50 protein-coding genes (2 of these 50 running past the window's edge) are annotated in these 57,671 nt (G+C 44.5%); 14 read left to right on the forward strand and 36 right to left on the reverse strand.

All coding sequences use genetic code 11. The annotated features are described in order from the left end of the window. The 6 genes from OH458_RS13730 to potA form a co-directional block, all read right to left on the reverse strand. Positions 1–605 carry the 5' portion of a GGDEF domain-containing protein gene (locus OH458_RS13730; protein ID WP_039627979.1) on the reverse strand. Its footprint begins 172 nt before the window's first position, so 605 of the gene's 777 nt are visible here — the first part of the coding sequence; the start codon lies at positions 603–605; the stop codon falls past the left edge of the window. Positions 606–663: 58 nt separating this feature from the next. Further along, positions 664–1,701 carry an extracellular solute-binding protein gene (locus tag OH458_RS13735; protein ID WP_038134640.1) on the reverse strand — a complete coding sequence of 346 codons (1,038 nt, stop codon included), beginning with the start codon at positions 1,699–1,701 and terminating at the stop codon, positions 664–666. Positions 1,702–1,874: 173 nt separating this feature from the next. Then, on the reverse strand, positions 1,875–2,909 hold the full coding sequence (locus OH458_RS13740) for an extracellular solute-binding protein (RefSeq protein WP_269978740.1): 1,035 nt from the start codon (positions 2,907–2,909) through the stop codon (positions 1,875–1,877). A gap of 99 nt (positions 2,910–3,008) precedes the next feature. Beyond that, positions 3,009–3,779: a spermidine/putrescine ABC transporter permease PotC gene (gene potC, locus OH458_RS13745; protein WP_038134645.1), complete on the reverse strand. Its 771-nt coding sequence runs from the start codon at positions 3,777–3,779 to the stop codon at positions 3,009–3,011. Continuing rightward, positions 3,779–4,639, reverse strand: a complete 861-nt coding sequence (gene potB, locus OH458_RS13750) for a spermidine/putrescine ABC transporter permease PotB (protein ID WP_038134647.1) — start codon at positions 4,637–4,639, stop codon at positions 3,779–3,781. Before potB ends, potC begins: the two co-directional genes overlap by 1 nt. Then, positions 4,620–5,753, reverse strand: coding sequence for a spermidine/putrescine ABC transporter ATP-binding protein PotA (gene potA / locus OH458_RS13755; RefSeq protein ID WP_269978773.1), 1,134 nt, complete (start codon positions 5,751–5,753; stop codon positions 4,620–4,622). The genes potB and potA overlap by 20 nt, the downstream gene beginning before the upstream one ends. Before the next feature lie 384 nt (positions 5,754–6,137). Here potA and OH458_RS13760 point away from each other — a divergent pair, with 384 nt between their 5' ends. From OH458_RS13760 to ttcA, 4 genes are all read left to right on the forward strand, one after another. Beyond that, positions 6,138–6,941, forward strand: coding sequence for a hypothetical protein (locus OH458_RS13760; RefSeq protein WP_269978741.1), 804 nt, complete (start codon positions 6,138–6,140; stop codon positions 6,939–6,941). Beyond that, a complete protein-coding gene (locus OH458_RS13765) occupies positions 6,934–7,773 on the forward strand; it encodes a glucosaminidase domain-containing protein (RefSeq protein ID WP_269978742.1) in 840 nt (279 codons plus the stop codon). The genes OH458_RS13760 and OH458_RS13765 overlap by 8 nt, the downstream gene beginning before the upstream one ends. Before the next feature lie 52 nt (positions 7,774–7,825). Beyond that, positions 7,826–8,485 carry a DUF2987 domain-containing protein gene (locus OH458_RS13770; protein ID WP_039479397.1) on the forward strand — a complete coding sequence of 220 codons (660 nt, stop codon included), beginning with the start codon at positions 7,826–7,828 and terminating at the stop codon, positions 8,483–8,485. 209 nt (positions 8,486–8,694) lie between these two features. Beyond that, positions 8,695–9,588: a tRNA 2-thiocytidine(32) synthetase TtcA gene (gene ttcA / locus OH458_RS13775; RefSeq protein ID WP_269978743.1), complete on the forward strand. Its 894-nt coding sequence runs from the start codon at positions 8,695–8,697 to the stop codon at positions 9,586–9,588. Positions 9,589–9,646: 58 nt separating this feature from the next. Here the strand turns inward: ttcA and uspE are convergent, their stop codons facing one another. From uspE to ccoN, 10 genes are all read right to left on the reverse strand, one after another. Beyond that, positions 9,647–10,594: a universal stress protein UspE gene (gene uspE, locus OH458_RS13780; protein ID WP_038134656.1), complete on the reverse strand. Its 948-nt coding sequence runs from the start codon at positions 10,592–10,594 to the stop codon at positions 9,647–9,649. A 140-nt stretch (positions 10,595–10,734) separates the two neighbouring features. Beyond that, entirely contained in the window at positions 10,735–11,484 is a 750-nt protein-coding gene (locus tag OH458_RS13785) for an FNR family transcription factor (RefSeq protein WP_005476583.1), read from the reverse strand. 88 nt (positions 11,485–11,572) lie between these two features. Beyond that, a complete protein-coding gene (locus OH458_RS13790) occupies positions 11,573–12,247 on the reverse strand; it encodes a sulfite exporter TauE/SafE family protein (protein ID WP_269978744.1) in 675 nt (224 codons plus the stop codon). After that, positions 12,244–12,414, reverse strand: a complete 171-nt coding sequence (gene ccoS, locus OH458_RS13795) for a cbb3-type cytochrome oxidase assembly protein CcoS (protein ID WP_038134660.1) — start codon at positions 12,412–12,414, stop codon at positions 12,244–12,246. The genes OH458_RS13790 and ccoS overlap by 4 nt, the downstream gene beginning before the upstream one ends. Further along, a complete protein-coding gene (locus OH458_RS13800) occupies positions 12,415–14,787 on the reverse strand; it encodes a heavy metal translocating P-type ATPase (RefSeq protein ID WP_269978745.1) in 2,373 nt (790 codons plus the stop codon). It lies immediately after the preceding gene. A gap of 9 nt (positions 14,788–14,796) precedes the next feature. Further along, complete coding sequence (locus tag OH458_RS13805) at positions 14,797–15,276, reverse strand: FixH family protein (RefSeq protein WP_269978746.1); 480 nt, start codon at positions 15,274–15,276, stop codon at positions 14,797–14,799. A 104-nt stretch (positions 15,277–15,380) separates the two neighbouring features. Beyond that, complete coding sequence (gene ccoP, locus OH458_RS13810; protein ID WP_038134664.1) at positions 15,381–16,358, reverse strand: cytochrome-c oxidase, cbb3-type subunit III; 978 nt, start codon at positions 16,356–16,358, stop codon at positions 15,381–15,383. Continuing rightward, entirely contained in the window at positions 16,355–16,531 is a 177-nt protein-coding gene (locus OH458_RS13815; RefSeq protein ID WP_005476581.1) for a CcoQ/FixQ family Cbb3-type cytochrome c oxidase assembly chaperone, read from the reverse strand. The genes ccoP and OH458_RS13815 overlap by 4 nt, the downstream gene beginning before the upstream one ends. Before the next feature lie 14 nt (positions 16,532–16,545). Continuing rightward, the gene (gene ccoO / locus OH458_RS13820) at positions 16,546–17,166 is read right to left on the reverse strand and encodes a cytochrome-c oxidase, cbb3-type subunit II (RefSeq protein ID WP_005476573.1); all 621 of its coding nucleotides are present in this window, start codon (positions 17,164–17,166) and stop codon (positions 16,546–16,548) included. 12 nt (positions 17,167–17,178) lie between these two features. Then, on the reverse strand, positions 17,179–18,606 hold the full coding sequence (gene ccoN / locus OH458_RS13825) for a cytochrome-c oxidase, cbb3-type subunit I (RefSeq protein WP_038134667.1): 1,428 nt from the start codon (positions 18,604–18,606) through the stop codon (positions 17,179–17,181). Positions 18,607–18,864: 258 nt separating this feature from the next. On the opposite strand from ccoN, the gene OH458_RS13830 reads away from it, so the two are divergent. From OH458_RS13830 to OH458_RS13840, 3 genes are read left to right on the forward strand one after another with little or no spacing between them, the layout of a single operon-like run. Continuing rightward, complete coding sequence (locus OH458_RS13830) at positions 18,865–19,233, forward strand: hypothetical protein (RefSeq protein WP_038134670.1); 369 nt, start codon at positions 18,865–18,867, stop codon at positions 19,231–19,233. Continuing rightward, positions 19,234–20,418: an FIST signal transduction protein gene (locus OH458_RS13835; protein WP_269978747.1), complete on the forward strand. Its 1,185-nt coding sequence runs from the start codon at positions 19,234–19,236 to the stop codon at positions 20,416–20,418. A 9-nt stretch (positions 20,419–20,427) separates the two neighbouring features. After that, entirely contained in the window at positions 20,428–22,164 is a 1,737-nt protein-coding gene (locus tag OH458_RS13840) for an ATP-binding protein (protein ID WP_269978748.1), read from the forward strand. 119 nt (positions 22,165–22,283) lie between these two features. Here OH458_RS13840 and OH458_RS13845 read toward each other — a convergent pair whose 3' ends face one another. The 5 genes from OH458_RS13845 to matP all read right to left on the reverse strand — a co-directional run bounded on the left by OH458_RS13845 (position 22,284) and on the right by matP (position 25,706). Beyond that, positions 22,284–22,652 (reverse strand): DUF3693 domain-containing protein, encoded by a 369-nt coding sequence (locus OH458_RS13845; protein WP_269978749.1) that lies wholly within the window; start codon positions 22,650–22,652, stop codon positions 22,284–22,286. Between the two features lie 581 nt (positions 22,653–23,233). Further along, complete coding sequence (locus OH458_RS13850; protein ID WP_269978750.1) at positions 23,234–24,460, reverse strand: HDOD domain-containing protein; 1,227 nt, start codon at positions 24,458–24,460, stop codon at positions 23,234–23,236. 58 nt (positions 24,461–24,518) lie between these two features. Beyond that, positions 24,519–24,833, reverse strand: coding sequence for a hypothetical protein (locus OH458_RS13855; protein WP_269978751.1), 315 nt, complete (start codon positions 24,831–24,833; stop codon positions 24,519–24,521). A gap of 102 nt (positions 24,834–24,935) precedes the next feature. Further along, positions 24,936–25,247 (reverse strand): DUF3634 family protein, encoded by a 312-nt coding sequence (locus tag OH458_RS13860; protein WP_269978752.1) that lies wholly within the window; start codon positions 25,245–25,247, stop codon positions 24,936–24,938. A gap of 12 nt (positions 25,248–25,259) precedes the next feature. Next, a complete protein-coding gene (matP, locus tag OH458_RS13865) occupies positions 25,260–25,706 on the reverse strand; it encodes a macrodomain Ter protein MatP (RefSeq protein WP_038141497.1) in 447 nt (148 codons plus the stop codon). Between the two features lie 171 nt (positions 25,707–25,877). Between matP and OH458_RS13870 the strand changes: the two genes are divergently transcribed. Both OH458_RS13870 and fabA read left to right on the forward strand, forming a co-directional pair. After that, positions 25,878–27,524, forward strand: coding sequence for a Lon protease family protein (locus tag OH458_RS13870; protein ID WP_269978753.1), 1,647 nt, complete (start codon positions 25,878–25,880; stop codon positions 27,522–27,524). Positions 27,525–27,615: 91 nt separating this feature from the next. Further along, a complete protein-coding gene (fabA, locus tag OH458_RS13875) occupies positions 27,616–28,134 on the forward strand; it encodes a bifunctional 3-hydroxydecanoyl-ACP dehydratase/trans-2-decenoyl-ACP isomerase (protein ID WP_038141483.1) in 519 nt (172 codons plus the stop codon). A 148-nt stretch (positions 28,135–28,282) separates the two neighbouring features. Here fabA and rmf read toward each other — a convergent pair whose 3' ends face one another. The 14 genes from rmf to OH458_RS13945 form a co-directional block, all read right to left on the reverse strand. Beyond that, on the reverse strand, positions 28,283–28,456 hold the full coding sequence (gene rmf / locus OH458_RS13880; protein ID WP_008078149.1) for a ribosome modulation factor: 174 nt from the start codon (positions 28,454–28,456) through the stop codon (positions 28,283–28,285). 166 nt (positions 28,457–28,622) lie between these two features. Continuing rightward, positions 28,623–30,209 (reverse strand): DUF3466 family protein, encoded by a 1,587-nt coding sequence (locus tag OH458_RS13885; protein WP_269978754.1) that lies wholly within the window; start codon positions 30,207–30,209, stop codon positions 28,623–28,625. 6 nt (positions 30,210–30,215) lie between these two features. Continuing rightward, complete coding sequence (locus tag OH458_RS13890; RefSeq protein WP_269978755.1) at positions 30,216–32,132, reverse strand: ABC transporter ATP-binding protein; 1,917 nt, start codon at positions 32,130–32,132, stop codon at positions 30,216–30,218. Continuing rightward, positions 32,110–32,352 carry a glutaredoxin family protein gene (locus OH458_RS13895; RefSeq protein WP_072016616.1) on the reverse strand — a complete coding sequence of 81 codons (243 nt, stop codon included), beginning with the start codon at positions 32,350–32,352 and terminating at the stop codon, positions 32,110–32,112. Before OH458_RS13895 ends, OH458_RS13890 begins: the two co-directional genes overlap by 23 nt. Before the next feature lie 9 nt (positions 32,353–32,361). Then, positions 32,362–34,485, reverse strand: coding sequence for a bifunctional 23S rRNA (guanine(2069)-N(7))-methyltransferase RlmK/23S rRNA (guanine(2445)-N(2))-methyltransferase RlmL (gene rlmKL / locus OH458_RS13900; protein ID WP_269978756.1), 2,124 nt, complete (start codon positions 34,483–34,485; stop codon positions 32,362–32,364). A 480-nt stretch (positions 34,486–34,965) separates the two neighbouring features. Next, on the reverse strand, positions 34,966–35,511 hold the full coding sequence (locus tag OH458_RS13905) for a cell division protein ZapC (protein ID WP_038141494.1): 546 nt from the start codon (positions 35,509–35,511) through the stop codon (positions 34,966–34,968). A 191-nt stretch (positions 35,512–35,702) separates the two neighbouring features. Continuing rightward, on the reverse strand, positions 35,703–36,713 hold the full coding sequence (gene pyrD, locus OH458_RS13910) for a quinone-dependent dihydroorotate dehydrogenase (RefSeq protein WP_038186851.1): 1,011 nt from the start codon (positions 36,711–36,713) through the stop codon (positions 35,703–35,705). 87 nt (positions 36,714–36,800) lie between these two features. Further along, on the reverse strand, positions 36,801–41,642 hold the full coding sequence (locus OH458_RS13915; RefSeq protein ID WP_269978757.1) for an NAD-glutamate dehydrogenase: 4,842 nt from the start codon (positions 41,640–41,642) through the stop codon (positions 36,801–36,803). Between the two features lie 189 nt (positions 41,643–41,831). Then, positions 41,832–42,050: a DUF2835 domain-containing protein gene (locus OH458_RS13920; RefSeq protein WP_269978758.1), complete on the reverse strand. Its 219-nt coding sequence runs from the start codon at positions 42,048–42,050 to the stop codon at positions 41,832–41,834. Positions 42,051–42,140: 90 nt separating this feature from the next. Continuing rightward, entirely contained in the window at positions 42,141–44,747 is a 2,607-nt protein-coding gene (gene pepN / locus OH458_RS13925) for an aminopeptidase N (protein WP_269978759.1), read from the reverse strand. Positions 44,748–44,977: 230 nt separating this feature from the next. After that, on the reverse strand, positions 44,978–45,640 hold the full coding sequence (locus OH458_RS13930; protein WP_038141466.1) for a hypothetical protein: 663 nt from the start codon (positions 45,638–45,640) through the stop codon (positions 44,978–44,980). Positions 45,641–45,772: 132 nt separating this feature from the next. Continuing rightward, complete coding sequence (gene prc, locus OH458_RS13935) at positions 45,773–47,770, reverse strand: carboxy terminal-processing peptidase (RefSeq protein ID WP_269978760.1); 1,998 nt, start codon at positions 47,768–47,770, stop codon at positions 45,773–45,775. 17 nt (positions 47,771–47,787) lie between these two features. Next, the gene (proQ, locus tag OH458_RS13940) at positions 47,788–48,417 is read right to left on the reverse strand and encodes an RNA chaperone ProQ (protein WP_038141462.1); all 630 of its coding nucleotides are present in this window, start codon (positions 48,415–48,417) and stop codon (positions 47,788–47,790) included. A gap of 98 nt (positions 48,418–48,515) precedes the next feature. Next, positions 48,516–48,989: a GAF domain-containing protein gene (locus OH458_RS13945; RefSeq protein ID WP_038141458.1), complete on the reverse strand. Its 474-nt coding sequence runs from the start codon at positions 48,987–48,989 to the stop codon at positions 48,516–48,518. A 91-nt stretch (positions 48,990–49,080) separates the two neighbouring features. On the opposite strand from OH458_RS13945, the gene OH458_RS13950 reads away from it, so the two are divergent. The 4 genes from OH458_RS13950 (at position 49,081) to rsmF (ending at position 56,314) form a co-directional block, all read left to right on the forward strand. Then, the gene (locus OH458_RS13950) at positions 49,081–50,877 is read left to right on the forward strand and encodes an ABC transporter ATP-binding protein (protein ID WP_269978761.1); all 1,797 of its coding nucleotides are present in this window, start codon (positions 49,081–49,083) and stop codon (positions 50,875–50,877) included. A gap of 33 nt (positions 50,878–50,910) precedes the next feature. Then, entirely contained in the window at positions 50,911–52,176 is a 1,266-nt protein-coding gene (locus tag OH458_RS13955; RefSeq protein ID WP_043887336.1) for a paraquat-inducible protein A, read from the forward strand. Next, entirely contained in the window at positions 52,169–54,802 is a 2,634-nt protein-coding gene (locus OH458_RS13960; protein WP_269978762.1) for a PqiB family protein, read from the forward strand. Before OH458_RS13955 ends, OH458_RS13960 begins: the two co-directional genes overlap by 8 nt. Positions 54,803–54,889: 87 nt before the next feature. Then, positions 54,890–56,314 (forward strand): 16S rRNA (cytosine(1407)-C(5))-methyltransferase RsmF, encoded by a 1,425-nt coding sequence (gene rsmF, locus OH458_RS13965; RefSeq protein WP_269978763.1) that lies wholly within the window; start codon positions 54,890–54,892, stop codon positions 56,312–56,314. 191 nt (positions 56,315–56,505) lie between these two features. Here rsmF and OH458_RS13970 read toward each other — a convergent pair whose 3' ends face one another. Further along, positions 56,506–57,339 (reverse strand): CvfB family protein, encoded by an 834-nt coding sequence (locus OH458_RS13970; protein WP_005475575.1) that lies wholly within the window; start codon positions 57,337–57,339, stop codon positions 56,506–56,508. 89 nt (positions 57,340–57,428) lie between these two features. Between OH458_RS13970 and OH458_RS13975 the strand changes: the two genes are divergently transcribed. Then, positions 57,429–57,671, forward strand: partial view of a hypothetical protein gene (locus tag OH458_RS13975; protein ID WP_038141444.1) — the 5' portion only. It continues 1,143 nt past the right edge of the window; 243 of the gene's 1,386 nt are visible here — the first part of the coding sequence; the start codon lies at positions 57,429–57,431; its stop codon lies off the right edge, out of view.

Raw genomic sequence — 57,671 nt, forward strand, 5'->3', positions numbered from 1 at the left:
GACGCCACAACAGCGAATTCATCGCCACCCAGCCTAAACGCTTGCTCCGCCTCAGAAGTCGATTCTCGTAACGCCTGTGCAAAGCGAACCAACATAATATCGCCTTGCGCATGACCTTGTGTATCGTTGACTAGCTTTAAGCCATCCAAATCAAAGTAGATTAAGTCAAATTTTTCCAGAGTGATGTTGTTGAGCTTTTTTCGGTTGTATAGCCCAGTTAACTCATCAATAGTGGCGTTCTCTTTCGCTTTATTGACCATACGAGTAATGCCAAAGGCCAACAACAAGAACGAAAGTTGTAACAAGCCGTCTTCTAGAAACGAGTCAACTAACGGATGTTGCGCTGCGATGTCGTTGAAGTAAGTGATTTCCGTGACGACTTCATAAAAACTGTTTGTTATCAGTAAGCCAACTCCGTAATTAACTAATGAGTTGGAACGCACCGTTCGTAGAGAGATGTAAGCTAAATAGATCACCAGAAAGAGGGTGTTTGTCTCGAAAAGCAGATCGTAGCGTGAATCAACAGCGAAGAAATGGCTCATCACCAATAGTAATAATTGGACGATGATCAGCAATGAAAGAAAGAAAAGGGTGACTCTGTACATAGTCCTCTCAAACTAATAAAGCGGCAGATGCCGCTTTATTAAGTGTAAGATAAATCGCTTAATTATCTACTTTAAGTTTCTGGAAGTATTCGTCGTAAAGCACGCTTGCTTCACCCACTTCGTCTTGCCACGTACCACTTTCCATCACTTCTTGTGGTGGGAAAATGCTTGGATCGTTCGCAAACTCTTTAGGCAGTAGATCGTGCGCTGTAGCCACTGGCGTAGGGTAGCCAATCTCAAGAGCGATTTTCGCTGCATTCTCTGGGCGAAGTAGGAAGTCGATCATTTTGTGTGCCGCTTCGATATTCTTCGCGCCTGCTGGAATAGCTAGGCTGTCCATCCAGAAAATAGCGCCTTTTTCAGGCCAGATGATGTTGATAGATGCGCCTTCTTGACGCGCCATGTATGCCGAACCATTCCAAAGCATGCCAAGAGAAACTTCGCCTGCTAAGTATGGGTTTGCTGGGAAATCAGAGTTAAAAACTAATACGTTTGGCATTAGCTTTTTCAGCTCTTCATATGCTGCTTTGATTTCATCTGGATCCGTGGTGTTTGGAGAGTAACCAAGCTTAGTTAGGGCGATATGGAAGACTTCGCGCGAATCATCCATCAGCATAAGTTGGCCTTCCCACTTGCTATCCCAGAAGTCATCCCACTTCGTTACTGAAGAGCTGTCTAGCATGTCTGAGTTAATGCCAATACCTGTCGCGCCCCAGATGTAAGGGATAGAGTAACTGTTGTTTGGGTCGAACGGTTTGTTTAGGAAGTTTGTATCAAGATCGGCAAAGTGAGAAAGCTTCTCTTTGTCAATTTTTTGTAGCATGCCTTCTTTGCGCATCTTAGAGACAAAGTAAGTAGACGGTACTACTAGATCGTAACCAGAACCTTGAGTCTTTAACTTAGCGTACATGCTTTCGTTAGACTCGTAAGTTGAGTAAATCACCTTAATTCCGGTTTCTTTTGTAAAGTCTTCAAGAACTTCGTTTGGAATGTATTCAGACCAGTTGTAGAAGTAGAGTTCTTGATCAGCAGCCATTGCAGGGGAAGCGATCAGAGTCGCCGCGCACAGTGCGCTTGCATAGAATTTACTTTTCATTATTTTTCCGTTTTTCCTGTGCTTAGACAGCATAAGCATTTCCAAGCTTATGTACGCTGGGTAAGCAGTGAGTTAAGTCGCTTGTTAGAACAACAAACCATGCAAACAGAAATTATATCAGCCAATGACGAAAATAGGCAGCGAATGCTGCCTATTTTCCTGTTTAGTTTGGGTTATTGACCCGCTTTAAGCTTTAGGAAGTATTCTTCATACTTCACGGTTAAATCGCCTACCGAATCTTGCCACTCCACACGGTCCAGATCTTCTTGAGAAGGGAATAGGGGAGCCACGTCTTTAAACTTGGCATTAGACTCAGCCACCGCTGTTAAATAACCGGTATCGCGCGAGATTTGCTCGGCAATTTCTGGGCGAAGCAGGAAATCGATCATCTTATGAGCCGCATCTACATTCTTCGCACCCGAAGAGATGGCAAAGTTGTCAACCCAACCGATACCGCCTTCTTTAGGGAAGACAAGTTTTAGGTTCATACCTTCGTTTTGAGCCGCAGCCGCACTACCGTTCCAAAGCATGCCTACGCCAACTTCACCAGACATATATGGAGCGCCTGGGTTGTCAGAGTTAAATACCAGTACGTTTGGCATTAATTTTTGTAGTTCAGCGTACGCTTCGTCGATCTGTTTCGGATCGGTTGAGTTACCAGAGTAACCCAGTTTACGCAAAGCGATGTGGAACACTTCACGGGTGTCATCCATTAACATTAGCTGACCTTCAAGTTCTGGGTTCCATAGGTCAGCCCAGCTCGTGAAGTCATTCGGATCGTACATGTCGGCGTTAACGGCAAGGCCAGTAATCGCAACTACATGAGGAATTGAATAGTCGTTGTTTGGATCGTAAGGTTTGTCCAAGTAGTTCTTATCTAGGTTAGAGAAGTTACTCAGTTTCGACTTATCGATTTTTTGCAGCATTCCTTCATCGCGCATTTTAGCGACGAAGTAAGTTGACGGTACGACAAGATCATAACCTTGGTTATGTGTTTTTAGCTTTGCATAAAGTGTTTCATTCGACTCGTAAGTCGAGTAAATCACCTTAATGCCAGTTTCTTTTGTAAATTGCTCTAGGATATTACTGTTGATGTAAGGACCCCAGTTCATAAATACAAGTTCTTTGTTTTCGTCCGCTGCAACTGCTCCTGAGAACAGAGAAAGCGCACATGCACTACCAGCTAATAAAGTAGCCCATTTTTTCATTGACGTTAGCTCCAAACCAAACGTATCTCCACAATGGAGATTGGATAGAAAAACAGAATGGCGACATGCCATTCTGTTTCGTGTTTTTCGATGCGGGTTCTACTTCACTTTTTCTCTGGCTAGCAACTGAGATGTTACAACCAAAATTAGTGAGACAATCAGCATCACGGTTGCGAGGGCATTTACTTCAGGTGAAATGCCGACTTTCACCATTGAATAGATCTTCAACGGTAAGATTTCATATGTTGGACCTGTCACGAACGAGCTGATAATCACGTCGTCTAGTGATAGGGTGAAACTCAACAGCCAGCCAGCCGCAACTGCTGGTTTAGCAAGAGGCAAAATAATTTGCTTCAAGATAACCCATTCGCTTGCGCCCAAATCTTTGGCCGCTTCAAGCATTTTGACGTCAAAGCCATTTAAGCGGCTGTATACGCTCACGACCACAAACGGCAGACAGAATGTAATGTGAGCAACCAACAAGGTGAAGAATCCTAGTTGTGCTCCCATCACCAAAAACAGCGCTAGCAGCGAAATCGCCATAACGATGTCTGGAGACATCATCACGACAAATAGCATTCCGTTTACCACGCCCTTACCCTTAAAGGTATAACGAAATAGGGCAACAGCCGTTAAGCTACCAATGATGGTTGCTGCTGTTGCTGAAAAAATCGCAACATTTAACGAGTGCCACGCGGCTTGCATCAGGCTGTCGTTGTTGATCAAGGTTTCGTACCACTTTGTGGTAAAACCGCCCCATTTCATGCCAAATTTGTTGGCGTTAAACGAGTTAACAATCAAGACAATAATTGGTAAATACAAAAACGCATACACCAATGTCATAAAGCTAAATCTAACTGTACGGCCCATCAGTCTAGCTCCACTTTCTTATTCAATAATTTGCCCGCTCTGTAGTAGGCGTAAAGCATGATTGCCATCGCAATAGTTAGGGCGATACTGGTCGCGGCACCAAATGGCCAATCACGTGCGTTCAATACTTGGCTCTTAATGACGTTACCAATCAATAAGTTTTTCGCTCCGCCGAGTAGGTCAGAGATGTAGAACATACCTAATGCAGGCAGTAGCACCAATAAACAGCCTCCAATAATGCCAGGCATGGTCAGAGGGAGCGTTACTTTGGTAAATATCTGGAACTTATTTGCCCCTAAGTCTTGCGCCGCTTCCGTGTAGGTATGGTCTAACTTCTCAATCGCTGAGTAGAGCGGAAGTATCATAAACGGCAGCAGAATATAGACCAGACCAATCATTACCGCAGTTTCGGTGTACATCAATCGAATCGGTTTATCGATGATCTCCATTGCCATCAGCGATTTGTTCAAGATGCCCTGAGTACCCAATACGATTTTAAGGCCGTACGTACGAATCAGCGAGTTAGTCCAAAACGGAACAATCACCAGAAACAACATGATTGGTCGCCATTTCTCAGGCATTTTTGCCACGATGTAGGCAAATGGATAACCAATGACCAAACAGATCAGCGTCGCGACAATCGCCATGTAGAATGAGTGCCACAGTACCTTGGCGTACAGTGGGTCCATCAAGCGCACATAGTTGTCTAAAGTGAACGTCATTTCGATTAGATTAGCTTCATCACGTGTGAGGAAACTGGTACCAATAATCATGACGTTAGGGATCAGCACAAACAGTGTTAACCAACCAACAATTAGGGCAATGATGGCGTTTTGTAGATTAAGCTTCTTGCTTATCATTGAGTACCACCTCCCAGCTCTCAACCCAAGTGATTGCGACTTTTTGTCCAAGAGAGTGGTCCACATCGGGATCGTCTTCATTGAAGAATTCGCTAACCATCACACGCATACCTGATTCGAGCTCGATGACCGAGTCTAAGGTCATACCTTTGTAGGTTCGCTCAGTAACGTGACCAACAATGCCTTTTTGCTCAGACTCTTTGATCTCTTCGATACGTAAGTCTTCAGGGCGAAGAAGCACTTGTAGTTTGTCACCCGATTGCGCGTCTTGATCGTAGTAAACCACAGATTCAACACCTTCGATGTCTGCACGAATGCGCTTGTCATCTAAACGCTCGAGCATGGTCGCATTGAACACATTGATTTCGCCGATAAAGCGAGCGACGAACAAGTTCTTCGGTTCTTCATAGATCTCACGTGGAGAACCATCTTGCTCGATCACACCGTCACGCATAACGATAATGCGGTCAGACATAGAGAGTGCTTCTTCCTGATCATGTGTTACGAAGATGAAGGTAATGCCTAACTGGCGCTGAAGCTGCTTTAACTCAATTTGCATTTGTTTACGCAGTTTGTAATCGAGCGCAGAGAGAGATTCATCCAACAACAGGACTTTAGGTTTGTTCACAACTGCGCGCGCGATAGCGATACGTTGTTGCTGGCCACCTGATAGCTGATGGGGTTTACGCTGCGCCATTTTCTCTAGGCGAACCATGCGTAATGCTTCCATGACGCGAGGTTCGATATCCGCAGCCGGTTTTTTTTGCATACGCAGCCCAAATGCTACGTTCTCAAACACGGTCATATGTGGGAAGAGTGCGTAACTTTGGAATACAGTGTTGACATGCCTTTGTTCTGCAGGGACTGAGGTTACATTCTGATTATCAAGAATAATGTCACCTTGGTCAGCGGTTTCGAAACCAGCAATCATTCTAAGAACGGTTGTTTTACCACAACCCGATGGACCAAGGATGGTAAGGAATTCACCATGGTTCACATCTAAATTCAGATTACCGATGATTTCCTTACCATCGAAACTTTTACTAATACCAGTTAGACGAATAACTGGTTGTCCTGCTTTTTGTTTAGCGTTCAACGTCTGTTTTTCTCCCACAATGGTCATTATGTCGCGAGTTTTAGCGAAGACCCGTAGTTACACAAAATAGAGGCGCGCATCATAATCACCAAAATTGTGAAATCAAAGCATTTTCTTATCCTGAAACCGAAATATTTTTGCAGGTAAAAGTAAACTTTTCTTACCATACTCTCTCTATACCTTTTACACGCTTTGGAGTAGGGTATTTTTCTCTCTGAATCAGGAATCTAGGCTTTGTAAATGCGTTTAATGGTCAATTATCAACCATAAAGTCAAGAAAGCAAGTAATTGGCATGGATCTGATTTTGGAGTTTGAGGGGTTTCAGTATAATGTCTCTCACTTGCAACAAAGCATTAATCAACCAGTTTGCCTAGTCAGTTGATGAGGCATCGGACTTAGTAATGAATAACGACATAGAGAAAGATTTTAATTTAGGTGGAAGTATTGAGCGTGCGCTTGAAGGTAACTATGAGCTCAACGCTGGCGATGTTCTTAAAGAGGCATGGAATCACACGATAAAGAACTTCTTGTCCTTTTCTCCTGCCATCGTGTTGCTCATCGCGATTCAAGTCGCCATATTCGTCATCGCGTTAAAGCTACAACTTGGTGACCCATCGGTGATTTTTGATGCGGTTTTAGATCCTGAGTCATTCGACCCGAGCGTCTTCAGCGCGATCATGATTGCTAATTTCAGCTTTGAGGTCATCAGCGCACCAATCTATGCGGGAATCAGCCTTATGGCAATGAGTCACGCTGCCGGGCTATCAACCAAACCTCGACATATTGGTAAAGGTTTACAGTTCACCATTCCCGTTATCATTGCGACGCTGGCCAGTCTTGTTTTACAAGGGATTGCGGGAACATTGCTGCCGTTTCTGTCTTTGTACTTTTCTCTCGCGTTCAGTAATTCGATGTTACTCATTTGCGAAAAGAAAGTGCCGCCAATGCAGTCTTTACTGCTATCGCTTCGTGCTGTGAACAAGAAATTATTCCCGCTGCTGGGCATCTATTTCTTCATCGTGATTATGTTCATGGTTGGCGTAATGCTCTATGGCATTGGTTTGATTTTTGTTTTGCCTTTCTTCTTCCACGTTAAAGGCATCATTTATCGCAATATGTTTGGTATTAAACTGAAGATCATCGCTTCAGACCGTCCGAAAAATGGGGATGACAACGACAATGATTCACAAGTGTTCAATGCGTAAAAGTGAATTTATTGCTATTGCTACAGCTGGCCTATTAGCCAGCTGTAGTTTTTATGGCTACGAGAAAAACCGAATAGAAGAAGAGCGCCAAACTGCCTATCAAACCGAAACCAACAGTAAAGCAAAGGCTTTGGGGGCTGCGCCTGACTTCTCTGCAATTACTGAAACGCGCTTAAAGAAACAGGCGTTTTTCGATTATTTAAGGCCGGGTATCGCGCTAGAGAATGAACGCGTTAAAAAGGAACGCAAACGACTTGAAGCTATCCAAACGTCGTTTGATGCCGGTAATTTGACCTCATCTGAACTCAGCGATGCGAAACGCTTAGGGCGTCTCTACAACCTCAGTTTGACCGAAGAAGGCATTACTCAGAGTTGGCTTGATCAGATGCGCCACCGCGTTGATGTTATACCCGAAGCGCTCGTGTTGGTCCAAGCTGCTAATGAGTCAGCGTGGGGGACATCTCGCTTTGCGACTAAGGCAAATAACTATTTTGGTCAGTGGTGTTATAGCAAGGGATGTGGGCTTGTCCCTCTGAAACGTTCAGAAGGAATGACACATGAAGTGGCTAAGTTCGCCTCAGCCCAGCAGTCTATTCATGGGTATTTCATGAATGTAAACCGAAACAAAGCCTATCATGAGCTTAGAGAAATTCGATACCAGCGCCATTCACAAGGGGAAAGTCTCATAGACACAGAGGCGGCGATGGCACTTGCGAATGGACTATTGAAATACTCTGAGCGCGGTGAGGCATACGTCAACGACTTGCAAAGCATGATTCGTCATAATAAGCAGTTCTGGGAAGACAATTCTCAATCCAGTGCGCGTCGGTAGACCTTATAAGCACTGCCCGTTATCCAACTAAAACAACAAGACTATAAATTCAATGAAGAAACTATCGTTAGCCCTTTTGACCGCTGCAGTTGGTATTACCGCAGCGATGCCAAGTTACGCTCAAGAATATATGTTCACCTATTCAAAACTGTTTTCTCACATGAAGCAGAATGCGAAAGAAGGGCATGATGATGTAAAAGTGGGCTTCTTTTTCCTAAACGCGAATACCAAACAGTTGTGCAATATTGAAAAAGCTTGGATGGAAAAAGAAGAGCATTATGAGGAGTTGACGATTTCTCCTTACAACGAAGTGATTGTCCCTTTAGATAATAACCTCCGCTCGGCCAATCCTTTGGTATTTGTCCACACACCGATGGATATGCGTTGTGACTTCTCTATGGTTGTTATGACAAAAGAACCAATGAACGGAGAAGTAAGCTACGATGACGTTAAAATACTGTTGCCACAAATGCAGGTTATTCTAGAGCAATTAGGTGGCATGTTCGCGAGCTGGTTTACGCCTGACGTAGAAGGGGTAACGTTAGAGTTTCCAAATAAGCTAAATTCAACCATCCAGTTTTCTAATGGAACCACGAAACCTATCGTAGATGGTAAAGCACAAGTGTCGCTAGCTGAGATTGGTGAAGGTGGCACGATGACACTTCCGGCTGAAACGGCGAGAGTTCTTCCTTACCTACCAAAAGCAAACTAACCAAAAGGCCGCCCACGCGGCCTTTTTTGACTCTATTCCAATCAGTTTCCTCGTTCTTCATTCATTTTCCACCAAATTGAATCGAATTTTGCTTACCTATTTAACTGCAGACGTTTAATCCTCACCGAAAAGCTCGTATAATCCACGCCCCGAATATGACACGTTAGGAAGTCCTACTGTTGGCCTAGCCGACGATGTGAGAGCTCGCAATGACACAATTAGATACAAGAAAAGAAACCCTAGAATTCAACAAACTTCAAAAGCGCCTAAGAAGAAACGTTGGAAATGCTATTACCGATTACAACATGATTGAAGAAGGCGATGTTGTGATGGCATGTATCAGTGGTGGTAAAGATTCATTCGCGATGCTGGATATCCTACTGAACCTACAAAAAGCGGCGCCAATTAAGTTTGACGTTGTTGCGGTTAACCTAGATCAAAAGCAGCCAGGATTCCCTGAACACATTCTTCCTGACTACTTTGAAACGTTAAACATCCCATATTACATCGTGGATAAAGATACGTACTCGGTTGTAAAAGAGAAGGTGCCAGAAGGAAAAACGACGTGTGGTCTTTGTTCACGTTTACGCCGTGGTACGCTTTACTCGTTTGCTGAGAAGATCGGTGCTACGAAGCTAGCACTCGGTCACCACATGGACGACATCGTTGAAACCATGTTCTTGAATATGTTCCATGGCTCTCGTCTTAAAGCAATGCCGCCAAAACTACGTTCAGATGATGGGCGTAATGTGGTAATTCGCCCGCTGACTTACTGTCGTGAGAAAGATCTCATCAAGTACGCAGAACATAAAGCGTTCCCGATCATCCCTTGTAACCTTTGTGGCTCGCAAGAAAACCTGCAACGACAAGCAATCAAAGCGATGTTGATTGATTGGGATAAAAAAACACCTGGCCGCGTTGAAGCGATCTTTAAGTCCATTCAAAACGTCAGCCCTAGCCAACTGGCAGACAAAAACCTGTTTGACTTTGAAAACTTGCCGCTTGATCGTGATGGAGATAGAGAAGAGTATCAGTTTAGTGAAGCCATCGTTTCGTCAACCAACATTGACGAGTCCATGTTTATCGATGTGACAAATATCTAATTACAGATAAGCAAAGAAAAGGAAGATAATGATTATCTTCCTTTTTTGTTTCTGATGATTAAATAGCGGTTCTTGGATCAAGTGGGCTAATGTAACCCTGAGGCTTCAATGCCAAGACATCGCAGTTAATTTTATCGATGACGTGCTCAGCGGTATTACCGATAAACACCGCAGACAATCCAGTTCGTCCCGTTGTACCTATGATTACCATCGCGGCATTTAAGCGCTGGGCGACTTCAGGAATGATATCTTCTGGCAGTCCTTGTTCAACCACAGTCTGTTCATCATCATAACCGTGTTTTTGGCGTAGCGCTTTCATGGCGGTTAGGTGATGCCCACGCACAGCATCTGTATATGTTGCGGGATCGAATTCGGGTAATTCAATCGTGATATTAGCCGGTGTGACAGGGTAGGCGTTAACCAAATAAGGTTTGGCGCCCAAACGTTCGGTTAGGCTATTGAGCTGTTCAACCATGCTGTCGTTGAGGTTAAGGTGCGTTTCATTCTCCGAACCAACGTGAACCGAAGCGATGATGCTTGCGTCCTCAGGCCAATCTTGGTTTTTAACTAATAGAACAGGGCATGGACACTTTCGAAGTAAATGCCAATCCGTCGGAGTGAAGATTACCGATTCAAGAACATCGTGTTTGCGAGTTCCTTTGATCACGATGTCGTGTTCACCACCAAACACCTCGGCGATGATCGCTTCATATGGACGATTGTGCCAGACAACTCTTACATCGAACTCAACACCGTCGAGGAGATAATCTTGAGCAATCTTACGCATCCATTGTTCTCGTTGTCCGATAACGCCTCGACGCATTGCGTCACGCTCATCAATGGACAGCATGGATGTCATGTCATAGGAAAAATCATAAATGGATAGGAAAAAAGTCACCTGACTTGGTGAGCGACTTTTCGCAGCAAGCTGCATAGCGCGGGCTAATGCGGGTTGTTCATCTTTATTGATGTCAGCAACAACTAATATTTTATTATAGATGCTCATACGAACTCCTTTAGAAAGAGGAGGAACATATGATTAATGTAGCTTAGTTAGCGAAAGAGTTTTAGGAAAAAATGCAGGAATATGAGAGAAGTATGATGTAGCTCTATATCGAGAGGAGTAGAGCTACATCATTGAAGTTATTAAGATTCTGTAGAAACGCCAGCCAATTCCATCAACGCGTCGTGATCGAGAATGGTGATATATTTGCCTTTCACGCTCAGAATTTCTGACTTTTGGAAGCGTCCCAGGAGGCGAGAAATCGTCTCAACGGTCAAGCCAAGGTAGTTACCAATATCGCCACGAGTCATGGTTAAACGGAACTCACGTGGGCTGAATCCACGTTGAGAAAAGCGAGTCGAAAGGTTGTATAAGAATGCCGCTAGACGTTCTTCAGCATTCTTTTTCGAGAGCAAAAGGATCATCTCTTGATCGCCTTTAATCTCGTTACTCATCAAGCGCATAATTTGCTGACGAAGCTTCGGCATTTTGCCTGACAGGTCATCCAAGATCTCATAGGGGATCTCACACACCATAGAAGTCTCTAACGCTTGAGCAAAACTAGGGTGCGCATCATCAGTAATTGCATCAAAGCCGACCAAGTCACCCGCTAAGTGAAAGGCGGTAATCTGCTCGTCACCTTGTTCTGTGATCGTGTAGCTTTTGATAGTGCCTGAACGAATAGCGTAAAGCGATTTCAGCTCATCACCCGCTTTGAACAGTTCTTGTCCTTTCTGGATTGGCTTTTTACGCTCGATAATTTGATCAAGCTGATCAAGCTCAGATTCATTCAGAGTAAAGGGGATACAAAGCTGGCTGATACTGCAGTCTTGGCAATGGATGGCACAACCACCCGACTGGATTCGCTTTGTTGCAGGTTTTTCAGAAATCATAACAACCTTTCACTATTTGATATACATCAATATTTTAGCATTCCTTAACACTAATGGGTAGTGGAAAAAGACGCATAAAAACAGTGATCTAAAAAGTAATTGATAAGAGACTTAGTGCACCATAGCCGGTATATAAACCATAAATTAATAGCATAACTGCGACTATGTGACGGAATATGACGGAATTTTGCAGCCTATGTAACACACTTGCACTGTGCCCAACAGCAAGCATAGCGGGGAGAGTGCCCAGTCCAAACATGAGCATCACAAGTGCACCGCTTGCAGCGCTACCGGAGACGGCAGACCATGTGAGAGTGGAGTAGACAAGTCCACATGGCAACCAACCCCAGATGAAGCCGAAAGGGAGTGCATGTATTGGACTTTTGAGCGGCAACAAAGATTTTCCTGCGGGAGAAATACGCTTCCACAGTAATTGGCCAAGTTTTTCAATATACAGAAGACCATGCCACCAACGCCCGATGTAACATGCAAGCAGCACCATAAAGAGTGCCGCAAACAATCTTAACCAAGCAAGTGCATCATTGAGTTGGCTGACTTGGGAGATGGATGAAACAGCACCTCCAACCAGCGCACCAATCACAGCGTAACTAGTTATACGGCCAAGATTGTAGAACAGGGGGGTGAGCTTGGAAGGCGCATTTTGGCCAATAGATAACATGGAGGCTATGCCCCCACACATCCCCATGCAGTGGCCGGCACCAACTAAACCAATAACAAGAGCGCCAATCCAATCAGGGGTCATTGAGGCTTCTTCTCGTTACTCTGCTTCTCGTCTTCATCGAACAGTATGTTGTGGCCTTGTCTTTCAAGGTCTTCAAACTGTTCACTTCGCACTGCCCACAAGAATACCGCGACAGCGACGCAGACCAGTACAATGGCGATCGGAATGAGGATATATATGCTTTCCATCTATTTACCTTGTTCTTTGAGCAAGCGAAGAGAGTTCGATACTACAATAATTGAGCTCGCAGACATACCGACAACCGCAAAATATGGAGCAACCAGTCCTGCCACAGCTAAAGGCAGAATCAGTAAGTTGTACCCTAGAGACCATGCCAGATTTTCACGGATGATTTTTCGTGTTTGCAGGGCAAGTTGGCGCGCTTCAAGAATACGTTCTAGATGATCGCCAAGGAGCACCATATCAGCAGACGCTTTTGCTACATCGGCACCGCCACCCATGGCCACAGACAGATGAGCGCCTGCCAATGTTGGGGCATCGTTTATGCCATCACCAATCATCATGGTAATGTCTCGCTCATCTACCTGTTTGAGGCACTCGAGTTTGTCTTGCGGTTTCGCTCCGGCAATCACTGTTTCTATACCTATTTCTTTAGCGACGACATCTGCGTTGGCCTGAGAATCTCCTGTCAGCAAGGTGATTTTTATTCCTGATTTCTTAAATCGTTCAATAAAGGATTGAGCTTCCTTGCGAATCGGGTCTTGGTAGCGGAAGGTGGCGATGTGGGCGCCATCAATAGAAAGGTAGACTGAATTAGGCTCAGCAAAAGCACTTTCACCAAGAATATAACTGGCGCTGCCAATTTTTACTTGCTTGCCTTGATAGGTACCTTCAATACCCGAACCAATCACATTCTCGACATTATCAACAACAGTCTGTTTGTCACTGTAGCGCTTGAACGCTCGAGCAATTGGGTGATTTGCATGAGCTTCGAGTGCTGCTGCTATCGCGAGCGCTTTTGATTCAGTCACATCGGCGATGAGGTCAACTTTACTGATCACAATATCGCCGTGAGTCAGCGTCCCTGTTTTATCTACAATAAGGTGATTCACCTTACACAGTGTTTCAAAGACATGACTTTTACGCAGCAAGATACCGTAGTTACCCATTCTCGAGGTCGCACATGTCAGTGCTGTCGGCGTCGCTAAAGATAGAGCGCAAGGACAAGTTGCGACAAGCACAGAAAGCATGATCCAAAACGCATCATCTGGGTTTGCTTGATGCCAGTAATACCAGGTTCCTGCTGCAATCACCAAAATGATGGCAACAAAGTAACGTGCAACAATATCGGCAATTTCAGCAATCTTTGGCTTGGAGAGTTGCGCCTCATCCTGCAGGCGAACAATGTTAGAAATCATTGAATCCGCTTTTGAAGAGGTAACTTCCAGTTCGAAAGACTCTTCTCCGTTCAACGTACCCGCGTATACATGATCATCAATCGTTTTTACAACGGGGACAGACTCTCCAGTCAACATTGATTCATCAATATGGACTCGTCCGGAAATAATCTTTCCATCTGCAGGTACGTGCTCTCCGGGTAGAACTCGAATTCGGTCTCCCAACTTAAGTGTTTTGACAGGGACTTGATCGCCATCCAACTTGGTTGCAATTGCAGGTATCAACTTTAGCAAGTTACCACTGGCTGCCGCCGCTTTTCTGCGCGCGCGCATTTCTAGGAAGCGTCCGACCAGCAAGAAGAATGCGAACATTGAGATTGATTCAAAGAAGACTTCGCCTTTCTCTGTGACGGTTGCCACTAAACTGGCTAAATAGGCAAAGATCATAGCGATCGACACGGGAACATCCATGCCCAATGTTCTGCTTCGAATGCTTCGCCAAGCATTGATATAAAAAGGTAGGGCAGAGTAGAGCATCACAGGAGTCGCAAAGATTAAGCTCACCCAGCGGAAGTAGTTTTTAAATTCGGGTTCAAGATCGCCAAACACTTCGAGGTAAAGCGCGACAGCGAGCATCATAACTTGCATGGTCGCAAGCCCAGCTATACCTAAACGATACAGGTACTGCTTCATTTGCTGATGATAAGCTGCCTCTTGCTTGTCGGCTTCAAAAGGCGCCGCTTTATATCCTAATTGGTGAATAGCAGACAACAGTTCACTGAGGCGAGTCTTGCGTTTATCCCAGGCAAGAATCGCACGGTTAGTCGTTGTATTAACACGAATCGATAGGACACCTGATTTGTTAGAGACTTGTTTTTCAATTAACCAAGCACAAGCAGCACAAGAAACGCCATCAAGTGAAAGAGTGACTTCTGCTCTGTCATCGGCATTTCGGACAAACTCTGATTGGACATCTTCATTGTCGTAGTGGATAAGTGCTTGTAACTGCTCTGGTACTAGGTCCGCTTTTTCGGCTGGAGCCGTACGATATTGGTAGTAGGAAACGAGGCCGCTATCAACGATCGTCTGCGCGACCGTCTCACAGCCTGGGCAACACATTTCTCTGATTTCACCAAGGATTTCTACTTTAAAATCCGTGTTGACTGGTACATCTTCACCGCAGTGATAACAGGATTTACACATAGACACCGACTAGTTTTCTAAATAAACAGGGGTTGATGATGGGAAAGTGACACGACCTTGTACTAGCCATTTCTTATCGTGGCCAGTTAGCTCAATAAACCATGGGCCTTGAAGTTCAGCGTCCAAGTTTAGCCGGTAGAATCCTTGTGCATCAGAGGTAAGAAGTTGTGAGAAGTCTCGGTCTGGCAATGTGCGATGAGCAAACATCGCAGTAAGTGCTGGATAATGGTCTAGCTGACCTTTTTCAAATTGAATAATAACAGTGTTACCTTCTGAGGACACTGAAGCACTTAAGCCGAGATCTTTGGCGACATTGATTTTAGAAATATCAATGTTGATGCCTTTTCCTTTTTTATAGTAATCCTCAGTGACCAATGACACAGAGTTCTGAGAAAAAACGATGACCGTGATGATCGTCCATACAACAACAGTGAGTGGCAGAATAATAAGAAACCACGGCCAAAACTGCTTATACCAAGGCTTTACCATAAAAAAGTTCTCAATTAATAAAATAGAATCAGGGATTTAACTCTAAAGGAAAGACAGCCCCTTTGCCATCGATAGAAAGTAAGGGGCTGTTATTGAAATGTAACTTATTGTTCCGAGTTGCTTAGACTCCAAACATAAGCTGAAACAAGCTGAACTTTGTCTTCACCTAGAATGTCCTTCCAAGCTGGCATTACGCCTGAGCGACCGTTCATCACTGTTTCGGTTACGTCCGCACGTGAACCACCAAATAGCCAGTCTTGGTCAGTTAGGTCGGGAGCACCCACTGCTGGGTTACCTTTACCATCTGTACCATGACATGCCGCACACACAACGAAACGAGCTTTACCAGCCTCTGCTTCTCTCGCGTTAACAGAACGACCAGATAGGCTTAGTGTGTAGCTTACTACTTCTTTCACACCTTGCTCACCAAGTGCATCTTTCCAAGCTGGCATTTGACCAATGCGGCCCTGCATAACAGTCGTTACGATAGCTTGCGGTTCACCACCATATAGCCATGCATCGTCAGTTAGGTTAGGGAAGCCCTTAAGACCGCGAGCATCAGAACCGTGACATTGAGAACAGTTTTGTAGGAAAAGACGTTGACCTACTTTAACTGCTTCCGAGTCAGCTGCGATTTCTGGGATAGGACGAAGCTCGTCAGTACCGTTTACGTGCGCAAGCTTTTTAAACGCTTCACCGAAGTAGGCATCAGCATCATCAAGCTCTTTAGCGAACTGGTTAAGTTGCTTGTTACTTTGCGCTGCAGCAATCGACGCCTTTGATTCTTCAACAGTGCGTACAGTTTGGTCTGAACTTGTCCAGCCTAGTACACCCTTGAAGCTACCTAAACCTGGGTAAAGCGTTAGATAGATTGCAGCGAAAATAAACGTACCAACGAAAAGGTAAGTCCACCACTTAGGTAGTGGGTTATTCAGTTCACGAATCCCATCGTATTCGTGCCCCATATCTGCACCTTCTTCAACGCCCATTTTATCTTTAAGGCACCAGAAAAGTAGTGCAGCACAGCCGACAAGTGTCCCGACTGTAATGATGATTATCCAAAGACTCCAAAATGTCGTCATTGCTTAGTCACTCCTTGTTCTTTTGAAGGCGCTTGCTCTTCATCAGCGAAAACAAGGTTTGCAGCTTCGTCAAATCGAGCTTTTCGACTCTTGCCGTAAGCCCACCAAACTACACCTAAAAAGCTAACGAATAGCACTATGGTCCAAATACTGTGAATAGTACCGATATCCATAACTACCTCCTTATTTACTTCATCGCGTGACCAAGAGACTGAAGATAAGCGATGATGGCATCCATCTCTGTCTTACCTTCTACTTCTTTAGACGCATTTGCGATCTGTTCATCAGTGTATGGAACACCAAATTGATCACGGAAAATAGTCAGTTTCTTCTGAGTGTCCTTACCATCAAGAACATTTTCCTCAAGCCATGGGAAACCAGGCATGTTTGACTCAGGAACCAACTCGCGTGGATCGATTAAGTGAACGCGGTGCCACTCATCAGAGTAACGACCACCAACGCGTGCTAGGTCTGGACCTGTACGCTTAGAACCCCATAAGAACGGGTGTTCGTATACACTTTCACCAGCAACAGAGTAGTGACCGTAACGCTCCGTTTCAGAACGGAATGGACGAATCATTTGGCTGTGACAAACGTTACAACCTTCACGGATGTAGACGTCACGACCTTCCATTTCAAGCGCTGTATAAGGACGTAGGTTCTCAACAGGCTCAGTGGTTTGTTTTTGGAAAATCAGCGGAGTGATTTCTACAAGAGCACCCAAACTGATTGCAAAAACGATAAGAATCGCTAGTAAACCGACATTGCGTTCTACAATTTCGTGGCGATTGTTAGAATTAGAACTCATTCTTTAATCTCCTTATGCCGGTTGTGGGATAGCTTTTAGGCTATCTTTAGGCGCTGTTACCGTCTTGTACGTGTTGTATGCCATTAGGAACATACCAGCTAGGAAGATGAAACCACCTAGGAAACGTACAAAGTAGAACGGGTAAGACGCTTGTACAGATTCGACAAAGCTGTACGTCAACGTACCGTCTGAGTTGACCGCACGCCACATTAGACCTTGCATTACACCAGAGATCCACATCGCAACGATGTAAAGAACGGTACCGATTGTTGCCAACCAGAAGTGCGTATTGATCATGCTAACAGAGTACATGCGCTCTTGGCCGAACAAGCGAGGGACTAAGTGGTATACCGAACCGATAGATACCATAGCAACCCAGCCTAATGCACCAGAGTGTACGTGGCCGATAGTCCAGTCGGTGTAGTGAGACAGCGCGTTAACTGTCTTGATAGACATCATTGGACCTTCAAACGTAGACATACCGTAGAACGATAGAGAAACGATTAGGAAACGAAGGATTGGGTCATAACGCAACTTATGCCAAGCACCAGAAAGCGTCATAATACCGTTGATCATACCACCCCAAGACGGCGCGAACAGAACCAGTGACATCACCATGCCTAGCGACTGAGTCCAATCTGGAAGCGCAGTGTAATGTAGGTGGTGAGGACCAGCCCAAATGTATAGAGATACTAATGCCCAGAAGTGAACGATAGACAAACGGTATGAATAAACAGGACGTTCAGCTTGCTTAGGAACGAAGTAGTACATCATGCCTAGGAAACCCGCTGTCAGTAGGAAACCTACTGCGTTGTGTCCGTACCACCACTGAACCATCGCATCCACTGCACCAGAGTAGATCGAATACGATTTACCCATAGAGACAGGAATAGCCATGCTGTTCACGATATGAAGAACCGCGACAGTGATAATAAAGGCACCGAAGAACCAGTTTGCTACGTAGATGTGGGAGGTCTTACGAGTAATCAATGTTCCGAAGAACACGATAGCGTAAGAGACCCATACTACCGCAATGGCAATATCGATAGGCCATTCTAGTTCAGCGTACTCTTTACCTGAGGTAAAACCCAACGGTAAAGTAATCGCGGCTGCTAGGATGATTGCCTGCCAACCCCAGAAGGTGAAGGCGACAAGAGGGCCACCAAATAGACGAGTTTGACAGGTACGCTGTACAACGTAATAAGACGTTGCGAACAGGGCACTTGTACCAAACGCAAAAATAACCGCATTAGTATGCAGAGGACGTAAGCGACTGTACGTCAACCACGGCGTATCAAAGTTTAGCTGTGGCCAAACTAATTGAGCGGCAATCAAAACACCAACAGCCATACCGACAATACCCCACAAAATAGTAACCAGGGTAAATTGACGAACGACCGTATAGTTGTAGTTTTGTTCAAGCTGCTTTTCTTGGCTCATTTGCATGCTTCCAATTTCTAATTAACTACACTTTACTTCCAACACGACACATGTCGTAATGCCACCCAAATCATTAAGGAAATTCGCACCGATAACTTCGGTTAAATCTTCTTGCTGATTTTTAAAAAAAGTGGCATTTTCAGCCGCCAACTATACTGCATTTAACAATTCAATGACAGAGTAGTAACCTTACAGTCGGTCAGGTTTTGGCCTTTTATTTTAAAACTTTGAAGTTTGTTACACGGAGAACACCACAGTATGGCTGCCGAAAAACTCACAAGAGGCCGTTTTGTTCAAATAATCATCATGTTAACCATACTTATTGCAGCGTTTATTTGGCGTACTGTTGACCATCAGAAAGTGATAAATGTGGCTTGTAGCATCGACGAAAAATGTACTTTTTTTGTAAATGACTTTCGTTTCTATGCGACTCTTTCAAAGCAAAATATAAAACTGGAAACGGACGAAAACGATTGGCGGGTTCGACTAATCGATAGCGACGAAATATTGCCAAGAAATGGAAACATATATCTCATCAATTTAAGTCCAGAAATTGATGAAATAACATTCCAACTATCTTTAAAAAATGCGAATATCGACCGTTACGTCAGTATTAAAAGCAGATAAATGGATTTTAAGACCCACATTACTCATCGGCTTAATGAGCAAGAGGCCATAGAGGAACTGAGCAACAAAATTTGCCGAACTAACTTAGTGAGCATAATTTGCTACTTCACACAGAATTATGGCGCTGAGAAACTCAGATTGGCTTTTAGAAATTACTTTCCTCAAGTTTCAATCACTGGATGCTCTACATGTAAGGGGTTGATGACAGAACGGGGATTACACTTTGGCTCAGTCATTGGCGTAATAGCAATCTATGATTCTAATTCAACCGCCTATGGAAGTGGCGTAGTTTCTATTGAAGATAGGTCGGTCATAGAAGAAGCAACAAGGGCAGCGATAGATGTGGCTCTCCGTAAAGCCGAACGAGTAGGAGAGGTACCTAGTTTCGCGATCATTCATAGTACGCCGGGCATTGAAGAAAAATTAATCAGCGCATTTGATAATGTATTCAAAACGCCTATCCCTATTATCGGTGCTACGGCGGCAGACAACGCTATCAAAGGCCAATGGTCAATATTTAACGAAGACGAATCAACAGGCCAAGGAATTTCAATTCAGCTACTTTTCCCTTCCAAACCGCTCACCACAGGCTTCAGCGCGGGTTACTCGCCGACGAAGTACCAAGGCTTGATTACCAAGTGTAAAGACAGAGAAATCATAGAAATTGACCATATGCCTGCCCAAGAAAGATATCGTGGCTGGATTTCAGAGCATTCAGGGGAAGACATTCCCGAATGGTTTAAGTTTCAGGTTGTGACTCAATACCCGCTAGGAAGAATAGCAGGCACGTTATACAACCAACCTTACTTTAAGCTGTCACATCCGATAAATGTTACGGATGAACAAGGCATTCTCTTGTTTACCAATGTAAATCAAGGTGACGTTGTTACTCTTATGTCTGGTGATAGACAACAGTTAATCTCTCGACCTGCAAGAGTGATTCGAGAAGCAAGACGTCAGTCAGAGCTCAATACGCAACTTACGGGCGCTATTTGTGTGATTTGTGCCGGAGCAATGCTTCATTTAGAGGAAGACATGGGCAAGGTCTATGACAAAATAAAACACGAGATGGGTGATATTCCATTTATTTGTCCGTTCACGTTTGGTGAACAAGGCCGCTTTATCAATGGTGACAATGGTCATGGAAATCTAATGATTTCGGCAGCAACTTTTTACTCAGATTAGAACAAATTTATGAGTCTAAAATTACAAGAACAGCTACAAGAAGCGCTAATTGAACTAAAGCAGAGCCAAGCGCGAGAGGCAAAGCTAGCCGAAGAGAACCGCGCCATTTTAGACGCAATAGCAAGCATTACGGTCGCATCAGACAAACAACAAATATTCACAGAACTCAAAAAAGTCCTATCACTCTATATCAACTTTTCAGACTTTTTGGTGTTGAGTAAACCAAGCAAAAACGAACACGCGTATCATACTTTACTAGCGTCGAGTTCGTGCTTTCAAAATCTAGCCTGGCAGGATCAAAGCCGCTTCAAACGCGCATTATCTGGTGAAAGCATCATTCTATACGAACCAAATAATGCACAAGAATTCAGCCATTTGAGCGGTAATACAGACTACGACATTAATTCCGCGTTGATAACTGGTGCACAGGGCACGATTACCGATTCCATCATCGTACTGTTGGGAGAAGAAGTAGGGCAGTTCACACTCGAGTCACGTGACACCCTGTCACGTTTTAGACCCTTACTGGAGCGTGCTCTTATAGATATCGAAAGAACTGAGCAGCTCCAACAGCTTGTTGACATTAAAACGCGCCAATTAAAAACGGCACAAGTTCGAGCAGAGCAAGCGAACCAAGCGAAATCACGCTTTCTTGCCATGATGAGCCATGAACTCAGAACGCCGCTCAGTGCAGTCCTAGGATATGTCGACGTCCTTTTGGCTGATTCAAAGTGCGATCATCAAATAGAAATCTTGGAAAAGATGGAATCATCAGCAGAGCTTTTGTTGGTGCTAATTAATGACATTTTGGAGTTATCTAGAATAGAAAGTGGTGAGTTTCGAATCAAATGTCAGTGGGTAAATTTGAAAAACGAACTCGAGTTTATGCTAGAGCACTTTTACGCACTATCGGACGCTAAAGGTTTGAAATTAAATGTAAACCTTGACATTGATGCTCATCATTCTGTTTGGGTTGATCCGGCAAGAATCTTACAGATAGTTTTCAACTTGCTAGGTAATGCAATCAAATTTACTCACGCTGGTCATGTATCTTTGAATGCAGAAGTCACTAGCCAAGAACTTATCATCGAAGTCGAAGATACTGGTATTGGTATTGATTCTTCTCGTATCGAGACAGTGTTTAACCAGTTTAAACAAGCAGATGACTCCATCACTAGGCGCTATGGTGGCAGTGGACTTGGCTTAACCATATCAAAACACTTGGTCACTTTAATGAACGGAAGCATACGCGTTGAAAGTGAAAAAGGGAAAGGTTCTAGGTTTAAAATAAAATTACCTGTATCGGTTAAATCTGGGCATGAGTTGACGCAGCCGCGACTTTCAAAGAGCCACGGCACACGGCCATTGTCAGTGTTGGTAGTAGAAGATACACTGACAAACCAAATGGTTTTAAAATTACTACTAGAGCGGCTCGGACACAAAGTAGCTATCGTCAACGATGGCAAAAAATCAGTCAAATACATCAAGGAGAACATGGGAGCAGTAGATCTGATTTTTATGGACGTCTCAATGCCTGTCATGGATGGACTTACCGCAACCAAAGAAATCCGAAAGTTTTGTAGACATACGCCCATTATCGCTTTGACAGCCCACGCAATGGAGCAAGATAAACAGGCATGTTTGAACTCGGGAATGAACGCATTTGTCTCGAAGCCTATAAGAGGTAAAGAAATACAACGTTCAATAGAATCTGTTTGGGGAGATCCTAATAAGCACGGACATTAATCTTGATTAATTGTTTGTGTTTATTAGGTATTTTATGGTAAATGCAGTTATGTTTAATCCTAGAAGAACAATGGGTGAGGCGTTTGTATTGAGAATGCATTAATTAACATAACCTTTATTTAACATAATATACATAATGCGCACTGTGCTATAGCTTCGTTAGGGCTGCCAATCCATATGGTTAAACCCACGCAAGCTATTGATATACCGCGCAAATTCAGCTCGTTAAACTTTTTTGCTATGCTGTTCCAAAGCGTTTGTGCCTCGTAGCTCTTTGCTTTATCGGCTGCTAGGTACACTAAAACCATTTCTTTATCTGCACCGACTTCATCAGCTAGATAAAGTGCTTCATTTTCAGTTAGATAGCATCGTCCTTTTCTAATATCAGACAACTTTTGCACGCTTATCCCTAAATCATGTGCAATTTGCTTGTCTTGTACATAACTTTTAGTCATCTTATAGGAGTCTATTAGTTGGTTGATGTACATTTACGCGCATTAACTTCATTCTACGTTGCTGTTCTGCAGATTTCATCTGCTTTATTATAGCGACCATGCACGCTGGCTCTGCTTGTTGATCATTAGCTGGCCATTCTGTTTAGACAAGCTGCACCTATATTGAACCTGCTCTCAAGTGATTGTCATCGCTTTACCCAATACCGCTCACTCGCGATAACAAAACTTAGGCTAATCGGATAGCAGCCCTTGTCGACAGTCCATCAAACGAAACTCAATATTGTGATTGAACTTCACGACCATCTCTGTAAATGGCACAACTGAGTTAAGCTCCATCAAGGCACCATCGTTTAGTTCGTTTCAAATTTCACAGAGTAAATGGCCTTGCCGACACAATTGTCTACAGCGAGCAAAGTTGATTAAGTGACGGCGTCACATAGCTTACATCAAATTACTATATTGTCTCGCTATGACACAAGTCTTTATCTGACCTTTGTTATGTTTTTGATTCGGTTATTTAATTTAGCGACTATGTTTTATATCGTTTGTAAGTTGAAATTTAGTTATAGTGCCTTATGGTATATCCCCAATATAATGTGAGTGAACAAACGCGTTTAACTATTTGCGTTAGATAAGCCAATTCGACCCGGATGTTTGGCCCGTAATTCATTGAGAGCACTTGGTGGCATTTGAACATGAGCAAACCAAAAGGGTTTATGCTTTTCGACAAACGCATCACTTCGATCAAGCATATCAAAAATGGCATATGCTTGGCCTTGTGCAAGCGCTACACCAAACTCACTTCGCTCTAAGATTGGGCGTTCTTCAAGATCATCCAAGAGCGCATTTTTTAAGTGTACCGTATTTGGCCCCCACTCTATTTCCTCTATGACTTTTCGAGTAATCGCATTATCCAAATTAACTAATAACTTGGGCAGAAGATTTAAATTAGGAGTAACTTCTGCGCAGGCGTAGTATTCGTCTCTTAGGTTGTTTTCACGGTAATAACGCATCTTCTCAACCAATGCATCCTCGAACAGTTGGGGAAAATGATTCACTACCGCGAAGTTCCCAATCGTTCTTAGAACCCCGAGCAAGACCCCCTGTTCCGGATTTTTAACCCCTGCCTTATCCAAACGCATTTGCGTCACGTTTGCAGTCAAAATCATGTGTTGCCATAGTTTAGGAGCAATGTTTTTTGTTAGTGGATTGTGCCACCGCAAAATAGGTTTAACCATTAAGATGGGCAATAGTACTCGGCAGTTTTCAGTACCTAAAGTGCCGATCGCGACTTGAGGCTCACTGATTCCGCGAGCCATCTTGCCAATTCGGGCACAAAACTTGGGATCGTTAACCAGCATCAGTAGGTTGTTTCGTAGCTGGTTATCATTAATTGGGAGTACGGTTAGTTTGCTGTAACTGGCAGACGGAGAATAGGCAATGCTTGAGAAGTACGAGAAATCTGGAAAACGTCCAAAAAGTTTAATTGCCGGCATATTTAAGAGTGTATCGTTAATCAGTTGCTCTGCATGTTTCGTAACGTCATCAACGACATTGCCCAGGATTCGTTGCTTATCTTCAGCCGCTTGCCTTCTTTCCTGGACTCGCTCGCTTTCACACTCCAAGAGCAAACGTTGGTTGTTCGTGATACGTTCTTCTTCTTTTAAAATTACACTGTCACAAAACTCGCTTTGACGACTGAGTGTCGCGTCCACATCGGACTGATCAAGAATATATTTGAGGCTAACCAACCACTTCGCATGACGCTCTCGCGTAAGGTGGTTAACTTTTTGGGCTATCGCTAACGCTTCGCTATTGTATTTCTTATTTGTTACTAACAAAGTGAGACTTCGGTTCAATAAACATATTAATAATTTAGCACACATTCTCTGTGTCTATTCATTCGTTTGCAACATGAATTCTCAAATATTTCTCTGGTGTACGGTATCTGAACTTTTCTCCCTTCTTGATGAGATGCTTGCTTACTTTGCAAATTTTAAAATCTCCATTCGTGTTAACCATAGTGACAATCGCATGATATTTAGAGTGTTTGAATTCGATGAAGACATTGCAATACCCAGGCAGGCTATGTTTGGCTATTTGTGTTTCAATTCTGGCTTTAAGTTTTTTTGCAATGACGTTCCATTCTGAATCATCTGCACAGTGTGCGTTAGTTGACAATAGCAGACTTAATATTAAGATATTTGTTTTCATACATTCACCTCAGAGACGAGTCTACCAAGAGTCTGAGATAAATGTGGGAAGAAGGAAATGGAACTGAAGGGAAAATTCTCTTATGTGTAATTGACAGGTTTGTCACCCACGTTTTTTTGTACCTTTACTTTTAAATCCTTGATGTGGAAATACATTGCGGATTCTTTGCTGCACTTTTTTAGGGATTTCCTTGCTGAAAACCAGTTTGGTTCCCGTTCGAAGTTGATACACCTTAAGCTCACCAGTAAAAGGGGCACGCTCAGCTATATCAACAACGTTGTGCTTAAACGTTGGAGGGAAATGCCCCTTTTCGGTTACGATCTTCCCGTTTGAAAACTTCACCTTCAACACAGGTCTATCGACTGCAACTAGCCAAAAAACAACCACAGCAGCAATCAAAATGACATACAGCATCCCTACTACTCCTTAATCCAATAACTTCGACAAATCTTCTTTAAGACTACTCACCGTTTTACTTGCTTTCTCGCTTCTTGAAGCCTCTGACAGCAAGTATTCAATTGCGTCGGACAACGTGCATCCTAGCTCGTTTGCTCGATAGGACAGTTTTTCCCAAACCCGATAGTCTAGGTCGATCGATTTTTTCTTGGTATGAATCTGTTCAGCGTTAAAGTGTCTTTTACGCTTCGCTCGAATGGCTTGTTTGAGTTTGTTATCTAACTCAAGTGACATGTGGTTTTCAATCCACTCTAAAACTTGAGTTGGCTCATGCTCGATATTGCGAAGCTCATTGATAGCGGCTTCAGCTTCACTTGAATCTATGTGTCGAGTGATGGCTTCACCAGCCTTCCATTTGTTGATTAAATAGGTCCACTTCCATCCACATTCTAGATTTTCAAGCTGTTGATATTTCATGAGTAACAATGTTCCATTGAGTTTCTAGTGACAGCGTAACTGTATTAAGCGCTCGTTACAATCCCCATTGTAATCGAAAAGCGATCCAGATCATCAGATTAAATTACCAGTATCTCATCATTGGCTTTTTCTATATAATTTCGCGCATTTAGAGATTAACGAACCAATTTGATGAAGCAAGAAAGCTGGCGTTCAGTAACGCCTCAGTACTCCCAATATGACGGAATTCTAAAGCGATTTAATGAACTGGATCTTGTCAAATTTATCGACATTCAACCCCGACTCAAACAATCTATAGACACCTTTTCTAGAATCAGTGGCTATACGCGCGCACTCATCATTAACTCGATTGACAATGCTTTCTACCGGCACTTGATAAAAGAAGCTATAGAACAACATACACACAATGAATGTGTTCATGTGACTGAATCACTCACAGCCGAATCTTTACTTGGTTCATACTCATGCGACGATGACGGACAAATTACTGTTCGCCATAAGGGGCTACTTGATCGAGCAGATGGTGGGTTTCTCGTCATACCTGTTAACTTAATTCTAGCAAACCCCGCGAGTTGGCAAGCGCTCAAAACCGTTCTTTTAGGGCAACCTATCTCGCCGCTGAATGCAAATCCACGCAAGGTTGCCACCCTAGTTCCAAGCCAGACCTATGATGTAAAAGTAGTCATTGTTGGCGACCGACATCAAATCTCAGATCTTGAGTATTTAGATGACGAGCTATACAGCGGCATAGCCATGTATACCGAAATCGAAAACGAGATAGCTTTTGGTGAAGAGTCATGTGAAAAGCTGTTGGGTTTCATTCGATGGATTCTTACTACCTATCAACTCCCTACGCTGACATTTGGCGCGTTGCATCGACTTTTGGTCGCAGGAGCTCGATATACCGAAGATCAGGAGTATATGCCTATCGAAATACTTTGGTATCTCGCTCTTTTCCAAGAGTCTTTGCTTTCGTCGTCAGGTAATGTCCTTGATGAAAATGACATCTCAAACGCTGTAAACAACAAGTACCATCGTGAGGCTTATCTTCCTGAACGCGCTCTTGCTGACATCACCGACGGGCAAGTTATCATAGAAACACAAGGCGAATGCGTTGGTCAAGTTAACGGGTTGACCGTCATCGATGTGCCTGGCCACCCGATGTCATATGGAGAGCCCGCTCGAATCTCTTGTGTTATCCATTTTGGTGACGGTGATATTTCAGACGTTGAACGCAAAGCGGAGCTTGGCGGTAATCTACACGCGAAAGGTATGATGATTATGCAAGCCTTCGTGAGTAGCGCATTGCAGTTAGAGGAACCGTTACCCTATTCTGCTTCTGTGGTGTTTGAACAGTCTTACAGTGAAGTCGATGGTGACAGTGCAACTCTCGCCGAGTTATGCACATTTGTCAGTGCTTTGTCTGAGATCCCAATTAATCAACAAATTGCAGTCACCGGCGCGGTAGACCAATTTGGACGAGTCCAAGCTGTAGGCGGCTTGAATGAAAAAATCGAAGGCTTCTATCACGTATGTAAACATCAAGGGCTGACCGGCGAGCAAGGTGTGATTCTTCCAAAATCTAACCTAAAGCATCTTGCACTGAATCAGGATGTGGTCGATAGCATTAAACAGGATCAGTTTCACATCTGGTCTGTATCAACTGTCGATGAAGCTATCCCTCTCATCATGGGCAAACCTTTCCGCGGTGATGATGAAGAAAGCGTCATCAACAAAATCGCGCAACGAATTGAAAACTTTGAAAAACACGAACACCCACAAGGAATTGTGGAACGCTTCAAAAACTGGTTTAGATAATGTAAATATTCATTAGATTCAGACTGGTTGGAGTTGTTTAGCGTACACGTGTTCACTAAGATGCGACTATCAAATATTGGAGTCATTGATAATGCAAAACAAACGTGAATCATATAACCGTGAAGATCTTCTAGCGTCGAGCCAAGGCGAGCTTTTTGGCCCTGGATATCCTCAACTGCCTGCACCAAACATGCTGATGATGGACCGCATCACCAAGATGTCTGAGACTGAAGGTGATTTTGGTAAAGGTCTTATCCTTGCGGAGTTAGATATCACACCTGACCTGTGGTTCTTTGATTGCCACTTCCCCGGTGACCCTGTAATGCCAGGTTGTTTAGGACTGGATGCAATGTGGCAGCTTGTTGGCTTCTTCCTTGGCTGGGTTGGCGGCAAAGGTAAAGGTCGAGCTCTAGGTGTTGGCGAAGTTAAATTTACGGGCCAAATCCTACCGACAGCGAAAAAAGTGACTTATGAAATTCACATGAAACGCGTAGTTAACCGCAAGCTAGTTATGGGTTTAGCTGATGGTCGTGTTCTTGTTGACGGTAAAGAAATCTACGTAGCAAAAGATTTAAAAGTTGGTCTTTTCCAAGACACATCTGCGTTCTAACGCAATCCTTTTTAAGACGACTCTTCGGAGTCGTTTTTTAGTCCCTGATAATTTAGTTATAGTGCGCCAAACTACTCTTTATCTTGCTCTAATAACGGTTAAAGCCCCTTTCGGGGCTTTATTCCTATATGTATGTGGATTTGAGTCGTTATTTGTAGAGACCAGATTGTTTATCTTCTCTGGCATCGCGCCAACCACCAAGCCAATAGGATCGAGCATCCATCTGTTGGTATGGACATGCGTCCATAGAACGGCCATTTAAGCCTGCCTTATAACCTTGAGATTGCGCTCTTTCCATGCGGTCACGCTTTTGTCTCTTCATAGTGTCGTCCTCATACAAGAAAGTGTTTTCTAACGTACTACTATTAAACTAATGTGGAGCTTTTGTGACTCCACAATTAAGAATCGATCAAAACAGAGTCTTTCTCAAGGTATAAAAAAAGCACAGATCCAAAAATGTGAACCTGTGCCCTAGATTAAAAAATCACCTATTTTCTACGGAACCCTATCAGGCCAAGTGCTGTCAGAGCAAAAAGACCAAATCCAGCGCCTTGTCGCTCAACCTTTGTCGTTTCGCGAGGACGCGATTGAATATCGCTAGAAGTCTTACCATTCATCGGGACCAACTTAACCGCTACGATTGAAGCGCCTGCTTTACAACTTGCATCAATAGCAGAACTATCAAAACCACCAGCACAATAGTAGGCAGTACCAGCAATAACACCAGCATCATTGATATCAGTCGCATCGATAACGCGATAAGCATTATTGCTACTTAAACCATAGGTAAGATCGTCAAGATACCAAGCTTTATTGCCTAACGGAGCTTTTGCGTCTGTAGACGAAAGTGGTGCGATGAACGCTCGCTTAGCTCTCGGTTTACCACCGTTTGATTCCTGGTGGCGTTCAAAGTCAACCTGTCCAACCGCTTCACTGTTGTTGTTGATTGCGCCAGCAATACCATTGGCACTAGTAAAGAAGATGTCACCAGGAAAATCTGCACCACCAAGTGAAGACTTCGTCACATCAGGTACATAGAACAAACGATTCGCGTATGCACCGTCAATTGGCTCACGGTATTTTACCGTACCAATCGCAACACCTTTGTCGTTGACTGACGTTAACAGGGAATTAAGGTATTTATTGTCGTCGTTGTATGTATCGACGTAGGTTTTGTTTACCGTGGTGCCATCGATCTTAAATACCGCAGCAAGAGGAATCTCGTCACTGTTGGAATCATAACCAACCGCGTAAACCCCTACTGGGTTATTGCTATCATCTTTAACTTCAGCGACGTCTCTTGCACTGCCTTGAGGGATTGAGCGGCTGCTAATGCTACCACCAGATGCTATCAGCGTTTGCGTAGCACCACTGTTGGTCCAAATCGCCGCTTGAGAGCGGAAATCGTTAGCGTTACTTGTCTCAAAAGAAACACTACCTACATATAGGTCTTGCCCTTCTAGTTTAGAGAAGACTTTACTTTGAACACCGCTATCAACAATAGTGACGTCAGCAAAAGACTGCGTTCGCTCTTTGAGACTGTCGCCATAGTAAGTACCGATGGCTTTGTTATTCGCTGGATCAACAATTTGATTAATAATTACGTTGTCACGTGCACTTTCAATCGCTGTATCTTCAATAAAAGCATACGAATTGTTCAACGATCCTTCTGTCGCATACCCCGCAGAATACTGTCTACTCGACCAACGTTTACATAGCTCTTTCGAGTAACCTAAAAAGTTGTCACAGTATCTACGAAAGCCATCGTAGTCATCTTCAAGATAGTCATAACCGTTTTCGAGCAAAAATGGCGCTTCGTTACGGTAGTTGAAACCTTCTGGGTTTTGCTTTTCTTCAATCGCTATTTTCAGATCAACTGTGTGATCGAGTGCTGATGCGTCGTTACAGTCGGTATCTACCCAGCAGTTCTCCGTTGAACTTTGAATCGCTGCACCAAACGTTTCACCACCATTAGCAGGTTGATAAGCATGGATCTGATAGATAGCGGCACTTGCGCTAAAAGATGCGGCAACCGTTGCCGCAACCATTGAAATTTTAAAAATCTTACTACTCATTAGACGTTAACTTTCCTGTTGCATTGCTTCGAGCTCTTCCCAGCGCTCAAAAGCAACTTCAAGCTCCTGCTCGGTGGCAGCAAGCTTATCTAAAATGGGTTGTGTCTGCTCTACTGATTTTGAGAAAAACTCAGGATTGTTCACCTGCTCTTGCAGACTTTCAATCTCGGCTTCTAACTCTTCAAGCTTGGCTGGTAGCGCCTCTAACTCTCGCTGCAGTTTATAAGATAATTTCTTAGGCTTATTCTTAACAGGTGCAGTTTTGGGAGTTTCCTCAAGCTGTTTTTCATTTTTCGTTGGTTTTTCAACCGTACGTTGACTGTGCGCTTGAGCTCGTTGCTGCTGAGCGTCATGGTAGCCGCCGACAAACTCTTCAATAACGCCTTCACCTTCGAAGATCCAGCTCGTCGTTACCGTGTTATCAACAAATTGACGATCGTGGCTGACTAAAAGAAGCGTACCCTGATAATTGGCAAGCAAATCTTCTAAAAGTTCCAACGTTTCGATGTCTAAATCGTTCGTTGGTTCATCTAGCACCAATAAGTTGTTCGCACGCAGGAATATGCGCGCAAGAAGTAATCGGTTCTTCTCTCCTCCAGACAGCGCTTTAACTGGTGTACGCGCTCGCTTGGGCGCAAACAAAAAGTCTTGCAGATAGCTCAACGCATGTCTCTGGCGCCCACCGACCATCACTTCTTGCTTACCATCAGCCAGGTTGTCGATCACAGATTTCTCTGGGTCAAGCACTTCGCGATACTGGTCAAAGTAGGCAACTTCCAGTTTGGTACCACAGTGTAAACGGCCGCTTTGCGGTTCAAGATCGTTAAGCAGTAATTTCAGCAGCGTACTCTTACCGCAACCATTTGGACCGATAAGTGCGATTCGATCGCCGCGCATGATGTTGAAAGAGAAATCTTTGACAATACTCTTTCCTTCAATGGAGTAATTGATGTTTTGCGCTTCAAACACAATCTTGCCTGAACGAGATGCATCATCGATTTGGATGTTCGCTTTACCTTGAACTTCGCGTCTGTCTGAACGCTCTTCACGGAGTTTTTTGAGCGCTCGAACTCGGCCTTCGTTACGAGTGCGGCGCGCTTTAATCCCTTGACGAATCCATACCTCTTCCTGAGCCAGTTTTTTATCGAACTCTGCATTTTGCATCTCTTCGACACGCAGCATCTCCTCTTTTTCAACCAAGTAGTTCTCATAGTCACCAGGAAAAGAAGAGAGCTTACCGCGATCCAAGTCAACAATGCGTGTCGCCATCGATTTAATGAATGCACGGTCATGGGAGATAAAAATGATCGAACCGCGGAAGTCTTTCAGGAAATTTTCTAACCATTCGATAGTCGTAACGTCTAAGTGGTTAGTGGGTTCGTCAAGTAATAGGACATCCGGATCGCATACCAACGCACGCGCTAACGCAGCCTTACGCTGCCAGCCGCCAGAAAGGTCGGTCAATTTGGTGTGCCCGTCGAGCTTAAGAGCCGTAAGGACGTTTTTAATGCGATCTTCAAAACGCCAAGCGCCTGAGTGTTCGAGCTGCTCTTGAATTCGAGCTAGCTTGTTGATGTTTTGCTCTGAAGGGTCAATGGCAATCAGATCAAGCTGATCTTGATAGATCTTAAGCTGCTCGCCGACTTCGGCTAATCCACCAGCAACGTATTCAAGGACGGTTCCCTCTTGATTTCGGGGCGGATCCTGTTCGAGACGAGAGACAATGACATCTTGCGTAACGGTCAGTTTACCATCATCAAGTAATACATCGCCTGCAAGGACCTTCATCAGCGTGGATTTACCCGCGCCATTGCGACCGACTAAACAGACTCGTTCGTTTTCTTGTAATGCAAAATCTGCATGGTCAAGTAGAGGGTGATCACCGTAAGCCAGCAATCCATTATTGATGGTAAGTAATGCCATTTTTATCTAACCAAAGTTTCAATTCTTGTAAGTCGAAAGGCCAGTTAAGCTCGGTATCGTTGAAATTGAGCACTGGAATAGTGACGCCGTAACGAGAAAATAGCTCATCGTCAAAGGCAATATCGATGATACGGATGTGCTCTGCAATACCTGCTTGCTGACACAATTGAAAAGCCATCTCACAGAGATGGCACCCTTCTGTACTATATAAAGTGATCACGAAACCAACTTATTCCTTGTGGGTTAAGATCCAGCAGTTATGAATATGCTTGTTGCGAGAAAAATCAAGCGGTAGAGTTTGATTTGAAATGTTTTTCGCCTCTAGCCCCAACTCATTCAATGCGTCCAAGTCCATTTTAAAGTGGCGTTTGTTGTTTGAAAAAACAATGGTTCCACCGGCACGAAGGAGTCGCTTAAGATCTTTCATCAATTGAATGTGGTCACGCTGGACATCAAATGACTGTTCCATACGTTTCGAGTTAGAAAACGTAGGTGGGTCAATAAAGATTAAATCAAACTTCTCTGTAGAGTTTGCCAACCACTGCAAGCAATCTGCCTGCTCGTACCGATGTTGTCTGCCGACCTGCCCGTTGAGCTTCATGTTCTCTTTCGCCCACTCCAAGTAGGTCTTAGACATGTCTACCGTGGTCGTAGACTTTGCGCCGCCACATGCGGCGTGAACTGTGCCTGAGCCTGTGTAAGCAAATAGGTTTAAGAAATCTTTGCCTTGCGAGAGTTCACCCAATTTACGACGGGTGATTTTATGATCAAGGAACAATCCAGTATCTAGGTAATCGTGAAGATTAACGAGCAGCTTCACGCCATACTCGTTGACTTGCATTGTTTCTGACTCCTGAGAGAGTTTTTGATACTGAGAGCGCCCTTTTTGCTTCTCACGCACTTTCAGCACAACTTTGTTAGCCTCAGTGCCGGTCACTTGAATTGCTGCGCGGATAATGTCTGTAAGACGACGCTTTGCTTTCTCTTCAGGGATATTCTTTGGTGCCGCGTATTCCTGAATCACTAGGTGATCAATGTAGACATCGATAGCCACGTTGTACTCTGGTAAATCTGCATCATAAATACGGTAGCAATCGAGCTGCTCTTTGCGCGCCCATTTGCCAATCTTGCCAATGTTCTTCTTCAAGCGGTTGGCAAAATCTGGTGCGATTAAAGATTCAGTGACAGTGTCACCTCGAGATTCTGCAGGGCGATCTGAAATGGAGTAGTTTTTTTGATGACAAGGCAACGCGCCATTGTTCAATTTGAACTGCTTATCAGCTCGCATACGCAGGCAACTGAGCAGCTCATCAGAGCTTGAGAAGATAGACGCTTGGCATCCGCCGAACTGGTCTTTGAGCTGTGCACCAAAGGCTGTATATAGAGCAATCAGACCAGGATGAGTACCTAAGCGTTCACCATAAGGTGGGTTTGACACGATGATGCCATGCTCAAAACCAGCAGGTCGCATAACCTTCGCTGCATCTCCTTCTTGAAACTCAATAAGAGACTCAACGCCTGCACGGCGCGCATTGTCTTTTGCGGTTTTAAGTACACGAGCATCGTTGTCAAAGCCAAAGAACTTAGCGTCAACTTTTTTGACACCACGACGAGCCTGCACGGAAGCTTCAGACTTTATCTCAGCCCAAAGCTCAGGCTCAAAGTCTTCAAGGGATTCGAAGCCCCATTTTTTACGGTTCACACCTGGCGCCATATTCGCAGCCATCATCGCAGCTTCAATCAAAAGCGTTCCTGAACCACACATAGGGTCCAACATCGATTTACTCTCATCCCAGCCACTGCGAAGAATAATAGCCGCCGCTAACGTCTCACGAAGAGGCGCACGGCCTGATTCTGGACGATAACCACGTTGATGTAGGCCTCCACCGACCATATCGATACCAAGCAACGCTTTATCTTTATGTAAGCGAACGTGGATACGAAGATCGGCACGATCTTTACTGATCGACGGTCGTGGGAGGTTCTTTTTCTCATAACAGTCCACTACCGCATCTTTGACTTTCATCGCTCCGTACTGACTGTTACGAATCTCTCGGTTCGTACCATTAAAGTCAACGACGAACTTTTTCGAACTATGGAAATGGTTGACCCAGTTTACTGATGATGTCGCAAGGTATAGATCCATATCGTCGTTACAAGTGAACTCTGATAGAACGCGAACAAAGCGAGAAGCCAAACGGCTCCATAGACAGCAGCGATAAATCTGCTCAATTGATGCTTTAAAACGGACACCTGCTTGTACAGGTTTTGCGTCGTTAATCCCTAGCTTTGTTAACTCTTCTACTAACAGGTTCTCCAAACCATTGGATGTAACCGCAAGATATTGATGCATAGTGAACTTATTATTCTGTTGAAAATGACCTCTCATTATACCTGACAACCGAGCAACATCGTTAATCCAAATAGCGTTATTCGGCCTTTCCGCTGCCGTCTGATGAAATAACCATCAACTCTCATCTAGTCAGATAGTTACCAACCTTTCCCATAAATCGCCAGATTCCTATCGAGTTTATTGGCCTAAGGAGATAGTGAATACTTATTTACCTTAAAATTGGTCTATACCAACCGACAGAAAAGACGTAAGTTTATTACCAAATAATACCTAAAGGGGGAATTTTGCATATTGATGGAAGCGATTAAGCCAAAATTGCCGATGAAAGTGACTCAAATTATTGTCTGAAAACCGAACGATTCTCACATTCAATAATCAGTTCTCCGCGAGGATACGAAGGAATTTAGATGGAATAAGATGGGTTTTGGGCAAAAAAAATCGGCCATAAGGCCGATGGGAAATCATAAAAGGAACGAAAAATTAGCCAACCAAAGCGATTGGTTGAGCTTGGAACTGGTGGTTTATAAGCAGCATTCGGTCATGCATCACTTTGATTGCCTCACCAAACGACAACGACTTAATGCCATTCAACTGGAATTCGTCAAGTGAGACAGACACACATAAGCTGGCACACTCCCCGACTTCGATGACAATAAAAGAGCTCGAACAGCTTGACGTCGACAACTGAACGAAATCGCCTTCCTCAAGCGCTAGATTTCCATCCGATAGTGAATCAAAAAACCAGCTCTTGGGTTGTACAGGTTTGTGGAAGCGTTTCGCTGCCACACAGTACAAAGCTAATTCGGCTTGACGTGGCTCAGAAAGCCCAAGCAACGCAATTTGTTCTTTGTAGGTTTGATAAGCGGATGCATCGTCGACAGAAAACTCGTTGATGCCAATCGCACACTCGACGATTAGTTTGCGAGGAAGGTTGGTCTTAAACAGCATACCATCACCCAGATCGAGCATCAGGTGCCCTTCTGAGTCATCGTAGTACCAAGTCCATTTGTCACTGGGTTTAAGCATCATTCCAATCTCTATGTCGTTTGAATTTAGGTAAACGCTTAATTACCTGTCCAAGCAATGATTTGAATTTTATTCGCTATACCAATAAAAAAAAGAGGAAATGAAAACTCATTTCCTCTTCAAATTCGGTATTTGAAACCTATCTAGCTCAGTGTGACAATGTCACGCCAATCAATACGTTAGGCGTAAAGCTAAAGGTTTTTGACAATATCTTTTACAAGACCCGGGCCGTGGTAAATGAAGCCAGAGTAAACCTGAACAAGTTTTGCTCCTGCCATCAGTTTCTCTTTCGCGGCAACATAAGAGTCAACACCACCTACCCCGATTACTGGGATCTGGTCACCAAGCTCTTCGTGCAAACGACGAACCACTTCAGTACTGCGCGATTGCACCGGACGACCGCTTAAACCACCAGCCTCGTTTGCGTGCTTCATGCCTTCTACTACGGTTCTGTCTAGCGTCGTGTTGGTTGCGATAACTCCATCAATCTTGTTTTTAAGTAACGATTCACAGATCTGTTTGATCTCATCGTCACTTAGATCCGGAGCGATCTTCAGAGCAAGCGGTACGTACTTGCCGTGCTTCTCTGCCAATTCAGCTTGCTTCGCTTTTAGCTCAGATAGAAGATCATCCAGCGCTTCACCATATTGAAGAGAGCGAAGCCCTGGTGTATTTGGAGAAGAAATGTTTACCGCGATGTAGCCAGCATACTCGTATACCTTTTCCATACAGATAAGGTAATCTTCAGCACCCTTTTCAATCGGAGTGTCTTTGTTCTTACCGATATTGATCCCCAGCACGCAAGAATATTTGGAGTTCTTAACATTCTCGACAAGGTTATCAACACCTAGGTTGTTAAAGCCCATACGGTTGATGATGCCTTCCGCTTCAACAAGACGGAACAAACGTGGTTTGTCGTTTCCGGATTGTGGACGAGGCGTAACAGTCCCCACTTCAACAAAGCCAAAACCCATTGCATCGAACGCTTCGATACACTCACCATTTTTATCTAGGCCAGCCGCAAGGCCAACTGGATTTCGGAATGTCAGACCCATGCATTCGACTGGGCGATGTGGGAGTTGTTGACGGTAAAGAAGATCGACTGGAGTGCCGGTGAAACGTTTGAAGTTCTGAATTGCAAGATCATGTGCCTTTTCGGCATCAAGTTGGAAAAAGCCAGCTCTGGCTAGACGGTAAAGCATTGTGCCTCCGAAAGAAAAAAGCCCCGTGTAAACGGGGCTGTATTATTAATGGTTTTACCGAACAATTCAATCTATTATGGCAAACGTTTACTCATTTGCTGAACAATTCAGATTTAGCAGCATCAGTTCTCGCAGAGCTACAGAGAACTTGGCAAACTCATGAACTGAACCAATCTTGAATTCGTTCAAGATATTCTCCCAACGATGAAGAGATGTTTCGTTCGTTGAAATCCAATCCTCTAGCGCTTTCATAACATCAAGCTCTTCAGGCGCACAGCTACAACTCAACACTTGTCCAGTCAATTGACGCTGCTGCCAATCTAGATCTTCACGGAACGCAGCTCGCGCAAGAGCCTGCCAGTGGTTGTCAACAGCCTGAGTATTGATTTGCTTCAAGAACCAATGTAGCGACAATCGATCGCCTAGATTGTAGTACAACTTAGCACTTTGCTCGACCGATTTACCTTTTTCACGAGATACTGTGGATATATCCAGTGCCGAGTATAGGCTAGATAAGCGAGACACATAACTCGCCAATTCAGGCGTAATACCCTGCTCGATCCACGCTTTCGCCATCTCGTTGTGTTCTTCCACTTCTGACGGTACCAACATGTCATCAAGGTTTGACTTAATCACTTCAACGTCAGACTGGTAAAGGTCAATCAAGGCTTTAACGCATTGACGGCCATTGCGGTTACGCAATAACCAACGAGATAAACGACGTAACGTACGACGAACATAGAACATCATGTCGTACTGAGCTTCAGTTGTTGCTTGGTTGTCTAGAGAACGTACCTCTTCAAAGACTTTGCCTAAGCCGAATATCTCTCTCGCAGCAACATACGCATTTGCGATATCCACGACATGAGCGCCAGTCTCTTCTTGCAAACGGGTCACGAAATTACAACCCATCTCGTTAACCATTTGGTTCGCAAGTGCCGTCGCAATAATTTCTGCACGTAGTGGATGATTGTCCATTTGTGTAGAATAGTTACGGCGTAACTCAGTTGGGAAGTATTGTACTAATTGCTGTGCGTGGAATGCATCATTGGCAATGTCATCATGAACAAGCTCTTCTTTAAGAACCATCTTTCCGTAGGCAACAAGCACAGATAGCTCAGGACGAGTCAATGCTTGGCCTTGTTTCTCACGTTCAATCAAGGTCTCATCGTCTGGGATGTACTCAAGAGCGCGATCAAGATGACCTGATTTTTCCATCGTATGGATGAAACGAATCTGTTCTTTAACCAGAGAAGTCCCCTGCTGCTCTGTCACAGAAATAGACTCAGATTGACAGTAGGCATCATCCAGTACGATCTCTCCAACCTCATCTTCCATCGATTCTAGGATTTGGTTACGTTGCTTAACCGTAAGGTCACCATTTGCGACCAAACCATTTAGGAAGATTTTGATATTTACTTCGTTATCCGAACAATCCACACCACCAACGTTGTCGACAAAGTCAGTGTTGACGCGACCACCTGTTAGCGCGTACTCAATGCGGCCAAGCTGGGTCATACCCAAGTTACCGCCTTCGCCGACTACTTTGGCACGCAGTTCACGTCCGTCAATACGTAACACATCGTTTGCTCGGTCGCCGACATCAGTATGTGTCTCCGATGAGGCTTTAACATAAGTACCGATCCCACCATTCCATAGAAGATCAACTTCCATTTTTAGGATCATCTTGATGAGTTCGTTTGGTGCGAGAGACGCTTTTTTGGTGCCGAGCATTTTTTGAATCTCAGGAGTCAGTGAGATTGACTTCGCACGGCGAGAGAAAATGCCACCACCTTTAGAGATAAGCTCGGCATTGTAGTCTTCCCAGCTTGAACGCGGTAAGTTGAATAAGCGATTGCGCTCTTCCCATCCCGTAGCCGAGTTTGGGTTTGGATCAATAAAGATATGCATGTGGTTAAACGCCGCTTGCAAACGAATATGCTTAGATAGAAGCATACCGTTACCAAACACGTCTCCAGCCATGTCACCAACACCAATCGCAGTAAAATCGGTTGTTTGACAATCGATGCCCATCTCACGGAAGTGGCGTTTCACCGACTCCCAACCGCCCTTCGCAGTAATCCCCATCGCTTTGTGGTCATAACCGTTAGAGCCGCCTGACGCAAACGCATCACCTAGCCAGAAGTTGTACTCCTCAGATACTGAGTTAGCCAAATCTGAGAACGTTGCAGTGCCTTTATCAGCTGCTACAACCAAATACGGGTCATCTTCATCATGACGAACTACGCTCTTCGGTGGGATAACTTCGCCTTCAATGATGTTATCAGAGACATCCAGTAACGCGCGGATAAAGCGTTTGTAGCAGCGCTGACCTTCAGCAAAGATTTCATCACGGCCACTAAAGTTGTGCTGACGTTTACAAACAAAGCCACCTTTCGCACCAACCGGTACGATTACGGTGTTTTTAACTTGCTGCGCTTTCACAAGACCAAGAATTTCTGTACGGAAATCCTCTTGACGGTCTGACCAACGCAGACCACCACGTGCTACTTTACCACCACGTAGATGGACACCTTCAATATCAGGTGCGTAGACAAAAATCTCAAACGCCGGAACGGGCTGCGGGATTTCTGGGATTTCACTTGGTTTCATCTTGAGTGATAACCAAGGCTTAGGTTGTTTGTCTGCGTCAAGTTGATAGTAGTTCGTACGCAGCGTAGCCGAGATCATGTCTACATAACGACGAATAATACGGTCGTCATCGAGACTTTCGACATGATCAAGTTGCTCAGTAATCTTCTTAACAAGATCCGCCTGTCCTTTTTGGCTGCCTTTGAACTTAGGATCAAAACGTTTAGCGAATAGACCAACTAGAGCTTTCGCCAAATCCGGATAATGGCTGAGCGTATCTTCAATGTACTGTTGACTGAATGGGAAACCGACTTGACGCATGTAACGCGCGTAAGCACGTAAAATGGAAATCTCGCGTCCGGTCAACGAAGCACCAAGAACCAAACGGTTGAAGCCATCGCTTTCTAGATCGCCAGCCCAAATAGCGGCAAAGGCTTGTTGAAAACGATCTCTCGCTTCACGCAAGTCAACGGTTTTCTCACTCTTATGTAGCATTGAGAAATCAAGGATCCAATAGACTTGGCCATTCGCCTTACGCACTTCATAAGGAGACTCTCCGATCACTCGCAATCCTAGGTTTTCAAGCATCGGCATGACGTCAGAAAGGTGGATAGGTTCATCGCGGTGATACAGCTTCAGGCGTACTGCTTTAGAATCGGAACCAAGCTCTTGCGGACGGTAGAACAGCATTCCTAGCTTGTTGTCATCGCTAAGTGCTTCTAATCGCTCGATATCAGCCACCGCCGAGCCAGGCATAACATCTTCTTTGTATGAACGTGGGAACGCGCGGTTGTAATCTTTTGATAAAGGTAAGCCTTTGCTCTCACCAAAGTTCGCAACGATCGCATCTGACAAACGATCATCCCAAGTCGAAGATGCTTCCATTAAGTTTTGCTCAATCGTTTTGACATTAATATCTGAGTTGTTGTTGTCCACACGAACAATGTAGTGTGTACGGGCAAGTGGGCTTTCGGAGAAATAGGTAGTGAACTCAACCTCTTTATCACAACCGAAATACTGTTTAAGAATTCGTTGCGTCTGACGGCGAAGTTCGGTGTTGTAACGATCTTTTGTCACATAAACCATGCAGCTGAAGAAACGGCCAAACGGGTCTTTACGCACGAACAAACGCAGTAAATCACGATCCTGCATTTGAACCACACCCATACCGACTTCAAGCAACTCTTCTTCTTTTGCCTGAAGCAGTTCATCACGAGGGTAGTTTTCTAGAATGTTGTGCAGCGCTTTATAGGAGTATGACCCTTCACGGTATCGACTCGCTTCTAGGATACGTTCGACTTTTTCACGAATTAGAGGAATGCTTTCTACGCTTTGGTTGTAAACTGCGGAGGTGTAAAGACCTGTGAAGCGGTGCTCGCCGATCACTTTGCCATTCTTATCGAATTTCTTAATGCCGATGTAGTCGGTGTATGCTGGTCTGTGGATCCGCGAAGGCGTATTGCCTTTGGTGAGGATCAGTAAGAATGGTTTTTTCGCTTCAAGTCTTGCCGAATCAGGGAAGTCTGACAGTTTAACGCTTCGCACACGGTCACGATTCGCAAAAAGACCCAAGCCTTTATCTGGCGTTGGACGCAACTCCGTATCACCATCGACGGAAACAAGATCGTATTCCTTGTATCCCATAAAGGTAAAGTTGTGTCTTCCTAACCAACGCAGGAAGTTGATCGTCTCATCGTAACGATCACGCTCAACGGCGACTGTATCTTGCTGAGCTTCGACTTGGTTGGTGACTTCTTCTAGTTTTTCAACCATCAGTAACCAATCCTGAACAACAAGGCCAGTGTCTTTCAGAATACTTAGCAATTCTTCCTTCAAAGAAGCCATTGCGCCTTTGTCACTTAAGCGGTCAACTTCGATATGAAAAAGTGACTGCAGCGCCCCTTCACCTTCGTTGATACCGGTAATCTCACCTTTGGCATTGCGAGCAACTTGCGTAGGACCATGCAGCATCAGGTGTGATGCAAGATCCAAACGACTCAATGCCATCTTAATCGAATCGACCAAGAACGGGCTGTCTTGTACGACGATTTCAACAATAGTGTGTGTGGATTGCCAGCCTTGACGACTAACAGTTGGGTTGAAGACTCGGACAGAAACGTCATCGGCTTTCTTTTCGCTGATGTGATGCCAAAGGCTTACCACAGCACCGTAAAGATCGGATTCGTTGCGTTCGACTAAGTCGTCCTGAGAGATATTGCTAAATAAATGTTGAGCAAGTTGAGTGACTAAAGGTTGATGAGCAAGCTCGAGTTTGTCTTGAATCAGTTGGTACACTTTTTCAAGCAGAACCGGCATCAATGTTTCACGCGCGGTCATAATCACACTCCACTATTATAGAATTGTATGTTTTTGTAGGGATGTTGTAAGCATAGTGCTTAACACGGGTAATGCCGCTTTATTGTAAAAGCTTTATTGATAAATAGTTAATTCTTTTAGGAGTGGTAAGAGGTGAAATGTTTGAGAATGTGATTGAGGTTCTATTTAAACTTCTAAGAAATCAGTCGCTCACAGAACTTCTAACTTGAGAAACTTATTATTTTGGTCAGTTGTTAAACGAAACTGCCCTTTTACGCCAATTTGACTAAGAAATGGTCTGAACTTGGTTGCAGGTAATTGTAGACGTAACCCGTTGTCAGTAACGACTAAAACACTGCTTGCAGCACCATTGTAGTGAGCAAGGAAAGTTTGATATGAGATGTTTAAGGAGAAGTAATAGTAGTTCATGGTCAATAAAGTAACACTTTTGGTACCAACCGAAAAATACTGTACAAATAAACAGTAACACATAACTGTGCTACTGTTTTAACCAGTCGATTAAGCTTCGAGCGCTTTTGTTACTTTTTCGAAAAGGTCTTTTGCCAAGTTGTCCATTGATTTAAGCGCTTCAAGCTCAGCTTTTATCAAGGCTTGACGCTCTTCATCGTATTTACGGAACTTCAGCAACGGATCAATCAATCGAGAGGCGACTTGCGGGTTACTACTGTTCATCTCTTTGAGGATCTCACCTGCAAACTTGTACCCTTCGCCCGTTTTCGCATGGAAACGCACTGGGTTCATGTTTAGGAACGAACCAATCAAGCTACGAGTACGGTTTGGATTCTTGAGACTGAATGCTTCATGATTCATTGTCTCTTTAATCACTTCCAACACGTTATCTGCCGGATAACAGCCTTGTAGCGCAAACCACTTATCCATAACCAGACCATCGTGCTTCCATTTATCGCTGTAATCAGCCATCAAGGTTTCACGACAAGGGAGTTGTGCGCTGTTTGCTGCTGACATCGCTGCCACAGTATCGGTCATATTATTGGCTTCGAAGTACTGTTTTTCTGCCAATCGATTACCTTGCTCTGTGTACGCCAAATACGCTAACGCTGTATTACGCAACGAGCGCTTGCCAATTGCAGGGTGATCCACTGTGTACTCAGCTTGATTCAAACTGTGGTACAACGCTGTCAACTCGTCTTCAAGTTCTGTCGCCAGTTTCACCTTAATTGCTTTAAGAACGCTCGCCACCGCGTCAACGTCTACGGTTTTGTACCAGCCAGACACTTCATTGTGACTCGGAACTGACATCATTTCCGCAATGAAGGCAGGTTCAAGAGAATCAGAAAGCAGAACACCTCGGAACGCATCGATCAGTGATTCAGGCAAGACGACTTCCTCACCATTTTGCACAGCCGTCACATTACTACGAATGTATTTCGCAAGCAGCATCTGCCCTGCATCCCAGCGTGCAAACTCGTTGCGCGCGTGAACCATCAAAAAGATCAGCTGTTCATCACTGTAATCGTATTCTAGAATAACAGGTGCTGAGAACTCTCTTAGCAATGACGGAATCGGCTCTTCATTTACGTTTTCAAACACAAACGTCTGCTTGTCTTCTGTTACGTCTAGGACGTTATGAACTTTTTCACCGTTACGGCGTAACTCAATAACATCACCATTCGCGGCATACAGTTCCACATCGAAAGGAATGTGTAACGCTTGCTTCTCTTTTTGTTCGTGTGTCGGCTCTGTCGATTGAGAAATTGTTAGTGCATAAGTCTTCTGGTCTGCATCGTAAGTGCTTTCCACAGAAACGGTTGGTGTACCTGACTGGCTGTACCACAAGCGGAACTGTTTCAAGTCTACGCCAGAAGCATCTTCCATTGCCGCAACAAAGTCTTCACAGGTTGCAGCAGTACCGTCATGACGCTCAAAGTACAGCTTCATGCCCGCTTGGAAACCTTCTTCACCTAGTAAAGTGTGCATCATACGAATAACTTCACTGCCCTTTTCATAAACGGTTAGGGTGTAGAAGTTATTCATCTCGATCACTTTTTCAGGGCGAATCGGATGAGACATCGGACTCGCATCTTCAGCAAACTGAGGACCACGAATGATTCGGACATTGTTGATTCGGTTTACTGCGCGAGAACCTAAGTCAGAGGAAAACTCCTGATCGCGGAATACGGTTAAGCCTTCTTTTAAGCTGAGTTGGAACCAATCTCGACATGTAACTCGGTTGCCCGTCCAGTTGTGGAAATATTCGTGACCAATAACCGCTTCGATACCTAGGTAGTCTGTGTCTGTTGCGGTCTTCTCATTAGCTAAAACATATTTAGAGTTGAAGATGTTGAGACCTTTGTTCTCCATTGCGCCCATGTTGAAGAAATCAACCGCCACAATCATGTAGATGTCTAGGTCGTACTCTAAGCCGAAACGTTCCTCATCCCACTTCATGGAATTGATTAGCGAGGTCATCGCATGTGGCGCGCGATCAAGGTTGCCTTTATCAACGAAGATTTCTAGCTCAACATTGCGGCCAGATTGCGTCACATATTGGTCGCGCAGAACATCAAAGTCACCCGCGACAAGTGCAAACAAGTAGGCTGGTTTTGGGTGCGGATCTTGCCACTGAACCCAGTGACGGCCGCCTTCAAGATCACCTTCTGCAATACGGTTACCGTTGCTCAACAAGTATGGGTATTGCGCTTTTTCTGCGATAACCTTTGTAGTGTACTTGGTCAACACATCTGGGCGGTCTAAATAGTAGGTAATGCGACGGAAGCCTTCAGCTTCACATTGCGTACAAAATGCACCGCCCGACTTGTACAAACCTTCTAACGCGGTGTTCGCTTCCGGATCAATTTCAGTGACAATGGTGAGTTCGAATTCTGCAGGAAGTGCGTTAAGCACCAGCGCGCCTTCCACTTCTTGATAATCTTCCCAAGCAGTGCCATTTACAGAGACACTAACCAGTTTGAGGCTTTCACCATCAAGGCGCAGTGATGCCTCGTCTGTGAGTTGTTTTACTTGTGAAACGGCGGTAACGATCGTTTCTTTGTCATGCAAATCAAACGTCAAACCCAAATCAGTAATGGTGTGTGACGGTGATAAATAATCTTTACGATACTTGGCTTGTGGAGTCTGAGCCATGTCGAAATCCTTCTGACTGATACTAATGAAGACACTCACATTCTATGAGTGGGGCGAACGATAAAAGATTCTCATCCGCAAAGTGGCAGTTAGCTTACAACTCTATGTGCAAAAAAACGAGGTATTCTCTACAAATACCTCGTTTTTTGCCTATTGTTCAAACATAAATCAAACTATATGGCTACAAAAGCGTCGTTCGTCATATAAAATGACTATCATATCCTTGGTGATCACCGTATTCTATTAAGCACCGCGTACATACCACCTTCTTCACCTTCTAACGTTAGGACGTCTCGATTGAGTGTGTAACGTGTGTCGTGCTCACCATCTTCATACAAAAGAACCAGTTGATCCCCTTCCGTATAGTAGACACCTTGATGAACAGCCTCATCACCATCTTCGTTAGCCACGCGGAAGGTAAAAACAAAATCGGGCTGAAGGACCAAATCCATTCTTCGAACGTCACTAGCAAGCAAATCATCACCAGCAAGATGCTCACTAGACCACATACCGGCAAGAGAATTAGAAAGCGCTTTGGTAAAGGTCACACCATTTAGGTTAAGCAGATTGTGATTGGCTGAATACTGGTACACTTGAGGCTCAGATGTATTGAGACCAAGAATGATGGTGTCATCGTTAGCGTTGTATAGCCCTTCCCAGTGATCTACCGAGTAGTCCTTTTTCTGTATATCAATAACAAAACTGTAGTTTGAATTGAGTGAGAGCTTAATCGCTAGAAAGTTTTCTTGAGAGTTTTCTGGGTTAGGATTGATTAAGTACCAGTCCCCTAATAAAAACGGCTGATCAAATTGGGTAAGATCCGCATTGTCTTTGTTTTGATTTGCAGACGCAGTTAGGCTAAAAAGCAAGCAAAAAAGTCCGAACCATTTCATAACATACCCTCACTCTTTTTCTTTAAGCTTAGGCAGATTCGTACTATTTGGCTAAAAAATTGATCTAAATCACATTAATTATTGGCATAAAAAAAGCGAGCCACGTGGGCTCGCCTCTCTAAGCGGTTGAAACTACGATTTAATCATATCTACCGTAATCGCGACAGCTTCATTCAAGTAAGCGTCTGGCGCTTCATAATCTTTAGGGATATCGTCCAAAGATTTGAATTCTGCTTCACCTTTTGCTTTCTGACGTTGGTTAATTCGTGCTAGACGATCAGCGTCAGATTTATCTGCTTCGGCTTTGCGAACTTTTTCATTCAAAGAGAGCGTATTGTCATCTTTCTCTGCCTTGTACTTTTCAATGTCCTCGGCAATGAAACGAAACTCCAAGTCTTCCGCAATTCTTGCTTGGTGCTTAGCGCTTAACTCGCTGATAAGCTTTTCGTTACGTCGTAACACATCATATTTTGCCTTGTCGATACTATCCCACGGCAACGCATTGTCTTCTACGCTCTCGCCTGTTTCACTAGGATCGACTGCCGTTGGAAAAGCAATATCCGGTGCAACACCTCGATTTTGCGTACTACCACCATCTATTCGATAAAACTTTTGGATTGTGTACTGCACATAGCCCAGCTCTTTGTCGAACAAATCATAGATGTGATTTAACGAGCGATGCTGTTGAACAGTCCCCTTACCAAAAGAGTTCTCACCCAATACTATTGCACGTCCGTAATCTTGCAACGCCGCAGCAAAAATTTCAGAAGCTGATGCACTGTAACGGTTCACCAAAACCGTCAACGGTCCTTCGTAGCTAATCTTACCGTCGGTATCGCTATTAACATTCACTCTACCGTAGCTGTCTCTAACCTGTACCACTGGGCCACTGGTAATAAACAGCCCGGACAACGCCGTCGCTTCCGTTAACGCACCACCGCCATTGTTGCGTAAATCAACAACAATACCGGCAACGCCTTTCTGTTTGAGTTCACTAATCAGCTTATCCGTATCTTTTGCAAGACCAACGTAGAAACTTGGAACTTCAAGCACCCCAATTTTCTTACCATCTTGTTCGATAACTTCCGCTTTCACTGCACGATCTTCAAGTCGAATCTTATCTCGTACGATGGTGATCACTTCCGCTTTGCTATCTTTACCTTCTGGTAGAATTTGTAAGTTAACTTTGGTGCCTTTCGGGCCTTTGATCAGTTGCACGACATCATCTAGACGCCAGCCAATCACATCAACGACTTCTTCACCATCTTGTCCGACACCGATAATCCTGTCACCTTCGGCAAGTTGCTTGCTATTGGAAGCAGGTCCACCAGCAACCAATGAGCGAATGACCGTGTAATCATCTGTCATTTGCAAAACAGCGCCAATACCCTCAAGAGACAGGTTCATTTCAGTTTGGAATTGGTCGGCGCTACGAGGGGAAAGGTAACTCGTATGAGGATCGACTTCACGAGCAAACGCGTTCATGTAAAGTTGAAACGCATCTTCGTTGTGAGTTTGACTAAGGCGTTTAAGCGCATTGTTGTAACGCTTGCCAAGGACATCTTTGATTTCATCCCAGTCTTTACCCGTCATCTTCAAGTTGAGCGCGTCATATTTAACACGTTTGCGCCACAACTCGTTTAGCTCAGCAGTGCCTTTCGGCCAAGCAGACTCACTGCGATCAAGCTCGATAGTCTCGTCGGTATCGAACCTCATCTCTTTGTCTAACAAAGACAAAGCATATTGGAAGCGTTCATAACGACGTTTCATGGATAGATTGTACGCATCAAAGGCAATCTGGTTTTCACCCGACTTCAACTGATCATCAATGCCCAGGGCCAGTTTATCTAGTTGGTCAATGTCAGATTGAGTGAACACATTGCGATTGTAATCAAGCATCCCAATATAGCGGTCAAAAATCGCTTTTGAGAACTGATCATTCAACGTGAAGTGTTTGTAATGGGAACGAGTAAAGCGAGAGGTAACACGCTTACTTGCTGTGGCGTGCTGAGCTTCCGGTGCTAATGTGGGTAAATCTTCTAGACCAATCTTTGCTTCTAGAGCTTGGGCTGAAGACGCTGCTAGCCATAAGCTAGCAGCAATCAGCGACAGTTTTGAACGGCATTTCATGCGTAGGAGACTCTCCTTTATGCGCGTAGGTGCTCCGCTTTCACAACCATTTGTAGGCCGTTAGACAGTTGAACACGCACATCTTCCTTATTGATTTCAACGATAGTCGCAGCCATATTTCCTTTGCCCATGTTCACGTTTACTGCGTTGCCAACTTTCACTTCGTCAGCAGTCAGAGCGCGTGTTTCCACTGGCTTCTTGGCTTTTTGCGGCTTGTTTTGTTGTGGGCGACGGCTTTGAGGCTTCTTCGCAGCCGGCTTAGCTTTCGCCTTACCCTCTTCGCGCGCTTTTTGAGCTTGCTCTTTACGACGAGCTTGAACTTTCGCTTTACTTTCAGCTAATGCTGTTTTTGCATGTTCTACGTGTTCTTCTTCAAGTTCACCCGCTGGGTTACCATCTAAATCAACACGTACTGCACCAGGTTTTACACCGTGTAGGTAACGCCATGATGAAGTGTACTGTCTTAACGCTGCACGAAGTTGTGTTTTACTCACTTTTGGATCGTCACTTAGACGTTCCGCAAGATCTTGAAAAATACCAATTTTAAGTGGCTTTGCTTCACCTTCTAAAGTAAAGCACTTAGGGAAACATTCAGCAATGTATGCAATGATTTCTTTGCTGTTTTTTAACTTTTCAGTGTTTTCCATGTGGGTTCCTGGTTATTGCGGACTGTCCGCGAGCATTAAGATAAATATTTCAGGTATTATAGTGACCTGCATGGGAAAAACCACAGTGAAAAGCCAATTTATGCCTTGATAGCGTGTGAATTGAGCAGCTTTTCTACTTCTGCCATTAAAAACGTCAGTCCTTCTTCGTCGATCTCACTAAAACGACCAACCACAGGGCTATCGATATCTAATACGCCAGCAACCTCACCCGAGATCGAAAATGGAATCACGATTTCAGAGTTACTTGCTGCATCACACGCAATGTGCCCTTCAAATTGATGAACATCATAGACGCGCTGAACACTGTTCGTTGCGACTGATGTCCCGCACACCCCGCGCCCTACTGGGATTCGGACACATGCAGGGTTCCCTTGAAAAGGACCGAGCACCAACTCTCCTTCTTTCATCAAATAGAATCCGACCCAGTTGATGTTGTCGAGTTCCATGTTAAGCAAGGCGCTCAAGTTGGCTAAGTTAGCAATCAGGTCTTGCTCGCCTTCAAGTAGTGCGACGGCTTGTTTGGTTAAACGTTGATACTGTTCTAATGTCATAGTGACTGCTGTTCCGTTTGAATTTAGAGACTTCGTTAATGAATTTACGTACAATTCCATAAACCATTAAATAGTAAGCATTCTCATTATAATGAATCCTAGTAACAACACTATTAGCCGTTCTTGGTTGATAAGACAAGTAAAATTACACAAGTCTAAACTCGTGTTTGCCAACATCATCGCCATCATAGCGACGTTAATCAGTGTCCCGATCCCACTTTTAATGCCACTGATGGTTGATGAGGTCCTTCTCAATCAACCTGCGAGTGGCGTTGCGGTTATGAACTCAGTGCTGCCGTCTGCATGGCAAACGCCAACAGGCTATATTTTCCTAACTCTTGCGTTAGTGATTGTAATGCGAAGTGCGAGCCAAGCGTTGAACATCCTGCAAAGTCGCCAGTTTACTTTGGTGTCAAAAACCATCACGTTTCAAATGCGAAGTAAGATGATCGATAAGCTCGGTCGCATAAGCATTCGTCAATATGAAACCCGCGGTAGTGGCGGCATCAATTCTCATCTCGTCACTGACGTCGAGACAATTGATCAATTCATAGGCTCTACACTGAGCAAGTTTTTAATCAGCCTGTTCACTGTTATCGGTACCGCTGGCGTCCTGCTGTGGTTAGATTGGCGCCTAGGTCTGTTTATCTTGTTGGTCAACCCCATTGTTATCTATTTTTCTCGCAAGTTAGGGAGCAAAGTTAAGCACCTTAAAAAGAAAGAAAACCAGTCGTTTGAACACTTTCAAAATCGACTCGTCGAAACATTGGATGGTATCTATCAGCTTAGGGCCGCGAATAGAGAGCGCGAGTTTCTCAATGAACTAAAGCAACAGGCTAATGCTATCCGTATTGATGCAGATAAGTACGCGTGGCAATCTGAGGCAGCAGGAAGAGTGTCTTTTTTGCTGTTCTTGCTCGGATTTGAACTGTTCCGCGCCGTTGCCATGTTAATGGTGCTATTTAGTGACCTCACTATTGGGCAAATCTTCGCTGTATTTGGTTATCTTTGGTTTATGTTAAGTCCGGTTCAGGAGCTGCTCGGCATCCAATTCTCTTGGTACAGTGCAAAAGCAGCGCTTGGCCGAATCAATCAATTGCTTGAGCTTGAGGAAGAACACCGCCCTATAAGTAAAGTCAATCCATTTAGTACTGAATCCGATGTAGATATCAAGCTCGAGAACATTAGCTTTTCATACAACGAAGAAAATGAAGTATTAAGAAATCTGAGCTTGCACATTCCAGCGGGAAAAAAAGTAGCGTTGGTCGGAGCGAGCGGCGGCGGAAAATCAACCTTAATTCAGTTACTCATTGGGGTATATCGTGCCAACTCTGGAACCATTCGCTTCAATGATGAAACGGTTGAAGATATCAGTTTTGAGGTAATCCGCGATCAGATAGCAGTGGTTTTACAACAACCTATACTCTTTAATGACACTTTAAGGCATAATCTAACGCTTGGCGCGCATTACGATGACTTGAAGTTATGGCATGCGTTGGAAGTGGCACAGCTACACGATGTCATTGAACAGCTCAGTGACGGGTTAGAGACACAGATAGGACGAAGCGGCATTCGTTTATCTGGCGGGCAGCGCCAGCGACTAGCAATTGCTCGGATGGTATTGAGCGATCCAAAATTTGTGATTCTCGATGAAGCCACGTCAGCGCTAGATACTGCAACAGAAGCGGCCTTGCATAAAGCATTGACCGAGTTCTTACAAGGACGCACGACGTTGATTGTCGCTCATCGACTTTCAGCAGTTAAACAAGCTGACCTCATTTATGTTTTGGAAGATGGTCAGGTGACACAAACGGGTACACATGGTGAGTTGGTTGAACAACAAGGCTTATATCAAACCCTGTATGGCAGCGTACAATCGCACGCCTAAAACTCAACTCGCCACTATTAATAGAGGGTGGTTATGAATCACCCTCCTCGAATAAAACCGCAATATCACCAAACTCAAGTGAAATCACTTCGCCTTTGCCAAGGGTGTGAGTTACCCGTTGATACTTTCGCCCTCGAAAAGGGTAAAAACGCATACTGTCCCCGCTGCGGAACGCAATTGTACCGAGGGGGCAATCCTTCACTTTCTGGCAATTTGGCGATCGCGGTAACTTGTCTACTGCTTTTTATACCCTCACATTTTTTCAACTTCATCAGTATTCGCCTGTTTGGTGTCATGATTCCTGCAACGCTCCCTCATGGAGTATGGACCTTGATGCAAGAAGGGTTTGTCATGCTGGCTTTATTGATTTTTTTCTGCAGTTCCATTGCCCCGCTGATTCTATCAACCTCGGTTGTTGTCGCTCATATCGCGGTTCAACAGCGAGCATTCCGTGCACTCAAGTATTCGCTAGCCTTAATTCAACACCTTAAAGCCTGGGTGATGATTGATGTTTTCCTTATCAGCGTGGCTATTTCGTGTTTTAAACTTCAAGATTATTCAGACATATTTGTTGGCCCTGGGTTGATTGGATTGGTTTTACTTCAGGTAGCAACGGTTTTATTAGTGACTCGAGTTAGCGTACGTCGTTACTGGGAAGAATATATGCCAGAGCGTATGCTGCCGATGAAGAACAAAACGCTACACTGTCACAGTTGTCACCTCTCTCAACCAGAAGGTGAGCACTGTATTCGTTGCCATAACCCGATCCATCACCGGAAACCCAACTCTATCCAAAAGACTTGGGCCTATTTGTTTGCTGCTTCTATCGCCATATTCCCAGCAAACTTTATCCCGATTTCAATCTTGATGACCAACGGAAAACGATTAGAGGACACTATTTTTTCTGGTGTTGCTGGTCTGGTTAAAAATGGAATGCCTGGTATTGCCGCGATTATTTTTATCGCCAGCATAGTTGTACCTGTGGCTAAGATTCTTGGCCTGAGTTACATCCTTCTCGCGATCAAGTTCAAGCGAAGCATCTTCCACAGGCAACGGATGATCATCTATTTCGTCGTTAAATGGATTGGTCGTTGGTCGATGATGGACCTGTTTGTTATTTCCATCATGATGACTCTCGTAGACCGTGGGCAAATTCTTGATTTCACCCCAGGCTTTGGCGCAGTTGCGTTTGGCTTGGTGGTAATATTTACTATGCTGGCAGCAGAAAGCCTAGATCCCCGCTTGATTTGGGACAACTATAAGCAACCATCGAACAATAGAGAATCGATAAATGAGTAACCCTTCCCCGTCACAAAATTCGTACTCACCCGACGTCAAGAAGAGTCGCGGTATCTCCCCCTTATGGTTGTTGCCTATTCTCACCGTCATCTTAGCTGGGTGGTTGGTTTTCAAGGCCATTCAAGATGCGGGCGAAAGGGTTCAAATCTACTTCTCGGAAGCCTCTGGCTTGATTGCGGGAAGAACCACCATTCGCTATCAAGGCCTTGAAGTGGGAATGGTCAGAGACATCAACTTAGCGAAAGATCTTCAAAGCATCTACGTCGAAGCGGATATCTACCCTGAAGCAACCAAACTGCTTAACGAAAACACTCGTTTTTGGATGGTCAAACCAACCGCGAGCCTTTCTGGCATATCAGGGCTAGATGCATTAGTTTCGGGTAACTATATCGCGATATCTCCGAGTGACGAGCCCGGCGATCCCGAGACTGTTTTCCGTGCGTTAGATAGAGCACCTGCGGATTTGCTAGCAGAGCAAGGATTGTCAGTAACGCTACGTGCCCGAGACTTAGGTGGCGTTTCCATAGGGTCGAAGATTGTCTATCGGAAGATTCCTATCGGTGAAGTGTACAGTTATCAACTTGATGACGAGGCAAAAAATGTTCTTATTAAGGCCGCCATCAAAGAAGAGTATCGCCACATTATCACCGGTGATAGCCGCTTTTGGAATGTCAGTGGCATCGGCACAAAAATTGGTTTCGACGGTGTCGACGTTCGATTGGAAAGCATGAGCGCGCTTATTGGCGGCGCTATTGCCGTTGACTCTCCTGAAGGGGGCGAGCCCATTGGAGATGATACGGTATTTCGCCTCTACCCAGACTTAAAAACGGCCGGACGCGGTATCGCCGTTAAGATCCAATTGCCGGATGACAATAACATCAGTGCATCAGGTGCCCCTATCATGTACCGCGGCATAGAAATCGGCCAAGTCACCGACCTACAGCTTAGAGATGAACGGAAAAACATCGTTGCATTTGCGGCGATCCAACCTGCTTTCAGCGATATACTGACATCAGGGTCGCGTTTCATTCTAGAGGAAGCGACCGTGTCACTTTCTGAAGTTAAAAATCTATCCAACCTAGTAAAAGGCAACTTCCTGACCATCGTACCCGGTGAAGGCAAGCGCACAAGAAACTTCACCGCAATTCGTCAGAATGATTTTGACCGCCAGCAAGCCCGTTCAATAGAGGTTAAGCTGCTTGCCGACAACTCATTCGGGTTAGATAAAGGCGCGAACATCCTGTACAAAGGAATATCGGTCGGCTCCGTTGCTGGCGTGAAGCTCGTGGATGACAAAATCCATATCGACACCTTAGTGGATGCCGAATACGCTCACCTCATCAAATCTAAAAATCGCTTCTTTGTAACAGGCAGTGCAAGCGCAGAGCTTACTGAATCTGGCTTAAACATCAATGTTCCACCCGCCAAGCAACTACTGACAGGCTCGATAAGCTTTGTCAGCGAAGGGGAGAACTCAGCCAAAGAGAGCTACCAGCTTTATCAAAGTAAATCATTGGCTGAGTTGGCCAAATATAACTTGTCAGGTTCTTCGAAATTAACGCTCTTTGCTCCAGAACTTCCTCCCGTAAGCAAGGGAAGCCCTCTGCTCTATCGCAACCTACAAGTGGGCACAATTGCCGATTTCCATCTTGCCGATGGTGGCGTGATGATTTCTGCCAGCATAGAGAACCAATACAAACACTTGGTTACTGAACAAACCGTTTTCTGGAATCGCTCTGGCATCGAGGTCGACGCGGGATTGTCTGGCGTGAGCGTTAAAGCTGCACCATTAAAATCTCTTATCCAAGGTGGTATCGCCTTTGATTCATTACCCGGCGTAGAAAACAAACAAAACGGCAAGTGGGTACTCTACAAAGATTTCAAAACGGCACGTAAGTTTGGTCAGGTTATTACCCTCTCTCTTAGCGGAGAAAACTCGCTCACTCAAGGAACCGACATTAAATACAACGGAGTAAAAGTCGGTGAGGTTACACTGGTGACGCCTCGATTCAATAGCAATAAAGTGGATATCAAAGCGCGTATTTTGCCCGAGTATGCGAGCAAAATTGCGGTCAGCGGATCTTACTTTTGGTTAGCAAAAGCAGAGGTCAGCTTAAGTGGAGTACGTAATCTAGAGAACTTGATCAGTCAGACCATTAGCGTCAGCCCAGGTAAAGGTAAGGCAGCCACTCAATTTGCCTTACACACGCAAGAGCCAGCGCTAAAAGGAGTGACGTTCACTCTTCAAAGCGAGACACGCGGCTCGATTGCCAAGGGGACGCCTGTACTCTATCGAGAAATTGAAGTGGGCAGCGTGACTGGAGTTGAGCTTGGAGAGTTCGCTGACCGAGTCATCACAGAGATTTCCATTCATCCTCAATACGCCTACTTGGTGCGTCAAAACAGTATTTTTTGGAATACCTCAGGACTTGACGTGTCAATTGGCATTAGCGGTGCCAACATTAAAGCAGGAACAGTAGACAGCTTAGTTCGTGGGGGTATCACGTTCGCAACACCTCAAGACAAGCAGCTTCGTCCAGTAGCGAAACAAGGCCAATCGTTCTTCCTACATGCACAAGGTGAAGAACAATGGAAACAGTGGCGCACACCGATACCTAAACCCTAACAAGACTTTTAAAACGTAGCCAACCGCTGCGTTTTTTGTTTTGATTGGTTATAATCCCTGCCCCTTTACCTCCTCAGAGATAGAACATTGCACTCTAACGTTTATCTGCCCCAAGAATTCCTTGATGAAATGGCGGCCATCATTCCAACATCATCGACTTTGGAAGAGTTTGTTGCCGCTTGCCAACGCCCCCTTCGCAAGAGCATCCGCGTCAACACATTAAAAACAACGGTTGCCGACTTCCATACTCGCGCGGACGAAAAAGGCTGGCAACTGTACCCTGTACCATGGTGTGACGAAGGGTTCTGGATTGAAGCGGATGAGAGTGTAGTTCCACTGGGCAATACTGCTGAACACATGTCCGGGCTTTTTTACATACAAGAAGCGAGCTCAATGATGCCTGTTTCTGCGCTGTTTAAATCAGACACTGATGTGTATGACGCTGTTCTCGACATGGCTGCCGCTCCTGGTTCTAAAACAACGCAAATAGCCGCAAAAATGGCCAATGAGGGTGTATTAGTAGCCAACGAATATTCGTCTAGCCGCGTAAAAGTACTTCATGCCAACATTGAACGTTGTGGAGTACGAAATACCGCATTAAGCAACTATGATGGCAGAGTGTTCGGGGGGTGGTTGCCAGAACAGTTTGAAGCAGTGTTGATCGATGCCCCTTGCTCCGGTGAAGGCACCGTTCGTAAAGACGCAGATGCGATGAAAAACTGGAGTAAAGCCTCGGTTATTGACATCTCTAACACTCAGAAAGATCTTATCGAAAGCGCATTTCACTCCCTCAAAGTTGGTGGCCACCTTGTCTACTCAACCTGTACCTTGAGCGTTGAAGAAAACCAGCAAGTTTGTCATCACTTGAAGGAGACTTTTGGTGAAGCGGTAGAGTTCGACAGCCTTGAAGATCTATTTCCAAATGCGGACAAATCACTTACGCCTGAAGGCTTTTTACATATATTCCCCCAAACCTATGATTGTGAGGGATTTTTTGTGGCACGGCTGCGCAAAGTAAGCTCGGTCGAAGCACCAAACGTTAAAAAACGCCTCGGCAAATTTCCTTTCGAGAAAGCATCAGCCAAGATCCAGCAAGATATTGAGAAGCAACTGGCCCAAACGCTTGATGTTCAGTTACCGAATGACAGTTCAGTCTGGCTACGTGATAACGATGTGTGGCTTTTTCCTAACGCGCTTGAAGCCATGCTCGGTGAGTTTAAGTTTTCACGTATGGGAATCAAGATTGCTGAAGCCCACAAGAAAGGCTATCGCTGGCAACATCAGGTCGCGACAGCACTGGCAACGGGAAACGAGCGCCAATGTGTAGTACTTAGTATTGAAGAGGCTCGTGATTGGTATATGGGGCGCGATGTACGACCAGAAGGTCAATCGGGCAAAGGGGAAGTATTCGTCAAGCTAGGTAACGATGTGATTGGACTAGGAAAATGGGTTGGAAATAGAGTTAAAAATGGCCTGCCGCGCGAATTGGTTAGAGACAAAAACTTATTTTAGTGTCTAAACCAATAGTATGAAATTCTAGTTAAGCCTCGCGAACTGACTACGATACACTACACTAAAAGATAAGAATTGTTATGTATTACACTCATTAGCGCAGGCTCTGTAGGAGCCATTCCCCTAGGCCCAAAGCAGGATAAGCTTTGGGCCATTTTTTGTCGATTGGGTTATTGCTCAATCGACAAACGTTAAGCGAGTCGAATGCCTTCTTTCTCGATAACGATTTTACCTTGTTTGTACAAACCACCGATCGACTTTTTAAATGTCCCTTTGCTGGTACGGAAAGCCGAGAAGATCGCTTCAGGTGAAGATTTATCATTCAGTGGCAAAAATCCGCCTTTCTTCTCGAGCAACTCAATAATCTTCTCGCTCAAATCGTCCATCTTAGCGACACCAACCTTTTGCAGGGAAAGATCAATCTTGCCATCTTCACGAACTGACTTAATGTAGCCTTTCAACTTTTTACCGATAAACAGCTTTCCAAATACGTCAGATTTAAAAATCATTCCCCAGTGTTGGCCTTCCACAATCGCTTTGTAGCCCAAGTCACTACGCTCAGCGATAATAAGATCAACCTGTTGATTTCGTTTATAGTTGGCGGGCGTTTTATCGAGCAGTTTGTTGAACTTCGTGGTTCCAACGATACGTCCAGACGCTTTGTCGGTGTAGACATAAACAAGAACGTTTTGACCCGCACTGAAACGCGTACGTTGCTCGCTAAATGGGATCAGCAGATCTTTCTCTTTAATGCCCCAACTCGCGAATGCACCTGTGCTATTGACACCTTCAATGGTCATCAATCCCCACTCACCAACTTGAGCAATAGGTGTTTCAGTTGTTGCGACTAACTGGCTGTCAGAATCAAAGTACAAAAAAGCATCAACGAAATCGCCAACCTTGACCCCTTCAGGGACATAGCGATTTGGAAGTAATGTCGTACCGTAATCTCCGGCATCAAGAAATACCCCAAAATCTGCTTTTTTTACTACTTCTAAGTGGTTAATCTGACCAACTTTAATCATTTCAACTGTCTCTTGTTAAATTTGCGGTGATTATAGCGAATCTCTGATATGCTTTCGCCAGTTATTGTTACTTTTTTTAGGAGCTTTCCTTGATCACCGTTGATAAGCAGGACGGCATCACTTTAAAAGTCTCTCATGCGATGGCGTCTACCAAGAAATCGACTCTCGATCTCTACTTTTTTGTGCCAGGTGAACTCGGTCTATCCTCAGATGTACTTAAAGAAAGCGAGTTTTACTACGAGTCTTTGATTCAAAAGCGCGCCTATTACAGTGACAAAACCCTTCTTCCACTCGTGCACAGCCGCTTAGCAAAACGAGGCCGACTCTCTTCT

The sequence above is a fragment of the Vibrio sp. MarTm2 genome (assembly GCF_027587055.1).
Taxonomy (GTDB): domain Bacteria; phylum Pseudomonadota; class Gammaproteobacteria; order Enterobacterales; family Vibrionaceae; genus Vibrio; species Vibrio sinaloensis_D.

Bases quoted from the DNA above. Each gene is read 5' to 3' on its own strand.
- OH458_RS13800 (WP_269978745.1), bottom strand. From the start codon at position 14,787: ATGTGTAAATCCTGTTATCACTGCGGTGAAGATGTACCAGTCAACACG.
- OH458_RS13890 (WP_269978755.1), bottom strand. From the start codon at position 32,132: ATGGCATTACTTACCATCAATAATGGATTGCTGGCTTACGGTGATCAC.
- OH458_RS13835 (WP_269978747.1), top strand. From the start codon at position 19,234: ATGGATTTTAAGACCCACATTACTCATCGGCTTAATGAGCAAGAGGCC.
- OH458_RS13845 (WP_269978749.1), bottom strand. From the start codon at position 22,652: ATGTACATCAACCAACTAATAGACTCCTATAAGATGACTAAAAGTTAT.
- OH458_RS13855 (WP_269978751.1), bottom strand. From the start codon at position 24,833: ATGAAAACAAATATCTTAATATTAAGTCTGCTATTGTCAACTAACGCA.
- OH458_RS13785 (WP_005476583.1), bottom strand. From the start codon at position 11,484: ATGATTTCTGAAAAACCTGCAACAAAGCGAATCCAGTCGGGTGGTTGT.
- OH458_RS13945 (WP_038141458.1), bottom strand. From the start codon at position 48,989: ATGACATTAGAACAGTATCAACGTTTAACCAAACAAGCCGTCGCACTA.
- prc (WP_269978760.1), bottom strand. From the start codon at position 47,770: ATGAAATGCCGTTCAAAACTGTCGCTGATTGCTGCTAGCTTATGGCTA.
- OH458_RS13960 (WP_269978762.1), top strand. From the start codon at position 52,169: ATGAGTAACCCTTCCCCGTCACAAAATTCGTACTCACCCGACGTCAAG.
- potB (WP_038134647.1), bottom strand. From the start codon at position 4,639: ATGATAAGCAAGAAGCTTAATCTACAAAACGCCATCATTGCCCTAATT.
- ccoN (WP_038134667.1), bottom strand. From the start codon at position 18,606: ATGAGCCAAGAAAAGCAGCTTGAACAAAACTACAACTATACGGTCGTT.
- potC (WP_038134645.1), bottom strand. From the start codon at position 3,779: ATGGGCCGTACAGTTAGATTTAGCTTTATGACATTGGTGTATGCGTTT.
- rmf (WP_008078149.1), bottom strand. From the start codon at position 28,456: ATGAAGAGACAAAAGCGTGACCGCATGGAAAGAGCGCAATCTCAAGGT.
- OH458_RS13915 (WP_269978757.1), bottom strand. From the start codon at position 41,642: ATGACCGCGCGTGAAACATTGATGCCGGTTCTGCTTGAAAAAGTGTAC.
- OH458_RS13885 (WP_269978754.1), bottom strand. From the start codon at position 30,209: ATGAGTAGTAAGATTTTTAAAATTTCAATGGTTGCGGCAACGGTTGCC.
- OH458_RS13860 (WP_269978752.1), bottom strand. From the start codon at position 25,247: ATGCTGTATGTCATTTTGATTGCTGCTGTGGTTGTTTTTTGGCTAGTT.
- matP (WP_038141497.1), bottom strand. From the start codon at position 25,706: ATGAAATATCAACAGCTTGAAAATCTAGAATGTGGATGGAAGTGGACC.
- OH458_RS13905 (WP_038141494.1), bottom strand. From the start codon at position 35,511: ATGCTTAAACCCAGTGACAAATGGACTTGGTACTACGATGACTCAGAA.
- OH458_RS13950 (WP_269978761.1), top strand. From the start codon at position 49,081: ATGAATCCTAGTAACAACACTATTAGCCGTTCTTGGTTGATAAGACAA.
- OH458_RS13760 (WP_269978741.1), top strand. From the start codon at position 6,138: ATGAATAACGACATAGAGAAAGATTTTAATTTAGGTGGAAGTATTGAG.
- OH458_RS13790 (WP_269978744.1), bottom strand. From the start codon at position 12,247: ATGACCCCTGATTGGATTGGCGCTCTTGTTATTGGTTTAGTTGGTGCC.
- OH458_RS13870 (WP_269978753.1), top strand. From the start codon at position 25,878: ATGAAGCAAGAAAGCTGGCGTTCAGTAACGCCTCAGTACTCCCAATAT.
- ccoP (WP_038134664.1), bottom strand. From the start codon at position 16,358: ATGACGACATTTTGGAGTCTTTGGATAATCATCATTACAGTCGGGACA.
- uspE (WP_038134656.1), bottom strand. From the start codon at position 10,594: ATGAGCATCTATAATAAAATATTAGTTGTTGCTGACATCAATAAAGAT.
- rlmKL (WP_269978756.1), bottom strand. From the start codon at position 34,485: ATGCATCAATATCTTGCGGTTACATCCAATGGTTTGGAGAACCTGTTA.
- proQ (WP_038141462.1), bottom strand. From the start codon at position 48,417: ATGGAAAACACTGAAAAGTTAAAAAACAGCAAAGAAATCATTGCATAC.
- OH458_RS13815 (WP_005476581.1), bottom strand. From the start codon at position 16,531: ATGGATATCGGTACTATTCACAGTATTTGGACCATAGTGCTATTCGTT.
- pyrD (WP_038186851.1), bottom strand. From the start codon at position 36,713: ATGCTTTACCGTCTAGCCAGAGCTGGCTTTTTCCAACTTGATGCCGAA.
- OH458_RS13765 (WP_269978742.1), top strand. From the start codon at position 6,934: ATGCGTAAAAGTGAATTTATTGCTATTGCTACAGCTGGCCTATTAGCC.
- OH458_RS13830 (WP_038134670.1), top strand. From the start codon at position 18,865: ATGGCTGCCGAAAAACTCACAAGAGGCCGTTTTGTTCAAATAATCATC.
- ccoS (WP_038134660.1), bottom strand. From the start codon at position 12,414: ATGGAAAGCATATATATCCTCATTCCGATCGCCATTGTACTGGTCTGC.
- OH458_RS13955 (WP_043887336.1), top strand. From the start codon at position 50,911: ATGAATCACCCTCCTCGAATAAAACCGCAATATCACCAAACTCAAGTG.
- OH458_RS13840 (WP_269978748.1), top strand. From the start codon at position 20,428: ATGAGTCTAAAATTACAAGAACAGCTACAAGAAGCGCTAATTGAACTA.
- OH458_RS13930 (WP_038141466.1), bottom strand. From the start codon at position 45,640: ATGAAATGGTTCGGACTTTTTTGCTTGCTTTTTAGCCTAACTGCGTCT.
- OH458_RS13920 (WP_269978758.1), bottom strand. From the start codon at position 42,050: ATGAACTACTATTACTTCTCCTTAAACATCTCATATCAAACTTTCCTT.
- OH458_RS13770 (WP_039479397.1), top strand. From the start codon at position 7,826: ATGAAGAAACTATCGTTAGCCCTTTTGACCGCTGCAGTTGGTATTACC.
- ccoO (WP_005476573.1), bottom strand. From the start codon at position 17,166: ATGAGTTCTAATTCTAACAATCGCCACGAAATTGTAGAACGCAATGTC.
- OH458_RS13740 (WP_269978740.1), bottom strand. From the start codon at position 2,909: ATGAAAAAATGGGCTACTTTATTAGCTGGTAGTGCATGTGCGCTTTCT.
- OH458_RS13970 (WP_005475575.1), bottom strand. From the start codon at position 57,339: ATGATTAAAGTTGGTCAGATTAACCACTTAGAAGTAGTAAAAAAAGCA.
- pepN (WP_269978759.1), bottom strand. From the start codon at position 44,747: ATGGCTCAGACTCCACAAGCCAAGTATCGTAAAGATTATTTATCACCG.
- ttcA (WP_269978743.1), top strand. From the start codon at position 8,695: ATGACACAATTAGATACAAGAAAAGAAACCCTAGAATTCAACAAACTT.
- OH458_RS13805 (WP_269978746.1), bottom strand. From the start codon at position 15,276: ATGGTAAAGCCTTGGTATAAGCAGTTTTGGCCGTGGTTTCTTATTATT.
- fabA (WP_038141483.1), top strand. From the start codon at position 27,616: ATGCAAAACAAACGTGAATCATATAACCGTGAAGATCTTCTAGCGTCG.
- OH458_RS13735 (WP_038134640.1), bottom strand. From the start codon at position 1,701: ATGAAAAGTAAATTCTATGCAAGCGCACTGTGCGCGGCGACTCTGATC.